The organism is Salinivibrio proteolyticus (assembly GCF_001996165.1).
GTDB classification, from domain to species: domain Bacteria; phylum Pseudomonadota; class Gammaproteobacteria; order Enterobacterales; family Vibrionaceae; genus Salinivibrio; species Salinivibrio proteolyticus.
Genome location: NZ_MUFP01000002.1, coordinates 1 through 57,671, shown reverse-complemented (window position 1 = coordinate 57,671; position 57,671 = coordinate 1). Strand labels below are relative to the sequence as shown.

At 49.6% G+C, this 57,671-nt stretch carries 58 protein-coding genes (1 of these 58 running past the window's edge); 23 read left to right on the top strand and 35 right to left on the bottom strand.

The annotated features are described in order from the left end of the window. From BZJ19_RS01655 to BZJ19_RS01640, 4 genes are all read right to left on the bottom strand, one after another. Positions 1–812, bottom strand: partial view of a sphingomyelin phosphodiesterase gene (locus BZJ19_RS01655; RefSeq protein ID WP_077674396.1) — the 5' portion only. Its footprint begins 196 nt before the window's first position; the window shows 812 of its 1,008 coding nt (coding positions 1–812); the start codon lies at positions 810–812; its stop codon lies off the left edge, out of view. Between the two features lie 165 nt (positions 813–977). Continuing rightward, positions 978–3,251, bottom strand: coding sequence for a response regulator (locus BZJ19_RS01650; RefSeq protein WP_077674395.1), 2,274 nt, complete (start codon positions 3,249–3,251; stop codon positions 978–980). A gap of 142 nt (positions 3,252–3,393) precedes the next feature. After that, on the bottom strand, positions 3,394–4,479 hold the full coding sequence (hppD, locus tag BZJ19_RS01645) for a 4-hydroxyphenylpyruvate dioxygenase (protein ID WP_077674394.1): 1,086 nt from the start codon (positions 4,477–4,479) through the stop codon (positions 3,394–3,396). A 305-nt stretch (positions 4,480–4,784) separates the two neighbouring features. Continuing rightward, a complete protein-coding gene (locus BZJ19_RS01640; protein ID WP_069586709.1) occupies positions 4,785–5,129 on the bottom strand; it encodes a hypothetical protein in 345 nt (114 codons plus the stop codon). Positions 5,130–5,361: 232 nt separating this feature from the next. On the opposite strand from BZJ19_RS01640, the gene fabG reads away from it, so the two are divergent. After that, complete coding sequence (gene fabG / locus BZJ19_RS01635) at positions 5,362–6,093, top strand: 3-oxoacyl-ACP reductase FabG (RefSeq protein WP_077674393.1); 732 nt, start codon at positions 5,362–5,364, stop codon at positions 6,091–6,093. A 31-nt stretch (positions 6,094–6,124) separates the two neighbouring features. Beyond that, positions 6,125–6,832 (top strand): SDR family oxidoreductase, encoded by a 708-nt coding sequence (locus tag BZJ19_RS01630; RefSeq protein ID WP_077674489.1) that lies wholly within the window; start codon positions 6,125–6,127, stop codon positions 6,830–6,832. 38 nt (positions 6,833–6,870) lie between these two features. On the opposite strand, the gene BZJ19_RS01625 is transcribed toward BZJ19_RS01630, so the two are convergent. Then, a complete protein-coding gene (locus tag BZJ19_RS01625; RefSeq protein ID WP_077674392.1) occupies positions 6,871–7,560 on the bottom strand; it encodes a hypothetical protein in 690 nt (229 codons plus the stop codon). 213 nt (positions 7,561–7,773) lie between these two features. Here BZJ19_RS01625 and BZJ19_RS01620 point away from each other — a divergent pair, with 213 nt between their 5' ends. Then, positions 7,774–8,526 carry a substrate-binding periplasmic protein gene (locus BZJ19_RS01620; protein WP_077674391.1) on the top strand — a complete coding sequence of 251 codons (753 nt, stop codon included), beginning with the start codon at positions 7,774–7,776 and terminating at the stop codon, positions 8,524–8,526. Here BZJ19_RS01620 and BZJ19_RS01615 read toward each other — a convergent pair. From BZJ19_RS01615 to BZJ19_RS01600, 4 genes are all read right to left on the bottom strand, one after another. Continuing rightward, entirely contained in the window at positions 8,516–9,724 is a 1,209-nt protein-coding gene (locus BZJ19_RS01615) for an acetate/propionate family kinase (RefSeq protein WP_077674390.1), read from the bottom strand. The genes BZJ19_RS01620 and BZJ19_RS01615 overlap by 11 nt on opposite strands. Before the next feature lie 8 nt (positions 9,725–9,732). Continuing rightward, positions 9,733–11,151 (bottom strand): bifunctional enoyl-CoA hydratase/phosphate acetyltransferase, encoded by a 1,419-nt coding sequence (locus BZJ19_RS01610; RefSeq protein ID WP_077674389.1) that lies wholly within the window; start codon positions 11,149–11,151, stop codon positions 9,733–9,735. Positions 11,152–11,197: 46 nt separating this feature from the next. Further along, positions 11,198–11,971: an enoyl-ACP reductase FabI gene (fabI, locus tag BZJ19_RS01605; protein ID WP_077674388.1), complete on the bottom strand. Its 774-nt coding sequence runs from the start codon at positions 11,969–11,971 to the stop codon at positions 11,198–11,200. Between the two features lie 326 nt (positions 11,972–12,297). Then, positions 12,298–12,885 carry a nucleoside triphosphate pyrophosphohydrolase family protein gene (locus BZJ19_RS01600; protein ID WP_077674387.1) on the bottom strand — a complete coding sequence of 196 codons (588 nt, stop codon included), beginning with the start codon at positions 12,883–12,885 and terminating at the stop codon, positions 12,298–12,300. A 224-nt stretch (positions 12,886–13,109) separates the two neighbouring features. Between BZJ19_RS01600 and BZJ19_RS01595 the strand changes: the two genes are divergently transcribed. Further along, entirely contained in the window at positions 13,110–13,619 is a 510-nt protein-coding gene (locus BZJ19_RS01595) for an outer membrane beta-barrel protein (RefSeq protein WP_077674386.1), read from the top strand. Here the strand turns inward: BZJ19_RS01595 and BZJ19_RS01590 are convergent. The 6 genes from BZJ19_RS01590 to BZJ19_RS01565 all read right to left on the bottom strand — a co-directional run bounded on the left by BZJ19_RS01590 (position 13,587) and on the right by BZJ19_RS01565 (position 19,100). Continuing rightward, positions 13,587–14,363 carry an NRDE family protein gene (locus BZJ19_RS01590; protein ID WP_077674385.1) on the bottom strand — a complete coding sequence of 259 codons (777 nt, stop codon included), beginning with the start codon at positions 14,361–14,363 and terminating at the stop codon, positions 13,587–13,589. The two genes, BZJ19_RS01595 and BZJ19_RS01590, sit on opposite strands and share 33 nt — an antisense overlap. Next, on the bottom strand, positions 14,351–14,899 hold the full coding sequence (locus tag BZJ19_RS01585) for a hypothetical protein (RefSeq protein ID WP_077674384.1): 549 nt from the start codon (positions 14,897–14,899) through the stop codon (positions 14,351–14,353). The genes BZJ19_RS01590 and BZJ19_RS01585 overlap by 13 nt, the downstream gene beginning before the upstream one ends. 98 nt (positions 14,900–14,997) lie before the next feature. Continuing rightward, entirely contained in the window at positions 14,998–16,110 is a 1,113-nt protein-coding gene (locus tag BZJ19_RS01580; RefSeq protein ID WP_077674383.1) for a hypothetical protein, read from the bottom strand. After that, positions 16,097–16,693: a DedA family protein gene (locus BZJ19_RS01575; protein WP_077674382.1), complete on the bottom strand. Its 597-nt coding sequence runs from the start codon at positions 16,691–16,693 to the stop codon at positions 16,097–16,099. The genes BZJ19_RS01580 and BZJ19_RS01575 overlap by 14 nt, the downstream gene beginning before the upstream one ends. Positions 16,694–16,765: 72 nt before the next feature. Then, positions 16,766–17,512 (bottom strand): SDR family oxidoreductase, encoded by a 747-nt coding sequence (locus BZJ19_RS01570; RefSeq protein ID WP_077674381.1) that lies wholly within the window; start codon positions 17,510–17,512, stop codon positions 16,766–16,768. 16 nt (positions 17,513–17,528) lie between these two features. Next, the gene (locus BZJ19_RS01565; RefSeq protein ID WP_157891148.1) at positions 17,529–19,100 is read right to left on the bottom strand and encodes a methyl-accepting chemotaxis protein; all 1,572 of its coding nucleotides are present in this window, start codon (positions 19,098–19,100) and stop codon (positions 17,529–17,531) included. 306 nt (positions 19,101–19,406) lie between these two features. Here BZJ19_RS01565 and BZJ19_RS01560 point away from each other — a divergent pair, with 306 nt between their 5' ends. Together BZJ19_RS01560 and yddG are read left to right on the top strand one after the other, a co-directional pair. Then, the gene (locus BZJ19_RS01560; protein WP_077674379.1) at positions 19,407–23,162 is read left to right on the top strand and encodes an EAL domain-containing protein; all 3,756 of its coding nucleotides are present in this window, start codon (positions 19,407–19,409) and stop codon (positions 23,160–23,162) included. Between the two features lie 60 nt (positions 23,163–23,222). Continuing rightward, positions 23,223–24,134, top strand: coding sequence for an aromatic amino acid DMT transporter YddG (gene yddG / locus BZJ19_RS01555; RefSeq protein WP_077674378.1), 912 nt, complete (start codon positions 23,223–23,225; stop codon positions 24,132–24,134). Positions 24,135–24,175: 41 nt separating this feature from the next. Here yddG and BZJ19_RS01550 read toward each other — a convergent pair whose 3' ends face one another. From BZJ19_RS01550 to BZJ19_RS01535, 4 genes are all read right to left on the bottom strand, one after another. Then, positions 24,176–24,964 carry an iron ABC transporter ATP-binding protein gene (locus tag BZJ19_RS01550; protein WP_077674377.1) on the bottom strand — a complete coding sequence of 263 codons (789 nt, stop codon included), beginning with the start codon at positions 24,962–24,964 and terminating at the stop codon, positions 24,176–24,178. A 5-nt stretch (positions 24,965–24,969) separates the two neighbouring features. Beyond that, positions 24,970–25,917 (bottom strand): iron chelate uptake ABC transporter family permease subunit, encoded by a 948-nt coding sequence (locus BZJ19_RS01545; RefSeq protein ID WP_077674376.1) that lies wholly within the window; start codon positions 25,915–25,917, stop codon positions 24,970–24,972. Continuing rightward, a complete protein-coding gene (locus tag BZJ19_RS01540) occupies positions 25,910–26,857 on the bottom strand; it encodes an ABC transporter permease (RefSeq protein WP_077674375.1) in 948 nt (315 codons plus the stop codon). The genes BZJ19_RS01545 and BZJ19_RS01540 overlap by 8 nt, the downstream gene beginning before the upstream one ends. Positions 26,858–26,936: 79 nt before the next feature. Beyond that, positions 26,937–27,851, bottom strand: a complete 915-nt coding sequence (locus BZJ19_RS01535) for a siderophore ABC transporter substrate-binding protein (protein ID WP_077674374.1) — start codon at positions 27,849–27,851, stop codon at positions 26,937–26,939. Between the two features lie 517 nt (positions 27,852–28,368). Between BZJ19_RS01535 and BZJ19_RS01525 the strand changes: the two genes are divergently transcribed. From BZJ19_RS01525 to BZJ19_RS17085, 5 genes are all read left to right on the top strand, one after another. Continuing rightward, positions 28,369–28,539 carry a XapX domain-containing protein gene (locus BZJ19_RS01525; RefSeq protein ID WP_069586728.1) on the top strand — a complete coding sequence of 57 codons (171 nt, stop codon included), beginning with the start codon at positions 28,369–28,371 and terminating at the stop codon, positions 28,537–28,539. A gap of 22 nt (positions 28,540–28,561) precedes the next feature. After that, entirely contained in the window at positions 28,562–29,272 is a 711-nt protein-coding gene (deoD, locus tag BZJ19_RS01520) for a purine-nucleoside phosphorylase (protein ID WP_069586729.1), read from the top strand. A gap of 18 nt (positions 29,273–29,290) precedes the next feature. Continuing rightward, the gene (locus BZJ19_RS01515) at positions 29,291–30,757 is read left to right on the top strand and encodes a lactate dehydrogenase (RefSeq protein ID WP_077674488.1); all 1,467 of its coding nucleotides are present in this window, start codon (positions 29,291–29,293) and stop codon (positions 30,755–30,757) included. A 105-nt stretch (positions 30,758–30,862) separates the two neighbouring features. Next, positions 30,863–31,717 carry an HTH-type transcriptional regulator HdfR gene (hdfR, locus tag BZJ19_RS01510; protein WP_077674487.1) on the top strand — a complete coding sequence of 285 codons (855 nt, stop codon included), beginning with the start codon at positions 30,863–30,865 and terminating at the stop codon, positions 31,715–31,717. Between the two features lie 144 nt (positions 31,718–31,861). Next, entirely contained in the window at positions 31,862–32,038 is a 177-nt protein-coding gene (locus BZJ19_RS17085; RefSeq protein WP_157891147.1) for a hypothetical protein, read from the top strand. Positions 32,039–32,238: 200 nt separating this feature from the next. Here BZJ19_RS17085 and nagZ read toward each other — a convergent pair whose 3' ends face one another. Continuing rightward, positions 32,239–33,243, bottom strand: a complete 1,005-nt coding sequence (gene nagZ / locus BZJ19_RS01505; protein WP_077674372.1) for a beta-N-acetylhexosaminidase — start codon at positions 33,241–33,243, stop codon at positions 32,239–32,241. A 313-nt stretch (positions 33,244–33,556) separates the two neighbouring features. Between nagZ and BZJ19_RS01500 the strand changes: the two genes are divergently transcribed. Continuing rightward, entirely contained in the window at positions 33,557–34,669 is a 1,113-nt protein-coding gene (locus BZJ19_RS01500; RefSeq protein WP_077674371.1) for an anhydro-N-acetylmuramic acid kinase, read from the top strand. A 46-nt stretch (positions 34,670–34,715) separates the two neighbouring features. On the opposite strand, the gene BZJ19_RS01495 is transcribed toward BZJ19_RS01500, so the two are convergent. Continuing rightward, the gene (locus tag BZJ19_RS01495; protein ID WP_077674370.1) at positions 34,716–37,292 is read right to left on the bottom strand and encodes an EAL domain-containing protein; all 2,577 of its coding nucleotides are present in this window, start codon (positions 37,290–37,292) and stop codon (positions 34,716–34,718) included. Positions 37,293–37,560: 268 nt separating this feature from the next. On the opposite strand from BZJ19_RS01495, the gene BZJ19_RS01490 reads away from it, so the two are divergent. The 6 genes from BZJ19_RS01490 (at position 37,561) to cspE (ending at position 44,385) form a co-directional block, all read left to right on the top strand. Continuing rightward, positions 37,561–38,592 carry a sugar-binding transcriptional regulator gene (locus tag BZJ19_RS01490; protein WP_077674369.1) on the top strand — a complete coding sequence of 344 codons (1,032 nt, stop codon included), beginning with the start codon at positions 37,561–37,563 and terminating at the stop codon, positions 38,590–38,592. 182 nt (positions 38,593–38,774) lie between these two features. Beyond that, complete coding sequence (gene tal / locus BZJ19_RS01485; protein WP_069586735.1) at positions 38,775–39,725, top strand: transaldolase; 951 nt, start codon at positions 38,775–38,777, stop codon at positions 39,723–39,725. Between the two features lie 83 nt (positions 39,726–39,808). Beyond that, positions 39,809–41,803 (top strand): transketolase, encoded by a 1,995-nt coding sequence (gene tkt / locus BZJ19_RS01480; RefSeq protein WP_077674368.1) that lies wholly within the window; start codon positions 39,809–39,811, stop codon positions 41,801–41,803. Between the two features lie 368 nt (positions 41,804–42,171). Beyond that, positions 42,172–42,648, top strand: coding sequence for a redox-sensitive transcriptional activator SoxR (gene soxR / locus BZJ19_RS01475; protein WP_077674367.1), 477 nt, complete (start codon positions 42,172–42,174; stop codon positions 42,646–42,648). A gap of 316 nt (positions 42,649–42,964) precedes the next feature. After that, positions 42,965–43,912: a LysR family transcriptional regulator gene (locus BZJ19_RS01470; RefSeq protein ID WP_077674366.1), complete on the top strand. Its 948-nt coding sequence runs from the start codon at positions 42,965–42,967 to the stop codon at positions 43,910–43,912. A gap of 260 nt (positions 43,913–44,172) precedes the next feature. Further along, positions 44,173–44,385 carry a transcription antiterminator/RNA stability regulator CspE gene (gene cspE / locus BZJ19_RS01465; protein WP_077662687.1) on the top strand — a complete coding sequence of 71 codons (213 nt, stop codon included), beginning with the start codon at positions 44,173–44,175 and terminating at the stop codon, positions 44,383–44,385. A gap of 154 nt (positions 44,386–44,539) precedes the next feature. Here cspE and BZJ19_RS01460 read toward each other — a convergent pair whose 3' ends face one another. From BZJ19_RS01460 to BZJ19_RS01430, 7 genes are all read right to left on the bottom strand, one after another. Next, positions 44,540–45,712 (bottom strand): tetratricopeptide repeat protein, encoded by a 1,173-nt coding sequence (locus BZJ19_RS01460; RefSeq protein ID WP_077674365.1) that lies wholly within the window; start codon positions 45,710–45,712, stop codon positions 44,540–44,542. Then, positions 45,712–46,338: an energy transducer TonB gene (locus BZJ19_RS01455; protein ID WP_077674364.1), complete on the bottom strand. Its 627-nt coding sequence runs from the start codon at positions 46,336–46,338 to the stop codon at positions 45,712–45,714. Before BZJ19_RS01455 ends, BZJ19_RS01460 begins: the two co-directional genes overlap by 1 nt. Then, positions 46,338–46,742, bottom strand: a complete 405-nt coding sequence (locus tag BZJ19_RS01450; protein WP_069586742.1) for an ExbD/TolR family protein — start codon at positions 46,740–46,742, stop codon at positions 46,338–46,340. Before BZJ19_RS01450 ends, BZJ19_RS01455 begins: the two co-directional genes overlap by 1 nt. Further along, positions 46,742–47,287 carry a MotA/TolQ/ExbB proton channel family protein gene (locus BZJ19_RS01445; RefSeq protein WP_077674363.1) on the bottom strand — a complete coding sequence of 182 codons (546 nt, stop codon included), beginning with the start codon at positions 47,285–47,287 and terminating at the stop codon, positions 46,742–46,744. Before BZJ19_RS01445 ends, BZJ19_RS01450 begins: the two co-directional genes overlap by 1 nt. Then, a complete protein-coding gene (locus BZJ19_RS01440) occupies positions 47,287–48,636 on the bottom strand; it encodes a MotA/TolQ/ExbB proton channel family protein (RefSeq protein ID WP_077674362.1) in 1,350 nt (449 codons plus the stop codon). The genes BZJ19_RS01445 and BZJ19_RS01440 overlap by 1 nt, the downstream gene beginning before the upstream one ends. Further along, a complete protein-coding gene (locus tag BZJ19_RS01435) occupies positions 48,633–49,415 on the bottom strand; it encodes a DUF3450 domain-containing protein (RefSeq protein ID WP_077674486.1) in 783 nt (260 codons plus the stop codon). Before BZJ19_RS01435 ends, BZJ19_RS01440 begins: the two co-directional genes overlap by 4 nt. A gap of 287 nt (positions 49,416–49,702) precedes the next feature. Further along, positions 49,703–51,064 (bottom strand): metal-dependent hydrolase family protein, encoded by a 1,362-nt coding sequence (locus BZJ19_RS01430; protein WP_201249160.1) that lies wholly within the window; start codon positions 51,062–51,064, stop codon positions 49,703–49,705. A 222-nt stretch (positions 51,065–51,286) separates the two neighbouring features. Here BZJ19_RS01430 and BZJ19_RS01425 point away from each other — a divergent pair, with 222 nt between their 5' ends. Then, a complete protein-coding gene (locus BZJ19_RS01425; protein WP_077674361.1) occupies positions 51,287–52,069 on the top strand; it encodes an alpha/beta fold hydrolase in 783 nt (260 codons plus the stop codon). 59 nt (positions 52,070–52,128) lie between these two features. On the opposite strand, the gene BZJ19_RS01420 is transcribed toward BZJ19_RS01425, so the two are convergent. From BZJ19_RS01420 to BZJ19_RS01395, 6 genes are all read right to left on the bottom strand, one after another. Then, positions 52,129–52,455, bottom strand: a complete 327-nt coding sequence (locus tag BZJ19_RS01420; protein WP_077674360.1) for a hypothetical protein — start codon at positions 52,453–52,455, stop codon at positions 52,129–52,131. After that, positions 52,448–52,678, bottom strand: coding sequence for a hypothetical protein (locus BZJ19_RS01415; RefSeq protein WP_077674359.1), 231 nt, complete (start codon positions 52,676–52,678; stop codon positions 52,448–52,450). The genes BZJ19_RS01420 and BZJ19_RS01415 overlap by 8 nt, the downstream gene beginning before the upstream one ends. A gap of 8 nt (positions 52,679–52,686) precedes the next feature. After that, on the bottom strand, positions 52,687–52,938 hold the full coding sequence (locus tag BZJ19_RS01410; protein WP_162274204.1) for a hypothetical protein: 252 nt from the start codon (positions 52,936–52,938) through the stop codon (positions 52,687–52,689). 6 nt (positions 52,939–52,944) lie between these two features. Next, positions 52,945–53,142 carry a hypothetical protein gene (locus BZJ19_RS01405; RefSeq protein WP_077674357.1) on the bottom strand — a complete coding sequence of 66 codons (198 nt, stop codon included), beginning with the start codon at positions 53,140–53,142 and terminating at the stop codon, positions 52,945–52,947. Between the two features lie 79 nt (positions 53,143–53,221). After that, positions 53,222–53,479 carry a hypothetical protein gene (locus BZJ19_RS01400; RefSeq protein WP_077640915.1) on the bottom strand — a complete coding sequence of 86 codons (258 nt, stop codon included), beginning with the start codon at positions 53,477–53,479 and terminating at the stop codon, positions 53,222–53,224. 99 nt (positions 53,480–53,578) lie between these two features. Beyond that, positions 53,579–53,884: a hypothetical protein gene (locus tag BZJ19_RS01395; RefSeq protein ID WP_077674356.1), complete on the bottom strand. Its 306-nt coding sequence runs from the start codon at positions 53,882–53,884 to the stop codon at positions 53,579–53,581. A gap of 148 nt (positions 53,885–54,032) precedes the next feature. Here BZJ19_RS01395 and BZJ19_RS01390 point away from each other — a divergent pair, with 148 nt between their 5' ends. Beyond that, positions 54,033–55,475 (top strand): MltF family protein, encoded by a 1,443-nt coding sequence (locus tag BZJ19_RS01390; RefSeq protein WP_077674355.1) that lies wholly within the window; start codon positions 54,033–54,035, stop codon positions 55,473–55,475. A gap of 28 nt (positions 55,476–55,503) precedes the next feature. Then, positions 55,504–55,860, top strand: coding sequence for a DUF805 domain-containing protein (locus BZJ19_RS01385; RefSeq protein WP_077674354.1), 357 nt, complete (start codon positions 55,504–55,506; stop codon positions 55,858–55,860). 19 nt (positions 55,861–55,879) lie between these two features. Here the strand turns inward: BZJ19_RS01385 and BZJ19_RS01380 are convergent, their stop codons facing one another. Continuing rightward, complete coding sequence (locus BZJ19_RS01380; RefSeq protein ID WP_077674353.1) at positions 55,880–56,257, bottom strand: hypothetical protein; 378 nt, start codon at positions 56,255–56,257, stop codon at positions 55,880–55,882. A gap of 137 nt (positions 56,258–56,394) precedes the next feature. On the opposite strand from BZJ19_RS01380, the gene BZJ19_RS01375 reads away from it, so the two are divergent. Then, positions 56,395–56,826 carry a helix-turn-helix domain-containing protein gene (locus BZJ19_RS01375; RefSeq protein ID WP_077674352.1) on the top strand — a complete coding sequence of 144 codons (432 nt, stop codon included), beginning with the start codon at positions 56,395–56,397 and terminating at the stop codon, positions 56,824–56,826. A 579-nt stretch (positions 56,827–57,405) separates the two neighbouring features. Beyond that, a partial coding sequence (locus tag BZJ19_RS01370) for a hypothetical protein (RefSeq protein ID WP_131826379.1) occupies positions 57,406–57,671 on the top strand: 266 nt, incomplete at its 3' end.

Here is a 57,671-nt window from a genome sequence, read left to right as displayed (position 1 = left end):
ATATAATCTAACGTGGTGTTATAATTAAGATCATAGTCAAAGTGATAAGCATTCGCTTTTGTGAACCAATTATGTTTAGCAGAAAAAGACGTTACTTCCGGCTCAGAGAAGCGCAGAACGCCATTTAATACCGCTTTCATGTCTTTAATTTCATCCTGGCGGCTCCACTCCACGTTCATATCACCACCAATAATCACAGGCTCGTCAGCGGAAATCGCTGCCTGGTCGATAAAATGTTTGATTTCTCCCAGCTGACCCAGACGAACTTGATGCTCTTCGTCAGACATCCCATCATGTGTGGCTTGTAAATGGGTGCCAATCAGGTGAAAAATCTCACCATTTTTATCTATCTTGGCATATGCAAAGCCTTTGTTAGCCTGATAGTCCCAGCTGCCCTTTAAACTGTGATTATAAATATGAGCCTTTTGAGTCAAGATGGGATACTTAGATAGGATAGTCACGCCGCCTCGCACCACAAACAACGAATTAGAACAATCCCCAGTGAGGGCGTCCCAACCTTCCCCGCTGCAGTCTTGCCCAACATTGGGAGTTTGATAAGGGTACAAACTTGCAAGCTGATTCATCGCTTGCTCGGCCTCAGCATTGAAGGCTTCACTGATCAGAATCACATCCGGTTGAGTGTCCATATCAGAGATGGCTTTCGGCAAACGGGCCGCTCGCTCTGCCTGATCCCAATCCTGAAGGTTACTCAGCTGCATAATGTTATACGCCATGACATTAAGCTGACCCGCATGCGCACTGAGACTGAGCAGTAACGCCGCTGCCGCCGAGAACATTTTTTTAGTTTTCATGCTTCCTCTTTTTCGTTTCGCTTTCTAATTATTACGGAACAACATCCCGATAAAACATTAGAAGCCTAACGAATAGAGGTTCGACCACTCCAAAAATCCTTGTTATTTTTTGATAGTTTTGTAACTAAGATCACAATTGCGACTCACTTCTCAATTTTCTTGGGGTTATGACTTAGTAAGAAGTTGAGTTTCACTAGTAAAGGTATGTTTTTTAAGCATTGTGGCGAGATCGTCTTTACGAACTGGTTTAGCAATATAGTCATCCATGCCCGCATCAAGGCACGCGTCTTTATCCTCAGCTGTTGCATTGGCTGTCAACGCAACAATGGGAATACGATTGAAGCGTGTTTCCTGTTCTCGAATACGCCTAGAAGCTTGATAACCATCCATAATGGGCATTTGGCAATCCATAAAGATCAAGTCAAAAGGCTGCTTTTGCCAATAGTCCAAAGCCTGTTGGCCATTTTCTGCCACTGTGACGCGCACACCCAGCTTGGTGAGCATTGCCTCGGTCACTCGCTGGTTGACCTTGGTATCTTCGACGACTAAGACATGCAGACCAGCCAGTGATGATCCACGTCCGGTTTGTCGCACGACACCTAATGTTGGTTGACGCTGCTGCAGGATACGTACAAGGTGACTTTTCAAATCATTGAACTGATAAGGACGTCCCAAATAGCCTTCAATACCAGCACGTTCAATGCGTGGTTTGTCGAGGCCATCGGGTGCAGCGGTTAACATCATGATTGCTGGGCTCTCCTTTCCAAACTGCGATTTGATTTTGGTCGCCAGTGAAAAGCCATCCGTTTTGGGCATCAGCTTATCTAGAATCACCACTTTAAATGGATACTGACTACTCATTCGCTCTTCAATCAGCGACATCGCATCGTCTGGGTGCATACAACAGGTGACTTGGCAACCTAAGTTACTGAGTTGTGCAGTGGTTATACGCATATTTAAACGACTATCGTCCACCAGCAACATAGGCGCTCCGGCAAACAGATAGGCTTCTACCGGCGTAGCGAGTGGGACGCTGCTCTTGTTGAATTGAACAGTAAAAAAGAAGCGGCTACCTTTGCCGGGCTCACTCTCCAATCGCAGTGTCCCACCCATCAGGTGCACAATTTGCTGAGATATCGCGAGACCCAGTCCCGTTCCTTGGCTCTGTGCCGTTGGGTCATCGCCTTGCTCAAATTTATTAAAGATGCGACTTTGCTGGTCGAACGGTACGCCTGGTCCGGTATCTTTGACTTCGAAGCGCAAAACACATCCATCATCGCTCTCACTGACACTCGACACCACCACCTCTACCTCACCGCTCTCGGTGAATTTCACCGCGTTACCGACAAGGTTAATCATCACTTGTCGCAACCGAGGCGCATCGCCGATCAGCAAAGGAGATATATCCTTGTCGATATCACAGTGAAACTGCAGACCTTTCTCTTTGACACGTAACGTGAACAAATTTTCTAAGTCTTTTCCCAACTCAAAAATATTGAGCTCTAAAGGTTCTAACTCTAATTTTCCAGCTTCAATTTTAGAGAAATCGAGAATGTCATTGATAATATCAAGCAATGAGATTGAGGAAGTTTCAAGCATCTCAATGAATTCTTGCTGCTCGTCATTGAGATCCGTGCCTTTTAACAGTGATGCCATGCCGATGATGCCATTCATAGGGGTACGAATTTCATGGCTCATGTTAGCCAAGAACTCACTCTTTTTCTGACTCGCCTGCTCCGCATACCGACGATCATCATCCATGCAACTCAATCGCTCTCGACAACGCGCAATCATGGCGTTGTAACGTGATTCTAAATCACTCCACGCGTGTCGATTCTTGGGCGTGGTGAGAAAAATCGGTTTATTGTCAGCGTCCCAAACATTAATTTGGTGGCGCATTTTCGCCAATGGCGTGGTGAGTTCTCGGCTAATGATCCAAAGCGACATGGCAAGACCAGATGCGCATAGGCACAGCCATGCTATCAGTGTCCACATTAGGTGTTCACTCATGCTCGCTTTTGTTGCCGTATAGTTCGAGGCAACGTTCAAACTCCCCAGCATGTACTCGTTGCCCGCGTCGCGGTAAACCAAGGGCCATGAATATTCGAGTGCTTGGTCAGAAGGGGCAACGCCACGCTCTACTAGAGTCCCGTCGCTATCAAAAACGCGCAAATAATCGATGTGAGGTTGCGCAATCAAGCGCTCGACTTGCCGCTCAAAGGCAGTGCTCTCTTCCCACCAAAGATGAGAGGTCATCACACTCAAGTCTTTTTCCGCGGTCATCAACAACGCACGCTCGACATCCGCTTTATGCTCTTGATAATCGACATACAGTAGCAGCGCGGCAACCATCGCGGTTAACAGTGCCCAACACAGGGTTAGTTTAGTGATCAGCGCAACCGATAAAGAGCTACGAGCAACGGCGGTATCAGCCTTCATAGTCACCTAGTCCGTTAATGTATCCACTAAGACTAAGCATAGAGGCATTTTTCGCATCCAGCGAAAAATGCCATGATAAGTAGACAAAAAAGGCGCTCCTAAAGAGCGCCTACAATAAGATAACTTAATTTCATCTGTCTGGTTAATCCAACACGCCACGACGCATTTGATCCAACTCGATAGACTCGAACAAGGCTTTGAAGTTACCTTCACCAAAACCTTGGTTGCCCTTACGCTGGATGATTTCAAAGAACACAGGGCCGATAACCGTGTTGGTGAAAATCTGCAGCAAGATGCCGCTATCCACATCGCCATCAATCAATACTCGCGTGTCACGAAGCTCGTCGATGCTTTCTTCGTGACCTTTAACGCGTTCATTGATCTTTTCATAGTAGGTATCTGGCGTGTCCATAAATGCCATACCACGTTGACGCAACGTACGAACTGTCTCGTAAATATTATCTGTCGTTAGTGCGATATGTTGAATGCCTTCACCGTTGTACTCTTTTAAGTATTCCGCAATTTGCGATTTATCATCGCTTGACTCATTGATGGGAATACGGATTTTTCCACATGGCGCTGTAAGGGCCCGTGATTTCAACCCCGTCTTTTTCCCTTCAATATCAAAGAAGCGGATTTCTTTAAAGTTAGCGATACGGTCATAAAAATCAGCCCAGACATCCATATTGCCGATGTCAACATTGTGCGTTAGGTGGTCAATTACTTTTAAGCCAGCGTCAGCCTCTTTGAGACGTGATTGCCAGTCGTTATAGAAATCAAAATCCACTTCATAAATGCTTTGGTCGCCATAGCGATCAACAAAGTAAAGCAGCGAGTCACCAATGCCATAGACTGCTGGAATGCTTAACTCCATTGGACCAATGCTTGGTTCAACCACTTTGGCGCCTTGCTTCGCAGCATAGGCAATCGCATGCACGGCATCTTTGACGCGAAATGCCATCGCATTGACACTCGCACCGTGCTTTTTGGCAAAGCCTTGTGCTTGTGACTCGGGCTCACCATTGACAATAAAGTTGGTGTCGCCTTGACGATACAGCCAAACCTGCTTGTGCTTGTGTTTGGCGATTTCCGCAAAACCCATCAATGAAAACAGATTTTTAAGTGCATCAATGCCCGCTTGATCGGGCGCCGTGTACTCAACAAACTCAAATCCGTCCGTGCCTAGTGGGTTAATGGTTTTGACGGGCGCTTGCATAGTGGTCGTCATAATTGCTTCCTCCTTGTTCATGCCAATAGAAATAGCACCCTCAAAGAGGAAGCACTAGCATGACACCACCGACAAAAGGTTACTTAAATGTTAACCAAAGTTGTCATCTTTTATGAACAGTCATGCACTGATGCGATAATTGCTGGCCTATCTGGGTGATACACTCTCTTCAAAGTGTAAAGAAACTCACCCACGAGAACATTTTGTTTACATTTATGCAAACTAAAACGCAAACACCTCTGTCTCAAAAAGCAAAAAGGCCGCTCACATAGCGGCCTTTGATAAAAGAAAAAAAGTGAATAACGTCACACTTTCAAACTATAGCTTGTTTGTTGCGCATTCGGCGTAATCGTCTTTTCAACCTGCTCCATTAACGCTTGCTGACGCTGATTGTAAGCGTCCATTTTCGACTTTTGCGCTTCTTGCTCAGCGACACGATCAATCAGGGACTGGTAATCTCGCTTTTCTTCGCGTTGCTCGCCGGATGCAGCGGCTTCTTTCTGTTCTTCACGCTCTTTGCGGATCAGTTCAGCACGCTCTTGTACACTCATTGAATTATTGAGACCGCCATTGACCTGATCGTCCTGACGATCGCGCTGACGCTGCATATATTGCTGCGCCAAAGGTTGCGAATTGATTGACGTCGGCATAGGCCCTCTCTCAAACAAGGTGACATCTTGATTAAATTTTAGCCTATCCGCCCACAAATTGATATGCCAATTTATCATAGACAGAGTAGTGCATGGCCTAGTTGTTGCAAGCTTATCGAATGTAAGCAGGGCCTTAGGCAATACAGACGCCCAAGAAATTACTGATCGATTCCTCACCGCTTTGCGTTGTAGTTATAAAAGAAGTGGGGGTCACCAAAAAAGGAGCACACAGATGCTAGCAGGAAAACATTGTGTCATTACCGGCGCTGCCCAAGGAATTGGGCGCGCGATTGTTGATACCTTCATTACACAAGGGGTAGAGAAAATCTACGCCATCGATCTCACCATGGATGCAATGACCGCTTGGCAAGACCACGCGATTATTCAGCCCATCGCGCTCAATGTGTGTGATCGTGACGCGGTTTCCCGTTGGGTGCAGACATTGCACCAACAAAATGCGCCTGTCGATGTGTTGGTGAACAACGCTGGGATTACCCGCGATAACCTACTCACCAAAATGACAGAAGGTGATTGGGATGCCGTCATTGATGTCAATCTTAAAGGTGTGTTCTCTATGACCCAAGCCATTGCTCCGCTGATGCTTGAGCAAGAAAAAGGCGCGATTGTGACGCTATCATCTGTGGTGGGGACGGACGGCAACATCGGCCAAACCAATTATGCGGCCTCAAAAGGGGGTGTGATAGCCATGACCAAAACATGGTCCAAAGAGCTCGCTCGCCACGGTGCAAAAATACGTGCCAACTGTGTCGCTCCCGGTTTTATCGAGACGCCCATGACAGCAAACCTGCCAGAGAAGGTGATTGATATGATGAAAGCCAAGACACCATTAGGCCGAATGGGAACGGCTCAAGATATTGCTGATGCTATCTGCTTTTTAGCCAGCGATAAGGCGAGCTTTATTACCGGTCAAACACTTAAAGTCGATGGCGGATTGGTCATATAATGGTGGCAACGCCAACCATTTAGAGGTATGCATGACGCCAACACTTTTCATTACGGGCGCAAACCGAGGCATAGGACTCGCGTTAACAGAGTTGTACCTAGAACACGGCTGGCAAGTGATTGCTTGCTGCCGTTTTCCCGGCTCTGCCCCCCATTTGATGACACTTAAAAATCGCTACACCACGCTCTCAACCCATGCACTCGACGTAACAGACCACACCGCCGTACAGCAGCTCGCATCGGAGCTGAGCGACATCCCTATCCATCTGTTGATCAACAATGCGGGACTCTATGGTCCCAAAGGCTACGCATTCGGTGAGGTCGACACGGCCGCATGGCGCGATGTTTTAGAAGTGAACACCATTGCACCATTGGTTATCGCCGAGTACTTTACGCCACACCTAACAAAGGCACGTCACAGCAGCCATACGCCCATTTTTGCTTTTCTTTCCTCCAAAGTAGGTAGCATGAGCGACAATCAATCGGGGGGCGGTTACATCTACCGGAGCTCAAAAGCAGCGCTGAATGCAGTGATCAAAAGTATTTCCATCGATCTTCGCGACCAAGGTATCCGTGCGGTTGCGTTGCACCCAGGCTGGGTACAAACACAGATGGGTGGTCCAAACGCGCTGATTAGCGCTCAAGAGTCCGCTCAGGGGTTAAAGCAGGTACTCGATACCCTTACCGATAGCCAAAACGGCCGTTTCATCGATTATCAAGGCAAAGAGATTGACTGGTAAGGCTTTAGGCGGCGAAAAAGCCGCCTAAAGCAATATAATCAAATCGGGAAAAAAGTCATGGATGCCATGCTATGCACGACTTGATTGATGTTGCGATTGGTACTGTCGGCGACCATGACCGCCATCATATCCTGAATGAGGATCATCTGACTAAACAAGCGCTCATAGCTGTAATTAGGCACACCATTTTTGCCCACACCGTTACTCAGTAAAAGCAGCTCGCCGTTATCACCTTTCTCGTTGTTCAATAGCCAGGCCACTTTTTCGAGATTGCGTGCACAGTTGTACAGCTTTTGCTGATCAATATCGTCGAGTAAGAAAAATTCCAATTGGTGATTATAACTCGCACTGATCATGCCGGTAACACCCGCCATCAACGCAAATACCCGATCGCCTCTAAACTCGCTAGAAAACGCCAGTGGTAACAGCGCAATCCCATCCATGCCTCCCAGTTCACGAAAGCCGTTTTCGGGACGTTTCTCAGCCATGAGCTGAGCAACACGCTTTTCGATCGTCATTCCCGGTACTTTTCTTAGCTCTCGCGGATTACGCTTATAGAGCTTTACAATCAACTGCTCTGTCAGATCGCGAATTTCCGCTATATGGATATCCGTGATCAGATCCATGTCCGACTTGGCGAGATTCTTAATATCGAAGGGCCTACCCAGTTTTTGCGCACACCCTGTGAGGCTGAGCACCACTAAGCCCATCCATACCCAGCGCATCATAAAAAACATCCTTGCGTTCTGTGTCCGGCGATAGAATACCGATTTAATTTTACACGGTGCACATCAACAAAAAATCTTGTATGCAATGTCACACTTTGGTGTGCCTTGCTGACCCAGTTTTGATTAAATCATCTAAAAACAACTAATTATCGCAGGCTTTACATGAGCATCTATTGACTATACTAATAGAAATGTCAAAACATAGTATCCCTGATGAAGTACCTACTTTTTGCCGTCCTCATCGCTATGCAACTGATACATGGGGCGGCAGCTAACACAGAAAAAACATTAACCTATGTGGTCCCACACTGGCCACCTTGGACAGATACCCAAACCTATCCCTACCAAGGCATTGATGTCGAGATCATCACCGCACTCGCGGACAAGGCTGGGTTTAAGCTCAATATGCTTCAGTGCGCGTGGAAACGCTGTCTACGATTGCTCGAACAGGGCAAAGCAGATATCGCAACAAATGTGCTCAAAAAGGCGGACCGTGAAGTCTATCTGCATTATTTAACCCCCGCTTACCGCACCAATCTCAATTATGTGATTTACACCCATAAGGGGGATATGCGTGCGATAACGACGAAACAGCAGCTCTATCCTCTTCAAATTACGATTGAGCGCGGCGCGCATTTCCCAGACGAATTCAGTCAAGATAAAAACATTCAGACACGTCCTGTCAGTCAGACCCTGTTTGCAATTAAACAACTCATCAATCAACGCGCCAATGCAGTCATCGGTGAGGAATACCAACTCGATTATTTGGTTAGTCGCCTCGATACCAATCGCGTGCTCGAAAAGCAGCCACTCCTCTTTTCTGAGCCGATTAACGCCTACATCGTGCTATCAAAAAAATCTCACCATGCGGAGGCAGTCGCTCAGCTCAGTAACACAATTGCACAGATGATGGATTCTGGGCAGATTGAATCGATGAAGCGTGATTATTTACGTCCTAATGAGTGAGCGTCTTTTGATACATGGTGAGGCAGTCTTCTGCGATCACTTGCTCTTCATCGGTCGGGATCACCCAGACCCCGACTCGACTCGTTGTGCTCGAAATACAAGATTGGTTGGCTTGATTCGCTTCGCCATCTAAATCAACCCCCAGCCACTGGCAATGGGCCGCTACCTGCTCTCGTACTGGCGCGGCGTGCTCGCCGATTCCAGCAGTAAAGACAATATGATCCAACCCGCCTAACGCTGCTGATAAACTGCCAATTTCACGCGCAATGCGATAGCAATAATGTGTGATCGCTTGCTGCGCTCTGGGTCGATCACTATTCAGCAAAGCACGCATATCACTGCTAATGCCAGACAAGCCTAGAAGCCCTGACTCCTTATACAGTAACTGCGCCACCTCATCAGTCGTCATCCCCTCTTGCGCAATCAAATGCAGCACCAAGCCCGCATCGATTGATCCGCAACGTGTCCCCATCGGTAAGCCTTCCAGCGCCGTAAATCCCATGGTAGAAGCAAGGCTAGTTCCAGCTTGAATAGCACATAAACTTGCACCATTACCCAAATGCGCCACAACCACACGCGCGTCATGGTTAAAATCAGGGATGATGGTTGGCAAGCGCCGCGTGATATAGTCGTAAGAAAGGCCATGAAATCCGTAACGCTGAAAGCCTCGATCGAACATCGCGTAAGGTAAAGCGAATTGTTTTGCTTCGAGCGGCTGATGAGCATGAAACGCCGTATCAAAACACGCAATCTGCACCAAATCAGGCAATCGCTCGCCGAGTATCTTAATTGGGGCAAGGCTGTAAGGTTGATGCAAAGGTGCAAGCGGGGTTAACGCTTCCAACAAAGCCACTTTTTGCTCATCCAGCTGAGTCGCTTGATGGAAGTGCTGACCGCCATGCACGACTCGATGCCCAACGGCGATAATCTCGTCCAACAGCCCTTGGCGCTCTAACCAGATGAGTAACGACGCGACAGCAGCATGATGATCTGGCGCAGAGCCCGGCGAGACCGCGCTGATCCCCGGCTTATGACGGGCCATTGATACATCATAGCGATCGGTTCCAAGCCCTGAAAACTGCCCCTTCACTAAAACATGAACCGATGAACTGGGCCCCGAATCCACGGGGCCCGCTGTATCAAACAATGCAAACTTTAAGCTCGATGAGCCACTATTAATCACTAGTATTTTACCCATTGCACCGCCTAGACTCGGGTCTGTAATGTCTTTCTTTGATGCTCAGCCAATAATAAAGCTAACGCACTTGATGCAATTCGGGTGAGTGCATCATCCGCACGACTGGTGAGCATAATGGGCACGCGTGCGCCCACGACGACGCCCGCGCCGGTAGCATCAGCAAGATAGCTCAACTGTTTCATCAACATATTGGCCGCTTCGAGGTCGGGGGCTACGAGAATGTCCGCACAGCCTGCCACGGTGGAGTGAATATTCTTGGTCGCACGAGACACTTCAGACACTGCACTGTCAAACGCCAGCGGCCCGTCTAATTCGCCCCCAATAATTTGGCCGCGCTCTGCCATCTTGCACAGCGCCGCCGCGTCCAGGGTGGAGTTAATCTTCGGGTTGATGGTTTCCACCGCCGAGAGGATGGCCACTTTGGGGTTGGCGTTGCCAATCGCATGGGCTAGCTCAATCGCGTTTTGAATAATATCGCGCTTTTGGGCAAGGCCTGGGTAAATATTAATCGCCGCATCGGTAATAAATAGAGGACGCGGGTAGGTCGGCACATCAAATGCCATCACATGGCTCAGGCAGCGTTCCGTTCTCAGTCCACCTTCACGCTTGACCACTTCATGAAGCAACTCGTCGGTATGCAACGCGCCTTTCATTAGCGCTTCAATTTCACCAGAGCGCGCCATCGCAACGGCTTTTTCGGCTGCTGCATGGCTGTGCGGGGCGTCGACAATGTCAAACTCACTGATATCCAGCTCGGCTTTGTCCGCGGCAGCCATAATCTTATCGCGAGGTCCCACCAAGGTAGGAATGATTAATTGCTGTTTTGCTGAAGCCACTGCGCCACGGATAGCACTGTCATCCACCGGGTGAACCACGGCCGTGCGCATGGGATCAGGATGATCCGCAGCGGTTAAGATAGCATGTAGCTGCCCGCGTTCAGTCAGACGGATTTCGGGGAGCACAGCACGCTGACGCCGGACTTTCTTTGTGGGCGCAAGCACGCGTGCCTCGCCATCAATCACTACATCACCACGTTGGTTTTCACATCGGCACGCGAACACAATGTGGTGACGTTTATCGTCCATTTGATCAACACGAACGGCAACGCGCAGCACGTCGCCCAGCATCACGGGTGCTTTAAAGGCTAGCGTTTGGCCAAGATATACGGTCCCCGGCCCCGGCAACTGTGTACCGAGCACCGTTGAGATCAGAGCACCGCCCCACATCCCATGAGCGATGATCTCTTGGAAACGGCTACTTTTGGCAAAATCATCATCCACATGGGCCGGATTGACATCACCTGACATGATGGCAAACAGCTTAATGTCTTCCATAGTCAGGCGCTTTTCTAAAAAGGCTTCATCGCCTACTGAAATCTCATCGTACGTCTTATTCTCGATGACCTCCTCGTTATGTGTCCCTGTCATAGTGGGCTCCTTCAGTGTATCGAATCAGTCGGGTAGTAAACGCTAATTAAAAACGTAAGTGGTGTCCCGCGTCTACGTAATGGGTGAGCCCGGTCAAAGCACGTCCTGCATCTGAGGCAAGATAAACCACCGCACTCCCTACATCTTGCACCGTGGCTAAACGACGTAATGGTGATCGCGTTTCACCGTCGACGGCTAAGGCCTCAAACTCTCTAAGTCCAGATGCTGCACGGGTACGAATCGGCCCCGGTGAAATGGCGTGGACACGTATACCCTGCGGCCCCAACTCAGCCGCCAAATAGCGGGTGGCAGACTCTAAGGCGGCTTTTACTGGTCCCATCATGTTGTAGTTATCCACCGCCTTATCGGCTCCATAGTAGGACATATTAAAGAGCGCGCCGCCTTCTGGCATCAAAGGCTCCGCGCGCTTCGCCATCCGAATAAATGAGTGACAAGAAATATCCATTGCCAGTGAAAAGCCATCGCGTGAGCAATCCACCACACGACCATGTAAGTCCTCGAGCGGCGCAAAGGCGATAGAGTGAACCACAAAATCTATCCGCCCCCATTTTTGTTTGGCACGCTCAAACAAGGCATCGAGTTGGGCATCGTCTTGGACGTCACAAAGCATCAATTCCGGGTCCCCCATCTCGCCGCGTAACGGCTCAACGAAACGCTCCGCTTTCGGTGTACCATAGCTTACCAGCACCTCAGCGCCGGCTTGCTGCAATGCTTTTGCACAGCCAAACGCGATACTGTTCTCATTGGCAAGTCCAGCAACAATGCCGACTTTACCTTCAAGTGAGAATAGATTGGTCACAGTGTTCTCCCTACCTTCGTGTTGCAAGATTGGTTTAGTGCTCACTCAGCATTGAGTAATTGCACTAAACGGACTGAAAGATTTTATGTCAGTCGCAAGTTTTCAATTTAGACCCAAATCAGCGGATGTAGCAAAAGTCACGAGGGGAATAAGACGCATTTTACGCTAGAAAGGCAGACAGTTTTGCTAATTTTTAATGACAACCCCAAACGACCACGCATCAGAGCAGAGTCAATGCTCTAGTCTGGTCAGCGGTAAACCATGGGCTAAATACAAAAACGCCACCGACAAAGCGGTGGCGTAATTAAGGATTTGCTTAACAGAATTTAGGCTAGTTCTGCCATCACACATTTAGCGAGATCGGCAGGACGGTAGTAAACCGACTTCATGACCTTACCTTCACGGATTAATTTACCTTCAACCGTGACGTCTTTGGCACACTTGGCAATAATGCCATCGGCCTTAGGGCTGGCGACCACATCAATGCCTTTATTGGCATAAAACGCGTGGGTATCTGCAAATTCATCTTCGTTACGGCATACTTTACTCATATTGCTGCTGTGCACTTCATCCCAGCAGGTCACAAAGTCAATACCGAGACGATTAGCGATTTGCAGCAAAATATCAACGAGGTAGCTCACCTCTAACTGATCTCGGTATCCCCGTGAGCCCATCTGTACTGCACGGCCCATCAGTACATACACGCTATCAACAATGGCATCCACCTGTTCAACTAATGAGTCCGCTTCCGCGAGCTCTGTCATTTCTTCCACCGCTAACGCCGTGTGCAGATCGTCCGCTTTCTCGTCCAATGACGCAGCATCGTTACAAGGAAGATCAAACGTGTTACGAAACGCTTCGATATCACGATAAAGGTGGTCGTATAGCGCTTGATCAAGAACAGCAAATTTCATTTCTCGGACCCTTTGATAAACAAATACGCATGATAGCCATGCCCGTACACAAGGGGCCATACAATAGCACTGCTTGCGGATGGATAAAATCGCTTGATCGGAAACTTTACGTACGTCCTCACCTAGCGCACAAAATTCATTCAAGGTTTCGATGTGATTGCCGTTAGCTTCTTATAATGGTGACAATCAGGCTTAGGCCCGCAACCTGTTAAAAGGATCTGACGATGAAAAAACTGATGCCGCTTGCCGTGCTATGCACAAGCGCGCTGATCGCAACCAGCGCAACCGCTCAAACCTCTCCGCTTAGCGTCGGTGCGAGTGCCAGTATCACCGACGTAAAATATGCAGGACAGACAGAGACCGGCCACACTTGGGAAGCGAACGGTACGCTTAGATTGACAGATTACAGCAGCTTATATACCGGATACGGTCAAACCACTGCTGATTTTGAAGACAGTAATGGTATTGAGCGCACCTTAACCTCATCGTATATTCCCGTTGCCCTCCAGTTTACTGTGCCGGGCGAAATGGGTAGCCTCTATTTGCGTGGTGGCGCCAACTACTACCGCACAGAGTTTGGCAATGAAAAAGACATTGGCTGGGGAGCTATCGGAACGATTGGGGTTAAACTCAATACCACCACCGGGCCAGGGCTAGCCTTCGAACTGACCTATGCCGACCGCGGTGATGCTGAAACCAGTTCAGTGACCGTCGGTACCAGTATTGGCTTTTAAATCATAGTTTCTCGCAAGCGGTAGATACGCCGCCTGCGGCGTCTCGACCAAACATGGCGCTCCGTCGTAGTAATACATGGTGATACCATCAGCGCCGATGTGTACATGCGTCAAACTCACTGTGCTGGCATCCTCCCGGTGCATGCACACTGACGCACTACCGCGCTCGGGCAAATGGCTGCGGTGATACGCCAATAGTTGCTGTCGGGTCGGTACTGTGCCACTCATTTGCCTTAAATAGTGGGTTCGCGTGATGGTAGTGGTCTCAATATCAATTGCAGAGGAAACTACTGGCGGCTGACAGTCAACACACCGCAACGTCTGACCGTTCCATCGCCAAGCCCGAGGAACAACCTCCGAGCCGTCTGTCTTATCTAATAGGCCATCGACTGCAAAACCGAGCAGCAAAAAGGGAGCAAAATCGCGCAATGAATCGATTGGCAACGCGTTCGCCATGTCATCCAGAGCGGTGCAAACCGCTAACGCTTTGACCAAATGCCCGCGGCTTAATCGTGGCGCAACCGTTTGGGCATGCTGGTAATCATTCAGTAGACAGACAATCACGCCAAACTCGTTGGCTGCAATCCATGTCCCCATACCGTCCGGATCGATAGGCATCAATACCTGAGTCTGATCCAGTTGATAGGTTTTCGGCGGTAGCGCACGACTACGGCCTCGCGCTTCATCACGATTGAAGAACAGGTCTATCCCATCCTGTGAAGCCTGCCAAGTTAGCGTGCACATCGAAGCTGATCTCGCTCGTAGCTTGCGGTCGCAGCCGCGACACCAATATGTTCATCCAAGACTTCGCCGAGTTCATAGGCGGCACTGCGGATCATGGCAAAATGATGCGTGGCATGACTGGCGACCACAATAAGCTCGCGCATCACTGTGGTAGAAAGGCACACCGTATTGGTGGAATATAAGGTCACTTGGGTAGAAATATGCACGGGGCGATGCAGTTGTTGATGAGAGAGAGACTGTAACCACTCGGCAAGCCATTGCCACTCTTGGCATGCCATCTGCCGGTCGTGCTCAACCAAATGCCCGCGTCGACGCCTATCTGCATCGATGTCGCCACACGCTTCTCCTTGTTTGAGTGCCACATACACATCAAGCGCATGGCGCATATGCTGCCCGATGGTGCTGGTAAAACCATCGGCTTTCTTTTGACTGTACGTGGCATCTGAGAGGCTGTCGAGGAGCTTCTGCGCTTGGCCAATCACGTCTAAGTTGCCGCGAATCACAGCCCGATCTTCTTCGTTAAGAGAACAATGCATACTCATCACCTTAGTACAGTTTGACAGTCCGTGGGATCTGTCACCCTGCGCTTTCCTGATTCCATCCATACATCCATACCTAGCAGAAGTCATGCCGTTTAATCAGTTTGTGGATAGCGCGTCATCCATTGTCGTTCTTCACGCCAAGCGTTCAGCAGTACCCGTAACGAGGGCGGTCTGTAACCTTGCCGCCGCCACGCCGCGCCAATCCGGTAAAGGTGGCGATACTGGCTCATCAAGGCGCGTACCGCTTCGCAATAACTGCTGTCACTGTCCCAGATATGCGCAGGCTCGCTACTGGCACCATTGATTTCCACGATGCACAACGTCTCTCCTTTCATTAACGACGGAATGTCGCGAAACTTGATATCAAAACGGCCAAAGTAAAAACCATCAATGTCGTTGGCAATCTCGTCCATCTTTGCCCGCAGTTCAGGTGTTACATAATGCGCGCCCTGTTTAAATAACGCACCTCGACAGTGGCTACCAGAAAATGCCAAGGTCACTCGCTCTCCCTTTGCGATCACCGTATCGAGTCGGTGTTGATGACGAGCATGGTATAAGTGGGCACGTGCACCAATATCTGCATGCTGTTCAATCAGCGTTTTTAGCGTAGACACCCCATCACCTGTCACTGACGGCAAATACTTTAATCCCAAAGAGATAATCTCACCGGTCGCTTCTCCGGGGTAACGCAGGTAAAAAATCCCCGCCTCAGCAGGATAAGGAGCGAGCGCTTGAAAAATAATCTTACGATGGGTCGGGAAGGCCTCAATGTAGCGGTGCAGTTTGTGCTCACTATCGATGTATTGCACACCGGCGCCTCGGCATCCTTTATCCGGTTTAGCAACGAATGGAACACTAATCGCTTGTTGCGCTAGCTTGTGCTGCAGTAACGACAGACTTGTTGAATCCACACCTTCAGGCTTCTGCCAACACACATACGGGGCGATATATTGGTGCGCCACATCCCCTGCAAGTGCAAAAATATCTGATTTCGCCTCCCCCACCATGCCAGATAAAAAAATGCCGGGGTTGGCCAATAATGGGACAGTCAGACTGCGGTAGTAGGCAGCAAGTACGATAGATTGCGCGACGACAGGGGTATAAAACGCCCAAGCGGGTAAGAATTCAAACCACCCCGACGTACGTACAACAGGGTAATCTGGCATACCCGTTTGTCCAATCAGTACCGATTTAGGCTTGGTCATAGTGCCTCTTTGTCAGTTTGGGCAATGCTCGGCGGCGTAAAAATCGGTTCACCAGTATCAATCCAACAACTGCGCTTAAAAATGCCCAGCCAGTCAGCTGCCGCTCTGCCAACCAAGGATTATGCTCAATCTCAAATGCTCCCCAGAAGATTAACCCGGTCCAGCACGCTGTCGCCACACCAACTGCGAGGGCAAATGTCACCAACGAAATGGATAGGAAACCACTGAGGCTATAAGCGACGGTCCGTAAACCTGGGATAAAGCGGATTAGGAATAAGTTGAGGAACAGTTGACGGCGGAGCGCATGGCGCGCTTTTCTTACCCCTTTTTGCGTCAGTAAGCGAGCCCGTAGACCTCGATACCGCCGCGCATAAAGGCCCAATAAGTACAAAGCCATATCACCGCTGGCAATGCCAATAAAGATTGCCAATAACGCAGACGGCCACGGCAGCAAGCTCTGTACCGCAATATACGCCGCCAGCGCAATAGCAGCGTCTTCTAGTAAGTATGACGTGGCTATAATAAGAAAAAATACACCCAGCGGCGACCATGTCGCCAAACTGGGTATCCAACTCTCGATCATCGGCGAACTCCTCTCTATTAAACATAGACAGCAGAAAGCCACGATCGCTGACAAATTATTAGAAAAACGTGATTACATACCACCTGCAACATCAAAGAGGCTGCCGGTCGAGTATGAAGCGCTGTCCGACAACAGCCAAGCGATCATCTCGGCGACTTCCAATGTTGAGCCACCCCGTCCCAAAGGAATATTGTCAGCGACTCGGGCGACGCGATCAGGCTCACCGCCGGCGGCATGCATGTTGGTATCAATCGGGCCCGGGCGCACAGCATTAACACGAATACCTTCGCGTCCAACTTCTTTCGCCAAGCCAATGGTTAACGTATCAAGTGCAGCTTTCGTCGCCGCGTAATCAACATACTCGTTTGGCGAGCCAGTTTTTACCGCAGCAGACGATACATTGACAATCGCACCGCCACGTCCACCGCGCGATTGCGACATACGCAAGACAGCTTCGCGGCAACACAAAAATGCACTGGTTACGTTGGCCTGAAACATCGCGTTGATGCGTGTCGCATCCATCCCACTGACTGCAGACTGAGGCTGCATAATGCCGGCGTTATTGACCAGCGCTGTGACATTACCCAAGCGGTTATCTGCTTCGCTGAACAAACGTGTCACGCCTTCCTCGGTCGAGACATCGGCTTGAACCGCAATCGCGTTTACACCAATGGCTTGGAGTTCATCAACCAACTCAAATGCGGATTCACTGTTGCTTAGATAGTTAATACAGATGGCATAGCCACGCTGCGCTAACAACTTTGCGGTCTCTCGGCCAATGCCACCGCTTGCCCCGGTTACAATCGCAACTGGATTCATTGCTACTCCTTTTCGCTTAATCCGCAGACACAGGCGGATGATACCCCATTCTTACCGCTCCCCAGTGTCGACCACCCACAAAAAGAGGAACAGACAAATCATGCATCACTTCACCTGTGTCACGTTTATAGGTCTGCAACAGCATGGTATCAGTATGTTGCCCACAACGCCTACCTGTTCGGTCGTCAAATAAGCGTTTTGTACGGTTACCGGCGATATCTTGCGCATAATCACCGGTAAGAGGCTGACAAAATCGCTGATTATGTGTGGGCACATAGCCATTGGTATCATTCGCAATCACATAAACAATGTGGTCATCTTGCTCTAAAACCGGCTCTTGAATGGGGGGTAAGAGGCGATCACAGAATGCATCAAAACGGGTGGTATATTTTTGTGGTTCAGTATTAGCAATGGGTTGGTACTGACGGTCAAACAAATCGGATTGGCTAATCGTGCCACTTCGAACCGCTTCCTCAAAGGCCTCTTGAATTCGATCACGACACGCACAGGCGGCAGCAAAGAAACGCTGGTGAGGACTGGCATCCGATAATTCCGCGAAGACCGCATTGGTCATCTCTGCAGTATCCATCAAGCTCTCCGCTTCTTTGGTCAATGCACTCACTTGCTGATCACTGCTCTCCAATCCGCTTCGCACTTGCGTGAGTGATGCAGAGATTTGCTCTAAGCTAGCACTGTTGCTGCTCGATCCCTCAGCAATTTGCTTCACCGCTCCTTCTACAGTATCGGCACTGCTAGAAAGCTGCTGTAATAGCTGACCCACCTTTTCAACATTACTGGTTCCAGTATCCACATCTGTCGAAAGCGCTTGAATGTACTCCATCACCTCGCCAGACTCTGTCATGATCTGACGAATGATACTTGCAACTTCCGTGGTACTTTCAGAAGTTCGTTGCGCAAGCTGACGGACCTCATCGGCGACCACGGCAAAGCCTCGCCCCTGTTCACCGGCACGTGCGGCTTCAATAGCCGCATTGAGAGCCAACAGATTGGYCTGCTCTGCAATTGCATCAATAACGTTGGCAACATCACTGACCTTATTCACATTGACATCTAACGCTTGAATACGTGTGAGTGTGGTCACTGTTTTTTGGTTGATTTGGCGCATTTCATCAATCGACGCGCTCAACTGATGGTACCCCTGCACGCTTTGCTCACGCATCGCGCTGACTTGTTCCACCGCATCGGTTTGCGCTTGGCAATTCTGTGCTAAGGTTTGCTCGATATGCTGAGCCGTGTCAGTGATTTCCACCACAGACGCGTACTGCTCTGCAAGTCGCGTATTGAGAATATCAACCGAATGCGACACTTCCGCCGCCGCCATCGCATTGGTCGTGGCACGATTGGCTAAACGTCTGACGGTCTCCACCGGCAAGGCATGCGTTTCAGGCTCATTCTCCTCATCCGTTGCCTTTTGGCCATGCCGTCTTTCCAACCAAACCACCAGCATGCTGAGCAATGTTTGTAACCCCAGGGCAACGAGCATCATTGCGGTGGAGATTGGCGCCGTGAGCCAGAGTCCAAACGCAATGATCACCGTTATCATCGCCATCGGGACGATCATCTTCATAAGCGGAGCTGTTTCCTTGTCTGTCATTCGTCACCTATCCCTGTTAAGTCACTTGCCATCTGTGGCTATGCTTGTATTGACATGACTAACACATCGCCACTCTGCCTTGCTTTATTTTTGTACACAATTTCATACTAATTACATGCTTTTTTGGCAAAGTCGGTGAATGAGATCAAATTTAGACCAAAGCCGTATAGGCCAAAATAGCTGAGTCCTCACTACAGTTCGAAAAACCTTGTGTTCCCATCTTAATCACGTAAAAGTGGACTAAGCTGACCATAGGTTGTTGTTATTAACGAGAGACTCATGATTTTTAGTCGGCGAGTACGCCATTCCACTCATGCATTTTTGGCGCTTGCAGTCACTGGCTTTACCCTCGTGTGGTTTTCACTTGCCGTCCTTCCCGACAGCGAGCAATTCGCCATCATCTGGTACGCCTCCGCAGCCGGTGCTTTTATGCTCACCTGCTATCCTCGCTATGCGTGGCCGATTGGTCTGCTTGGCTTCGTTGTTGGCATCTATTATGCCGATACCTTAATGGGCATCCCCCCTTCACTGAGTGTTAGTCTGGCCTTGGTCAACGGCTCGACTGCCTTGTTGGGGTGTTTTCTATACCGCACCATGCGGGTGCGTTTTGGCAATGCCTTGGAAGGCATGTGGCCGTTTATTCGCGGTATCGGACCCACTATCGTGCTGTCACCATTACTCGGTGCGGGTTTAGGTGCCAGTGTGCTCTTCTTTCACGATGCGATGCATGTCGACTACGCATTGGGCCGCTGGTACTTGAGTGAATTCATCGGCTTTGTTGCCCTCTTTCCACTCTTATTAGTGATCAATACCGAGCGTCACTCTAAACGACAAAATGCACTGATTGTTCACACATCACCCAGCTATTTATTAGCCAGCTGTGTGGCCTTATTCGCGCTGATCACTGCGGTGCTCTACGCTATCCCTTATCCATTTATCGCATTGACTGGGCTCTTTTTCCTCGCCGCCACCTTACAAAGCCGCTTGATTGGCCTGTGTACCATTGCTTTGGCGGTATTAAGCTTTGACGTACTCAGTGCAATGGGTGTCTTGACCTTTCATTTAGAGAGCACTGAAACAGCCTCAGTGCCTATGTTAGCCACTGCAGCGAGCACACTAGTCATTGGGGTATGTATGACCCAGCTAGCTTATAGCTATCGACAGCATCAACGCCAGCATACCCAGCAACACTCCTTATTGACCCAAGCCATGCACAATTCATTAATTGGGATGGCGATTCTCGACTCTCGCGGCTATATCCAAGATATCAATCAGAGCCTTGCAACCTTTTGGGGCTACCGACAGCCCAAACTGCGCGGCGTCCATGTTTCTCGCTTTACCCGAGAGGAAGATCAAGATGAGTTGAAAGCCTATTTAAACGAACTGATCATTGGAAATATTGACAATAAACGGATGGAGAAGCGCTTTGTCCGCAGCGATGGCTATGTTGTTTGGGGGCGGCTCTCTGTCACTGCAGTGCGTGACAAACACGCCGGACACGTTACCCACCTGATCAGCCAAGTGGAAGACATCAACCAACTGAAAGCGGCACAGCGCGAACAAAAACGTTGGCTCGCGCGCTGGCGGTTTGCACTTGATATCAACAAACTCGCGGTGTTCGAATTAAACACCCAAACTGGCTTACTGATCTTTTCTGATTGGTCTGCCCCATTGCTCGGCATCCAAGCCAAGAAAATTCGCACCTATCCAGCTTGGCTCGCACGCATTCATCCCGAAGACCGCCCTGCACTTGAACAAGCTATGAAGCTGCTTGTTGATGGTCATACCGAGCGTGTTATTGAAGTATTCCGCTTTCAAAATGCATCAGGTGAGTATCGTTACCTTCGCCAATCATCCGCGCGCCAAGACGATGATCCCCAAACCGTACTCAGCACTGCAATTGATATTACCGAACAGTACTTAGCAAATGTGCAAAACGATACGCTACGACGCCGGTTAGAAGCCGCCACACAAGCAGCCAACATCGGGATTTGGGAATATCACGTGCAAGAAGACCGCCTCGAGTGGGATTCACAAATGTATCAGCTCTATGACATTGCGACAGGCGCCGGATGTGAAACACTCGCTACCTGGCAGCAACACATTCATATTGACGACTTGCCACGCGTTCAGGATGAACTCGCGCAGGCCTTAGCCAATATGGCACAGCTTGATACGCAATTTCGTATCATCGATCGGCAAGGGCACATACGGTATCTGCGTGCCTTAGCGACGACACAATTTGATGATAACGGCCAGCCCATCCGCATGATTGGTGCCAATTGGGATAATACCGAGATCAATGAACTGAACGCGACGCTTGCCACCGAGCGTGAACAACTCAATGTGGTGATGAACTCCATCAACGATGGCGTGATCACCTTGGACGAGAAAGGCTATTTGGTCTATCTCAATAATACCGCCCTAAAACTTGCCAATTATCGTGAGCAGGCACCGATTGGCCAATCGGTCGATGATGTATTTTATCTTTTCCATCATGGAGAGCCAGTTCGCTTGTCATACCTCAGTGAACAACAGCTAAACACGCATTTCGAAACCCATATTCAAGATGCCTACCGGCTCGTGCTCAATAACACCAAACAAGTGTATGTTTCTGTCGCCATCTCTCCCTTGTTAGGCGATAACGAGCAACAATCGCATCGTGGTTATGTGGTGGTCTTGAGAGATGTATCGGAGCAGCACGCCTTAATGGCACAGCTCGATTACAATGCCAACCACGATCCTCTGACACAACTGCCCAATCGACGCGCATTTGAAACCTTCATGGAACAGCATCTCGTGCAAGCGCGAGAGCTGGATATACCCTCCGTATTAGCGTTTATCGATCTCGATTTATTTAAGATCATTAACGACTCGGTGGGTCATCACGCTGGGGATGAAGTGTTGTGCCAAGTCTCCCAGGCCTTGGCTGATAATATTCGTAGTGACGATGCGGTCGCGCGGCTAGGCGGGGATGAGTTTGCGGTGCTGCTGACCAATTGCAATATGCATGATGCTAAACGCACCATCAAAACGCTTATCCATCGCTTAGAACAATTATCCTTCCCGTATGGGGAGCGTATTTTCTCTATCAGTGCCAGTGTTGGACTTGTCAATGTCACCGATAATGCACTTTCCCTTTCCGATTTGATGAGTCGCGCGGATGTGGCGATGTATTCAGCCAAATCCACAGGCCGCGGTCAGATCGTGGAATACGATGATATTTCAGGCTCGGCACAAGGGCGCCACAATGATATGCAAATGGTCGGTAAAATCACTCGAGCGTTGGCTGAAGACCGATTTACACTCTATGGTCAGCAAGTTGCTCCGGTTGAAGGGCCGACGGTCGAACACTGGTACGAGTTATTGGTCCGTATGGTGGACACCGATGGCAGCATTGTGAGCCCCGGGGAGTTTATTCCCGCCGCAGAAGCCTTTGGTCATATCCGCGAGATTGATGAGTGGGTGGCGAACTATGTCCTGACTACTCGCGCACAAGAGTTGGCAGATTCTGGGCTAAGATTCAATATTAACCTGTCCGCCCATTCGATCAGTGACCCCAACTTCCAGGCCCGACTCAAGCAATTAGTCGCCGAGTCCGTCTTCCCTACCGATAGGCTATGTTTTGAGATCACGGAATCGGCACTGATCAGCCATCTTAACTCCGCGATTTCTTTCGTTGACGAACTGCGGGCCTATGGCGCCCATGTGGCGCTTGACGATTTCGGCTCAGGACTATGCTCCTTCCACTATCTCAAACTGTTTAATGTCGATGTGGTCAAAGTTGATGGCCAATTTGTGGCAAACTTGGCCGATAAGGAAAATAAAATTGATCGCGTGATTATCGAATCCATCGTCAATATCTGTAATACCATGCAGTATAAAACCGTGGCTGAATGGGTCTCTGATGAAGAAAAACTCGCTTTAGTCAAAGACATTGGCATCGATTATGTTCAGGGATTCTTAATCGATCATCCTACGCCACTCGATACATTACTTGCCCAAAAAGCATTGAAGAAACAAAAAGATGTTTGATGGGGTTGCGTGATGCCGAAAAGATAGGCAATTTAAGCTTTTTTGCTTGGACTGCCTGTTATGAATCAATACACGCTTGCGGGGTGTGGCGCGATCCTATTGTGGAGCAGCAATGTCGCCCTGATTCGCCACGTGACCGAACTGCTTGGCCCTTTGGGTGGCGCTGCTGCCATTTACTCTATCGCAGCGCTCTGCTTAGTACTTTTTGTCGGGACACCTAAACTCAGTGACTTTCCTTGTCGCTACTTGATTGTTGGCGGCGTGTTATTCGTGGTCTACGAATTATGCCTTTCATTGTCGTTAGCGTGGGCCAATACGCGGACACAAGCGATCGAAATGGGCGTGATTAACTATTTGTGGCCATGTCTAACCGTGTTTTTTTCCGTGCTCATCACGCGTCAAAAAGTCAGCCTTTGGCTATACCCTGCCTTGATGGTTGCCTTTTTAGGCGTCGTTTGGACTGTAGGTGGCAAACAGGGAGTTTCTTGGCAACATTTAGTCGCCAATATTCACTCTAATCCATTGAGCTACACACTGGCGTTCAGTGGTGCCATCATTTGGGCGATATACTGTAATCTGACTCGCATGAGTGCGCAGGGAAAAAATGGCATCACGTGGTTCTTTATCGCCACCGCCATCACACTCTGGATCGGTTTCGCGCTCTCTGACGCGCCAGCACTTTCCGCGTCTTGGACAGACGCCGGTTATGTCCTATTGGCCGGTGCGGCAATGGGGGGTGGTTATGGGTTATGGAACCTTGGCATCCTTAAGGGCAACTTGGTGTTTTTGGCAACCTTGTCTTATTTCATCCCGATTTTATCGACATTTTTGTCCGCCATTCTCTTGTCGACCGAACTGACCCTCACCTTCTGGCAAGGCGTGGCGATGGTGACGCTCGGCTCACTGGCAAGTTGGTGGCTGACTCGTGCACCAACCAACCACAACACACCGAGCACCGCAAAATCGCACTAGTCACACGGTAGTCTCCAGTCGCGTTCGTGACTGGAGACGGCTTACTGAGCCAGCGCTAACGCCGGTGTCGGGGCGCCGTAATAAAGGCAAATACGTTGACCATTGATATCTTTCACATCAAATTCAATCTCATAAATGCTTTCCATCACCGGCTTCGTCACCACCTCGTTCACCGAACCACTGGCAACCACTTCGCCGTTTTTCATCGCGACCATATTGTCGGCGTAACAGGCGCTAAAGTTGATGTCATGCATCACTACCACCACGGCTTTATTATGGCGGTGTGCCAAGTCACGAACCGTCTTCATAATGGCGACAGAGTGGCGAATATCAAGGTTATTTAACGGCTCATCCAAAAAGATGTAGTCGGTATTTTGCGCTACAACCATCGCAATGAAGGCCATTTGGCGCTGGCCCCCACTCAGCTCATCGATAAAGCGGTCTTGAAGCGCCTCCAAGCCAAGCTGCGCGATAGCATCATCGATGATCCGATTATCGTCGTCACTTAAACGGCCTTTTGAGTGTGGAAAGCGACCAAACGCGACCAATTCACGAATGCGAAAGCGCATATTGATATTATTGGACTGGCGCAACACCGCAAGACGTTTCGCCAATGCTTCATTGCTCCACTCGGCTAACGGCTTCTCACCAATTAAAACCTGCCCCGCATCACTATCAGTCAGCCGACTTGCCATCGATAACAAGGTACTTTTCCCTGCGCCATTGGGCCCTATGATTGCAGTCACTTTTCCCGGTGGAAACAGCACGCTCGCTTGGTCAACCACCTTGGTTTGCCCATAGGATTTAGAGAGTTCGATCAGTTCAATCATAATGGTTAAAACTTATTTTTGGTCAGCAGGTACAGGAAGTAACTCCCGCCAACAAAGTTGATAATGACACTGACAGTGGTTTCAAAGCCAAACCACTGCTCAACAACAAACTGACCGGTTAGCAACAAGAACACGGCCAAAATACTGGTAGCGATAATCAAGAAGCGGTGCTGATAGCTAGTGAACATTTGTCGCGCGAGGCTAACCACAATCAAGCCAAAAAATAGCACTGGGCCGACAAGCGCCGTTGAGACTGCAATCATCACCGCGATGATCATCATCACTTTAAGGGTAAGGCGACGAATATCGACGCCAAGACTAATCGCGTTGTCTTCTCCCAGCCAGCACACATCCAATTGATTGGCATAGCGATAAAGCGCGAGCWAGCACAATGCGAGCACCGGAACACTCAGGTACACCAAATCACGGTTCGCATTGTTAAAGCTTGCGAACATCGCATCTTGCAGCACCACAAACTCACTCGGGTCGACCAGCAAGGTAAAAAACTGACTGATGCTGCCAAACACACTCCCTAGCACGATACCAATCAAGAGTAAGGTGTAAATGTTCGCGCGTCGACGTCGAAAATACAGCGTAAATAAAACCGTGGCGCTAATCGTCATTAAGATCACGCATACCACAAAATTTAAGTACGGATTAATCAGCAATACGCTGGATGCGCCAAACACCACCAGCAAGGTTGTTTGTAACAACATATACAAGCTATCGAAGCCAAGAATCGACGGTGTGAGAATGCGATTATTGGTAATGGTTTGGAACACTAACGATGACGCCGAAATAGCCACTGCTGCGAGGGCGATCGCCAATACTTTCGGAGTACGACGCGAGAGAAAATAAGCGTAGTTATCCGCAGTAAGGCCATGACCCAGAAAGTAGCCAGCGACGGCCAACGTACCGAGGAAGACAAGAGAGAGTTTAACCACATCACGCATTGGCTTTATCCCTCATGACTAAATAAATAAAGACCGCGCCCCCAAGAATGGAAATGATCATCGCGATCGGCACTTCATAAGGGAAAATCAACACTCGGCCTAAAATGTCACAGCTCAACACCAGCACAACGCCCCAGAATGCAGTCCATGGCAGGTTGCGTTTAATATTATCGCCCATAAATAAGGACACTACGTTGGGAACAATCAGGCCCAAGAAAGGGATCACCCCGACAATCATCACCACAGCCGAAGACAAAAGCGCTACGACCATCACGCCAAACAACACCACTTTTTGGTAGTCCAAGCCAATATTTTTAGCGAAGCTTTCGCCAATACTGGCGGCGCTGAATTGACTGGCATAGGCGTAAGCAATGGCACAAACAGGCACAGCGACAAACAAGATTTCGTAGTTGCCCGACAACACGGAAGAAAAGTTAGCGACCGTCCATGCCTGCAAGGTCTGAATCAGGTCGTATTTGTAAGCAAGAAACTGAGTGAGCGAAGACACCACGTTGCCGTACATGATACCAATCAGTGGCACCAGTACCGTGTTTTTAAATTTGAGGCGCTGCAGAAAACGAACGAATAACCATGTGCCCGCCATGGCGGTCCCGACAATCATGGCCAAGTCCAGCCACTGGCTCGCGCCGGCAAATACCACCAGCGTCAACACATAACCCAGCAACGCACAATCAATGGTGCCGGTGGTATCAGGTGAGGCAAATCGGTTTTGACAAATCTGCTGCATGATTAAGCCGGCAACACTGAGGCCGGCACCCGCCAAACAGATGGCCAATAATCGCGGAATTCGGCTGGTGGTAAAAATGGTCCACGCTTGCGTATCGCCTGCGAGTAAATTTTCAATCGATACGTGAGCCACCCCTATCGAAATCGATAACAGCGCGAGAATCACGAGGACGGGTATAGAAAGGTATTTCACAACACAACTACCGTTGAGACGCTTACAATCACAAAGACTCGGGGAATGCCCGGGTCAATATTAGCCAGTTATTTAGCGGTTAGAGAACGCGATTTACATCGTCGATCATCTTATCCATCGCCGTCATGCCCGCCATGGTGATGTACCACGCCGTTGGGTCTAGATAGCTAATGCGATTATTCTGGTGGGCTGGCGTTTTGTTAACGAGTGGATTATCAAAGCGCGATTTCGCTTTACCCACACCTTCCCCGATGGCTTGCTCACGATCTAGCACGAGCAGTACATCCGGATTGGCATCGGCAATATACTCGAAAGAAATCAAGTTACCGTGAGAACCGGCGACCTCGACATCGTCGCTTTTCGCAGGTTTAAGACCGAGCTCATCAAACACCATACCAAAGCGGCTTTTCTCGCCAAACATCGCCACTTTGCTACCGTTGCTCATCACCATCAACGCATTAAAATTATCCGCAGCAGCTTTGTTACGTGTGCTGGCAATTTTGGCATCCATCTTTGCGATGATCGCTTCCACTTTGTCTTGTTTGTCGAAGACTTGCCCCAGCATACGCCAGTTTTTCTGCACGCTCTGCCAGTATTGGTTGTAGTCTGCTTGGAACATAATCGTCGGGGCGATTTCTTCCAACTCTTTCATCAGGGAGGCCATACGTGCTTCAGCAATAATCAGGTCCGGCTTGGCCATGAAAATAGCCTCATAGTCCGGCTCTTTTACCGTACCCACCGCGACGTACTTTTCATCTTGGTACTTGTTCGCAAGATAATCGGGCATCAGTGACTTAACCACACCCACAGGCTCAACACCAATACGATCCAACACATCTAAGCTACCTTGGCCCAGCACGACCACACGTTGTGGCACACCATCTATCTCGACCGTACCCATCGCATGCTCAATGGTTTTTGCCGTAACTTGGCTACCAAAGAGTAAAGATGCCGTTAAGATAACAAGTTGAAAAATTGAACGAAAAGCTCGCATCGCTAGTTCCTCATCAAGATTGATGGCAGCATGCTAGCGCAATTAAAAAACGAAGTCACGAATAGAAGTGAGAATCGTTCATATTTATAATTATATTGATATTGCGCAAGATAAGAGACATCAATCTGCATTTGTTATCTTCGCATCGATCAACAGCAAAAGTGACTCAGTGAAGGCTGATGCCTACCTTGATCTGGCGCAAAAGAACTGTTTTTGTTTGCGCCACTATCCCCTAACACACCATCAAAAAGGCCTACGTGATCACACGCCATGCTCTGAATGGCCAAAAAGCAAGCGATTGCATCGACACTATCAACATATTTGGTAACCATTAGGGGGTATTCGCGGTAATATGCAGATAGTTGTGATCGGGATCGCGAGTTACTAGGGCGTTGTTACATACACTGAGTCCATCTCATCCGGCGCCAGAGCAAAGACAATAAAGACAGTTAGAACTGTCGCAAAATCGGCCCCGACATGAGTTTGACTGCATCTAATAAGTTGTTTGAGGGTTACAATGAACGAGATTTTACTTGCGGTCGTCGCTGGTGCCATCGTTGGCTTTTTCTTCAGCGCGATCAAGCTACCACTGCCTGCTCCCCCAGTACTATCGGGGATCATGGGCATTGTTGGTATCTACCTTGGCGGCATGGCCTATCAGGCCGTGATCGAACGCTTTTTCTCTTAACTTAAGATAATTGGAGCACATTATGGCTACCCCACATATCAATGCCGCAGATGGCGCCTTTGCTGAAACCGTCCTGATGCCAGGTGATCCACTTCGTGCGCAATACATTGCCGAGAACTTCTTGGAAAACGCAGAGCGTGTCACTGACGTACGTAACATGTTTGGCTACACCGGCACCTATAAAGGGAAAAAAGTGTCAGTGATGGGCCACGGTATGGGTATTCCATCTTGCTCAATCTATGTGCATGAGCTGATCAAAGACTACGGCGTGAAGAACATTATTCGCGTTGGTAGCTGTGGCGCAGTGAAAGACGATGTAAAACTGATGGATGTGATTGTTGCGCAAGGCGCATCAACCGACTCTAAAGTGAACCGCACACGTTTCGCGAACCACGATTTTGCTGCGATCTCTGACTTCCACCTACTGGAAACTGCCGTGGGTGAAGCGCGCAAACAAAACGTTTCTGTTCGTGTGGGTAACGTCTTCTCTGCGGACTTGTTCTACAGCCCAGAAGCGGATCTGTTCAACACCATGGACAAGCTTGGCATCCTCGCGGTTGATATGGAAGCGGCAGGTATCTACGGTGTGGCTGCTGAGCTGGGCGCGCGCGCACTGACCATTTTGACTGTGTCTGACCACATCATCCGTGGTGAAGCCTTGAGCTCAGACGAGCGTCAGAAATCATTCAACGAAATGATGACTGTATCGCTTGAAACAGCGATCAACCTGTAAGTGTTGATCGGAGGAAACGTGTCTAGCGGCAAACTGCCCCCAGCTGCCGGTGATTTGCAGCTGAACTTTTGTAAAACGCTCACTTGCCCAAACTTTGGGTCCACTGATGAGCAGCATTACTTGGTTCAGCACACCAATCCGGCACGCCCCACCTTGGTATGCCGCGAGTGTGGTGCGTTTCCTCCATTGCTCAACAACCATCAAGTGCATGCAGAGCTGATCACTCAGCGCCAACTGCATGCCGATGGTTTATGCGCCTGCACCAACCCAGATTGCGAACACCTGGGCAAACCCGTACTCACCCACCGAGCCTGCTACCATGCGTTTGGCTACAGCGGTGATAAACAGCGCTATCGCTGTAAAGGGTGTCAAAGCACCTTTGTTGATCGCTGGTCGGGAGTGAATAAAAAAAGTGAATTACAACAAAAGTTGTTGGCTTACCTTTTCACAGGCCACACGGTGCGAGAGATTTGCCGCCGTCTAACGCTAAACCCCAAAACCTTTTACGATCATCTCAACCATATCGCCGCTCGCTGTCGGCAAAAACTTGCAGCTTATGATACGCGCTTTTTAGGCGAAACCACCCAAGGCCACCTTGCCAGCGTACACGCGCCCTTGCAGCCACACAGTCAAAATGGCGTACAATGGCTCGCCACAGGGGAAGCACATAGCGGTTATGTGTTACTGCAAGACGTGAATTATCATTCGTACGATCATCCAGTGGTCAATGCTCAGCACGACCCCTACCAAGACCACTGTCGATTTATCGCCAGTGCGCCTGATGCCGACCGAAGCGAAACACTCCCGACGCCCGAGGGATTACTCGGTCGCGTGGATGCAAAATATCGCGCGGTTTTCGCCCGCTCGAATGTGGAAGACCCGTATACCCAGCCACTACATTTTATCTATCCCAACCGTGGCACATTGATACGTCCACAGTACACAACCTATGCCCACTACCTAAACCTCAAGCCATTATTGGCGCATTGGCAAAACATTGTAGTGTTTTCACCGCAAGAGCCTTTGCTCCGCTCCGCCTGCTTATCAGTCTTTGAAGCTGACATTCGGGATAAACGTGTCAGTCATGTATACGTTGAACAGGACGCATACTGGCAACCCGGTGCAGAGCCTGAGAAAATCGATATCGTATTACTCAGTTGGTGGCGCGATCGGTGGGCGTTTACGCGCAGTGGTGAAGGCACAAAAGCCATTTGCGATCATGGCCAAGCAAAAGGTAAAGAAGCCTACTGGTTAACCCATGCTAGCTGCGATGCATTGAAGAAATATCAGCAACATTTTCATCAGCAATTTGCGCTGTTAGTCAATGAGCCTCGTCGACGTTTACGTCCCGGCGGCCTGCTTCCCCTGCTTGATATTTATCGCGCATGGCACAACTTATGTTGGCAAGACAAGCAGCATCAAACACCGGCTCAGCACCTTGGTTTGACCGACCGACCGCTGACGTTGGCCGATTTGCTCCTTTAACCGCGGTTTCCTTTCCATTCCCTTGATAAATCGAACTGCGTGACTTGACGCGTATCGCTTTTTGTTGCCTAAATAAGGCTGTGATTTGTTTGCAGGGTGTTTTATTTGGATATTCAACTTCTTCGTACCTTTATCGAGGTCAGTAAAACACGTCATTTTGGCCACGCGGCCGATAACCTCTATTTGACGCAATCGGCAGTCAGTTTTCGTATTCGTCAGCTCGAAACCCAACTCGGTGCCCCTTTATTCATTCGTCAACGCGGGAATGTTCGGCTCACAAGTGCCGGAGAACGTATGCTGCCTTATGCGGAAACCTTGTTACAGACGTGGCAACGGGCTCAGCAAGATGTCACCTTGACGCAAGCCGCCAACGAGCAGCTCACTATTGGCGCGTCCCCAACACTTTGGGAATTAGAAGGGGTCAGTGACTGGATTAATCGCATATGTGCCAATCAGCCTGATTGGGTGATCCGCGCCGAAGCCACACCTCGACAAATGCTGGCGCGTCAATTGATTGAAAAGCGCGTTGATGCCGGTCTGACGTCTGAATTACCCAAACTCGAAGGGTTGCACTCCCATCACCTCGGCGATTATCAATTGCAATTGGTCAGCCACCTACCCGATGTGACCATGGCAGATATCCAAGACTTAGCGATCGTCTATTTGGATTGGGGAACCCGCTTTGCTGTCGAGCAAAGTCGTATTGAGGCATTGCAACGCCCACCCGTCCTCCATACCCAATCGTGTCACCTTGCGCTTAATTATTTACTCACCCACGGCGGCGTAGCATTTCTACCGTCTCTGGCTATTCAACCATACATCGACCGTGGACAGCTGCACCTGGTAGGCACCAGCCCAGCATTGGTTCATCAACTTTATCTTGTCTGGTTAGATGGCAGCGATAAATCACATTTAATCAATGATTTACAAAACTCTACTGGCCAGCTTATCCCAGAGTAAAAAAAACACGTTTGCAATGATAATTTCACTAGTCGGCGGTGAATTTTTGGGCTATCTTAACCTTTAAGGGTGACGCGCGCGTTGCCTGAATATCCGGCTGCACACACAGCCACGTAAATACATTAGCGTTAGGAAAGCACCACCATGGCACAGTGGGATCAATGGTTAAAACATGGCTCTCAACACAAAGAGAAGTTCAAGTCCCGACACCACGACTATTTTGATGACGAGGCACCACGCGGTAAAAAAGGTAAGAAACGTCAGCAGAACAAGTCGCGCCGTCAGCAACCTGATGATGGCTTTTTCGGAGATGACCGTTGACAAACAGTCGCTAGCCCCCAAACAGATTGCATGACACGGTGGTCACACCGCCCTGCAGCAACAAAACGGGTTGAGGCACATAGCGAGATAGCACACGCACAGCTAAATAGAATATAAGTAAAAGGGCAACGTCTTTCGGCGTTGCCCTTTTGTGTACTGCAAGTCACAACGGCCATCAATGGCGTACTGAAGGATATGTATTACGCCGTTGCCGCCTCCCAATTGGCCTGATGAGCAGTGACCTGAGCTCGGGCTGATTTCCAACGCGTATCAAGCTGCAAATCTACCCAGTTGATCGTTTTTGCTACACGCAATTGGCTGACCGCGGGGACATCGGTGATAGGCAAGGTATCGAGAACGGCAACCGCGCTATCCCGGTCGTTACAGACCAACACCATATCACAGCCTGCTTCCAAGGCTGCGCGGGCGCGAGCCGGTGCATCGCCTAATACATGTGCCCCACCCATACTGAGATCATCAGAGAAAATCAGTCCTTTAAAGCCCAGCTGCTGGCGCAAGATCTGGGTCAACCAGAACGCGGACGCACTGGCGGGCCGTGCATCATGATGTGGATACACCACATGAGCCGGCATCATGGCATCCAGTAAGCCTTCCTCGATGAACGCTTTGAAGATGGCGAAATCCGACGAGTGCAACATCTCACGCGGATCATGCGGCGTCACCAGATGGGAGTCTTCCTGTACCCCTCCGTGACCCGGAAAATGCTTGCCCGTACTGGCCATACCCACCGCGCGCATTCCTTGGGTGAAGGCGCGTGCATAACGAATAGCCTCCGCGGAATTGTCACCAAAGGCGCGATCTTTAATCGCTGCGCAGGCAAATCCTAAGTCCAACACCGGTGCAAAGCTTAAATCAATCCCATGCGCGATAAGCTCGGCGGCCATCAACCATCCGGCTTGCTCGGCAACGCTGACATCCGCCTTGAGGGCCCCATAAGACTGCGCCGCAGGAATACGTGTGAACGGCGCTTTAAAACGCTGTACACGCCCCCCTTCTTGATCGACACCAATCAGAATGTCGCGCCCCGCTGCTGCACGGATCTCCGCAGTGAGCGCCTGCAATTGCTCACTGTCATGATAATTGCGTGCAAACAGGATGACACCGCCCACACTAGGGTGGGCTAAGATCTCTTTTTCTTCACTGTCGATACGCTCTGCGTGAACATCCAACCATACTGGCCCCATCATATCTCCTTCATCCTGTTGTCAACCGACTGCCACGCCGGCACGTTATAGTGGCGCAAAGGCATTATCGGAACGTGAATGACTTGGCAACTGAAAACTTTATGACGTATTAATGCTGTGCGTATGCCACGCTGGCAGCCATTATCACAACAGAATAATCAAGCACTTTGCCTAGATTCGCAATCTGTTTATACTCGTGCCATGAAAAGGGAGTTCGATAAAGCAGCTCCTATCGGGGATCCCCTAATCTGTCCGCGCAGGGTGTCAATAACGCCCAGTGGTTGCGCAATTTGTGCATTGATAAGGAACACGCATGCCTCAACCCGCAGCAGATATATACATCGGTGTGATGTCTGGCACCAGTTTAGATAACATTGATGTCGTGGCAGTACGCTTTACACAGGCTGGGCACGTTGAGCCCATTGCACGCCACAGTGAAGCCATGCCGCAAGACATTAAAGCAACCGTGATCAGTTTAAGTCGCGGCCATCCAGTTGCAATCACTGCGATTGGGCAGTTAGATCGCCGTCTTGGCGAGTGCTACGCCAATGCCATCAACACCTTGCTAGAGATCGCAAGCTTGCGCCCCAAACATGTCGCTGCAATCGGTTGTCACGGACAAACCGTGTACCACCAACCCAGTGGTGATTATCCATTTACCATACAACTGGGTGATGCCAATGTGATCGCAGCACGAACAGGCATTACCACGGTTGCCGATTTTCGTCGCAAAGATATGGCGTTTGGCGGCCAAGGCGCGCCGCTCGTGCCCGCATTCCATAACGACTTGTTTTCCGATGCGGAGCAACCGACCGCGGTAGTCAATATTGGCGGTATCGCCAATGTCTCCCTGATATGTCCCGAACAACCCTTATATGGTTATGATACGGGGCCGGGTAATATGCTTATGGACGCGTGGATACAACGTCATAAAGGTCAAGCTTATGATAAAGACGGCGCCTGGGCTGCCAGCTGCTCCGCCTATCAGCCATTGCTTCAACGTTTACTGTCCGACCCTTATTTTTCACGTCCAGCCCCGAAAAGTACCGGACGAGAATACTTCAATCTTGACTGGCTGGATCGCCACTTGCTGGCGTTTTCACTCTCCCCGTCACAGGTGCAAGCTACGCTACTTGAACTGACGGCACAAAGCATTGCCATGGCGATACAGCCTCATGAGCAAGGACGTGTGTTTATCTGTGGTGGTGGTGCACATAATCAAACGCTGATGGCCGCGCTACAGGCGGCTTTGCCTCAATGGCATATTGCGCGCTCAGATGATGTGGGGATCAGTTGCGACGACATGGAAGCCATCGCGTTTGCATGGTTAGCCCGCCAAACCCTCTATAACCAGCCGGGCAACGTGCCTGCTGTCACCGGTGCTAGTCAAGCCTGCTGTTTGGGTGCCATTTATTTGCCCTTCTAGAAAGGACATGAAGGAAATAGAGTGAGGCTTATCCGGCTGTATGTGGTTAGCCGGATGAGCTTAAGCGACCTTGCCGTAAAATAGTGACAGGTTGGACATTGTCCATACGCTGAACATAAGCCTGATACTGATTGAACGGTAAGGGGCGCGAGTAATAAAAGCCTTGGCCAACGTCCACGCCATAGCGTCGCAATAGCGCTTCCGCTTCTTCACACTCCACCCCTTCTGCGACCACCATGACCCCAAGTGAGCGCGCCATATCTGTCGTCGCACGTACAATGCTTTGATGGCGACCACTTTGGGGTAAATTGCGTACAAAGCTGCGGTCAATTTTCAACTCAGTAAATGGCAGCTGTGAGAGAAAATACAGCGATGAATAGCCGGTGCCGTAGTCATCAATCGATACCTCAATACCACTAGCCGACAGCTCACTGATCAAACGCTTCAGCCAATCGTAGTCTTCAACCATCACTGATTCAGTCAGTTCAAGAGAAACCAGATTCGTCGGTACATCGTATTGGCTCGCCAGATCAACCACTCGCGCCGCTAAGTTCGGGATATAAATGTCGGACGCACTGATATTAATGGACAGGCGCCGACAGTGACCGCTAGCAATTAACTGTTGCTGCTGTTGGAAAGCACGCCGAATCACCCATAGGGTCAAGTTGTTGATAATCCCCACATCTTCCGCCATGCGCACAAAGACATCGGGGGAAATTTGTCCATAGCGTGGATGCATCCAGCGTGCGAGCACTTCAGAACCATGAATGGAGCCCGTTCGTAAATCAATTTGAGGCTGGTGATAGAGTTCCAGCCCATCGTTTTCAATTGCCTCACGCAGATCAGCCACTAACGAAACATGAAGTTCATGATACTTATGTTCATGATTGTTAAAGTGCGTATATCCTCCGAGTACGGAACGGTGTTGTTGCAGTGCTTGCATTGCGCGATTTATCAACAGGCTAGGGTGCGATCCATCAGACGGATAGTGACAAACGCCGATTCGCGCATTGATATGGGTAATAAAAGACCCGATGGCAAGTTCACCATTAAGTCCCTCAATGACGGACTCTAAAATATGGTTACATGTCTCTAAATCTGCATCCTCAATTAAGAACGCAAATACCCCTTCTTTAAGGCACCCTAGTCGTTGATAAGGTCTATCTGATTCCGTATCAATCTGATAAATCTGCTCAACATCCAAGGCCTCTAAAACACGTTCAACAATGGTATTAATGTAAGTTTCGCGTGTATCTTCATCAAGATAGGGCAATAGATTGTTATAGTTATCAACGGTCACACAGCACAGGTTGAAGCTGACATTACGAGAGATTAGATCATTAATCGCGATGTGAACCACGTTAGTATTAGGCAAGCCACTCAACGTATCATGAGTCAGTGCTTCCATAGCGTTCATTCGCTGGAACCGGAAACGCTCAGCTAAGGCAACCGAAAACAACATCATGGTTAGGCCCATGGAGAGCATCAACGCATAACGGCTCATTAAGGTGTATTCGCTGTAGCCGAGCAGCAGCGCATAAAACTCTAAACCACCCGCCATTGCAGGTAGCCACGACAACCCAAATAACAGCAACCAAAATTTACCCGGTTGCCACTGTTTGATTAAAAAATAGATGACTAACCCATAAATCGGCACTTGAGAAAGCAGCACTAACGACGCGGAAATATATGGCGGAGTGATAAATGTAAGCAGAGCCAAGCCAGCTAAAGCACCCGTCGCCATCAAGAACATGGAACGTGCACGCTGATAGTTACGGCTACGCTGGAAGTTGAGGAAAAAATAGGTAAACCAAAGTGCAACAGTGAGCAAACACACGGCAAACGCTAAAATGTGATTGCTAACGAAAACCTGTGCCCAATCTGGCAGAAAGTAGCGACTGAAACCATGATTGGCACTTATTACTAGTGCAGCCATGAGCGTATTCAAAACATAAATCAAATACACACGCTGTCGGCTATACACATACACTCCGACACTGTAAAGCGCCACAAGGAGCATAAAGGTGATAAAACCACCCCACAATAGATGCATTGCTTTGGCTAGTTGGTCGTAAGCTTGGTGCGACATCACCCATAGAGGCATGGTTGGCATGTCACTGGACGTGACTTTAATCAGTAAGGTATTTGCTCGATCAGGCCTGAGATCAATAGGAATAGAAGCAGGTAACGACATGTTAGCCGCTCTTAGTTTGGTTTTGTCTCCGCTCTCAGTCTTAGCTACCACTTGATCGCCATCGACAAGATGATAACCATCAAGATAGTCAATCGTCGTGTTGTCAGTGAGGATATGAAGGTGGCGCTCAGTTAGCCCCTTGTAATCAAATTCTAATTTTATCCAAAAAGTGTGATAGTCCAGCTTCCATGGTATGTCCCCGGGCCTTTGTACTGTGGCGAAAGGCGCGTGATCAATCACGTAATTGAGTGGCAATTCGTTAGTTTCGTCAATAAAGTATCGATACTCCACATCAAGCAAGGGGTCATTGAGCTGCGAAACACGGGTCAGATTGGCTATGCCATAAAAAACGGATGCCACAAAGGCAACGGCGAGCGCAATAGTGGTCCAAATGAGTGCCTGTCGCGACTGCAGAGCCTGCATTTGCATCTTCACTCCAAGTTTTATCGTGATTGACCTAGCAGACCAGCCTGACTCTGCCTAACTATCATGGTTTTTCTGACACCGTGAATAACTTTCAAGGCGATCATTTGTAAACCTAGATAGATATGGCTAATTTTTCAAACACAGATCTCATCTTTATTACCTCGTCAGCCCACAACGAGTGAACACTTAACTTATCCTTGAACATTTGTTCATCATAATGTTCGGCGCTATACTGTAATCAATTCCATTCAGGGTAGTCCCCAAGTAGTCAATGAGTACGCCGATAATGACGATGCCAACCACACCAGACGCTTTGCAAGAAGACACCGATTTATTGACTGAAATCGCCATTCTTTACTACCAACAAAGCGCCACGCAAGAAGAGATCGCGCGTAAGTACAAGATCAGTCGCCCCAAGGTCAGTCGGTTGCTGAGACGGGCGAGAGAGGAAGGAATCGTCGAAATCACGGTGAAGTTTCATCCCGTCCATAGTGCGCAGCTTGAGCAGCGTTTAATGGACAGGTTTAATTTAAAGCGCGCACTTATCTCTCTCGATCAACCCAGTGCCCAAGAGCAACGTATGCAGGTAGCGACACTCGTCTCAGCTTACTTGGATGCCAACCTGAACGACGGTATGGTAGTCGCTGTTGGTCAAGGACAAAATGTCGCGGCAGTCGCAGACCACCCAGGAGTGGTGTCTCATCGTCAAGCACGCTTTGTCTGCGCCATTGGTGGTACGCACCGTAGTGGTGATGCATTTAACGCTGACCATATTTGTCGACGTCTCGCCAAGAAGTTTGGTGGAAGCAGCGAAACCCTCTACGCTCCTGCCTATGTCGACAACGAAACCATTCAACAAGTCTTTGTTTCTCACCCCAACATCAGCGAAACCTTGAACCAAGCCAGAAAAGCAGAGTTTGCGCTGGTGGGAATTGGCGATATGGATGAAAATAGCCACATGGTAAAACTTGGCTGTTTTAGCGCCCGAGAATTTGTAGAAGCACGGGTTAACGATGGTATTGTCGGTGACATCGGCGGCTTTGATTTTTTCCGCATGGACGGTCAACCGACCGATAATCTGATGCGAGGCCGTGTAGTGGGTCTAGCTATGCCAGATTTGGCGCGCATTCCTAACGTGATTGCCATGGCAAGCGAGAGCCGCAAAGCGTTGTCCATCTTAGGTGCACTGCGTACAGGTGTCATTGACGTGTTAGCAACCAGTGCCAGTTGCGCCATGGCGCTATTGAATATGTCAGAGCCGGCACCAAACGAGAAACAGATCACATTTCAACAGCCAGAGTAAACCACACACAAAGAAGTGAGATGTATCGCGGGTTTATTTCGCAATACAATTGACAATCGACGTGAAAAACACAAAGATCGTSACATCATTTGCTCAGGCGCGTTGCATCTGTTCATATTCAGAGCAGGCGCTAACCCGCAAACGTGGCGTCTGAGCCTATCACGCAGAAAAGGTGAGTGAAGATGAGCAACAAACTGGACCAACTCCGCGCCCTGACCACCGTTGTCGCTGACACTGGTGATATCGAAGCGATCAAAAAGTACCAACCACAAGATGCAACGACAAACCCGTCGCTGATCCTGAAAGCCGCGCAGATCAAAGAATATGCGCCGCTCATCGAAGAAGCGATTGCTTACGCCAAATCACACAGCAACGACGCCGATCAACAAGTGGCAGATACTTGCGACCGTCTTGCCGTGAATATCGGTAAAGAAATCCTCAATGCTATCCCTGGCCGTATTTCAACCGAAGTGGATGCACGCTTATCTTACGACACTGACGCCAGTGTGGCGAAAGCTCGTAAATTGATCAGCATGTACAACGAGGCTGGGATCAGCAACGACCGTATCTTGATCAAACTCGCCTCAACCTGGGAAGGTATTCGCGCTGCAGAGATCTTAGAAAAAGAAGGGATCAACTGTAACCTGACGCTACTGTTCTCTTTCGCGCAAGCGCGCGCCTGTGCCGAGGCTGGTGTTTACTTGATCTCACCATTCGTTGGCCGCATCATGGACTGGTACAAAGCGAAGGAAGGCCGTGATTTCACACCAGCAGAAGACCCGGGCGTGAAATCCGTCACCACCATCTACAACTATTACAAGTCACATGGCTACAATACTGTGGTCATGGGCGCAAGCTTCCGTAACACCGGCGAAATCTTGGAACTGGCAGGCTGTGACCGTCTAACCATTAGCCCACAACTGCTGCAAGAGCTCAGTGACGCAGAGGGTGACGTGCCAGTGAAATTGCAAGATACTGGCGCCACAGAGCAGCGCCCAGCGCGTATGACCCATGCTGAGTTTATGTGGGAACATAACCAAGACGCGATGGCAGTTGAAAAACTTGCTGAAGGCATCCGCAATTTCGCGGTTGACCAAGGCAAGCTCGAAGCCATGATTCGCGAGCAACTGTGATTTAACACAATAAAAGCGGCTTAGGCCGCTTTTATGATTAACGTCGATACCGTATTCAACCTGTTCAATCTTTAGGTATACACATGGAACGCAAAATGCTAGCCAACGCCATTCGCGCTCTTGCGATGGACGGAGTTCAACAAGCTAACTCGGGACACCCAGGTGCCCCAATGGGTATGGCTGATATCGCCGAGGTTTTGTGGCGCGACCACATGAACCACAACCCACAAAATCCAGACTGGGCAAACCGCGATCGCTTTGTGCTATCAAACGGCCACGGCTCAATGCTGATTTACTCACTGCTGCACCTTACGGGTTATGACCTTGCCATTGACGATCTGAAACAATTCCGTCAATTGCACTCAAAAACACCGGGTCACCCAGAGTATGGTTATGCCCCTGGCATCGAGACCACAACCGGTCCGCTTGGCCAAGGTGTTACTAACGCCGTCGGTATGGCCGTGGCAGAGAAAGCACTGGCTGCTCAATTCAACCGAGACGGCCATGATATTGTGGATCATCACACTTATGCGTTCCTTGGTGATGGCTGCCTGATGGAAGGTATTTCTCACGAAGCCTGCTCTCTAGCCGGTACTTTGGGCTTAGGTAAATTGATTGCGTTTTGGGATGACAACGGCATCTCAATCGACGGTCACGTTGAAGGTTGGTTCTCTGACGATACACCAAAACGTTTTGAATCTTACGGCTGGCAGGTTATCCCTGCAGTCGACGGCCACGATCCTGCCGCGATTCAAGCAGCTATCGAGGCGGCAAAAGCTGAAACCAGCAAACCAACGCTTATTTGTACCAAAACCACTATTGGTTACGGTTCACCGAACAAAGCCGGTAGCCATGACTGCCACGGCGCACCGCTAGGCGAAGACGAAATCAAAGCGGCACGCGAATTCCTTGGTTGGGAGCACGGTCCGTTTGAGATCCCACAAGACATTTATGCACAATGGGATGCAAAAGAAGCCGGTGCCGCCAAAGAAGCGGCATGGAACGAAAGATTCGCTGCCTATCAGGCGCAGTATCCAGAACTCGCGGCGGAATTTACCCGTCGAATGAACGGTGACCTGCCTTCAAACTGGGACAGCGAAACCCAAAAGCTCATCAAAGACCTACAGGCTAACCCAGCGAAAATTGCCTCACGTAAAGCGTCGCAAAACGTACTAGAAGCCTTCGGCAAACTGCTACCTGAACTGCTTGGCGGTTCAGCGGATCTGGCGCCATCAAACCTGACCATGTGGTCTGGGTCAAAAGCCATTACCGCTGACGATGCAAGCGGTAACTACCTACACTACGGTGTTCGTGAGTTTGGTATGACGGCCATCGTTAACGGTATTGCGTTGCACGGCGGTTTTGTACCTTACGGCGCAACCTTCTTGATGTTTATGGAATACGCGCGTAACGCGATGCGTATGGCGGCCCTGATGAAGGTGCAAAACATTCAGGTTTATACTCACGATTCAATCGGCTTGGGCGAAGACGGCCCAACTCACCAACCGGTCGAGCAAATGGCTAACCTACGCCAAACACCAAACATGAGCACTTGGCGTCCATGTGATCAGGTAGAATCAGCCGTTGCTTGGAAGGCAGCTGTTGAGCGTAAAGACGGCCCAAGCGCGTTAATCTTCTCGCGCCAAGGCCTTGCCCAGCAAGAGCGTGATGATGCGCAGCTTGCTAACATTGCCAAAGGCGGCTACATCCTGAAAGATTGTGCGGGCAAGCCAGAGCTTATCTTAATTGCAACTGGCTCTGAAGTTGAGCTGGCCGTTGATGCGGCGGCACAACTGAGTGAGTCAGGCAAGCACGTGCGTGTGGTTTCTATGCCAAGCACGGATCTGTTTGACAAGCAAGATGCAGCCTATCGCGAATCTGTATTGCCATCAGACGTAACCGCGCGTATCGCGATCGAAGCCGGCATTGCCGACTATTGGTACAAGTACGTGGGTCTAGACGGTCGTATCATTGGCATGACGTCTTTTGGTGAATCAGCACCAGCTGGTGAGCTATTTAAGATGTTTGGTTTCACCGTTGAAAACGTTGTAGAAACCGCTAATGAACTACTCGCCTAGTTCCTTATAGTCAGCGATTAGCACGCTAACGCGCACAAAGGCCAGTCTTAGACTGGCCTTTTTCATGTCCTTTCACCTCGATTCAGTAAAGAAAGCGACTGGCAGATGGACGACGATGATACGCAGGTCTCACACCGAGATCGTGGCGAAGATGTTCAGAGATCTCATCTATTGAACAAACGTTCAACATTTTATTAGATCGCGTAATGCCAACCGTTATAGTGACAACCTTCATCACAGTGACGGTAAAACCTTGTTCCGTGATTGCCATCAGTGATTCCCCTCTCATTGTTTTTTCAACATACTCGCCATCATAAAACCTCAAGTTATATTGAGGTAAATAGACGTCAGAGGAACGGGAGCAAAAAATGACCATGAGTGTCGGGCAAGTGGCTAAGCGTGCAGGGGTAAAGGTCTCCACCCTGCATTTTTACGAACAAAAGGGGCTAATTGTGAGTCAACGCAACGCGGGCAACCAACGTCGTTACGACCGTGCGGTGCTGCGTCGCCTCGCCGTGATCAAAGCGGCGCAAAATGTTGGCCTGTCACTGGATGCGATTGGCAAAGCACTCAGCGAGCTTCCTTCACACCAAGCCCCCACTCAAGCGCAATGGCGTAAAATGGCAGAGCACTGGGATCAGACCCTGAATGAGCAAATTGCGCGGCTTCAACAGCTACAGTCAAACCTCAGTGGCTGTATCGGCTGCGGCTGCCTCTCCATGAAGTCATGTGCACTCTATAATCCCAATGACGTGGTGGGCGAAGCCACGAAAGATGACAACGTGCTCAACCACCCAAAAACAAATGTGTCTGAACTTTTAAAACACTGGGGCAAGAGCAGGTAATATGCCTGCTCAATGCTGTTAGTTGTAGTCACGGATTGAGGATCGTGACTTGGTTGGCGCACCGAGATCCAGATCATCTCGCAAATGTTCAGGCAACTCTGAAACATGCGCGCTCCGCTTATTTTGGGTACGCCTTAACTGCCATCTACGTAATCTATTCTTAACTGAATTTACAATCTGTTTGACTGTTGGGAATACCGGATCATACATCGTCATCATGATTTACCGCCTCTCTGAACAAAAAGTAGGATTTATTTTTGTCCAGCAACTCGCTATGCTCAAACGATGAACACTGGTAATCAGTTAAGTAAATCTTATGTCAAAGACGCAACCTACACGTATGCCGCCTCTTCAAGGCTTGTATTACTTTTATCAAGCTGCGCATTTGGGGAGTTTTAAAGCAGCTGCAGATGCCTTGTTTGTAACCGCCGCCGCAATTAGCCAGCAGATCCGATTGTTAGAGGAATGGCTGGAGACTCCTCTGTTTTATCGCCAGCACCGTAAAGTGACGCTGACTCCGGAAGGCGAAGTTTTGTTTAAGCACGCTCAACAAGGGTTTAAAAGCATTCTCAACGGCGTGTGGCTCCTCAATAATGACCCTTCCCCACATCAGCTATCACTGTCAACTCTCCCCTCGTTCTCTCAAAACTGGTTGGTTCCTCGGCTTGCGCAATTCAGGGCCGCCTATCCAGACCTATCCATCTTGGTGGAGTCCACCACAACGTTAAATACGTTTGAGCAATCTTCCATTGATTTATGTATCCGTTATGGTGGAGGACGTTACGACGGGTTGCAGTGCGAATGGCTAATGGGCGATATCCTCTATCCTGTCTGCCATCCCCTCTATCAACAGCAACATGGCATTTATGCGGTTGAAGATTTATATAAGGGGCATTTAATTAGTGATATGTGGAGAGATATGGACTGGACTCGTTGGTTCAATACCGTCGGTACGGCAGGGGGATGCTCGACCATTACTTACAACGGCTCTAACTATGCCATTGAAGGCGCATTATCATTACAAGGAATTGTGCTTGCTCGCCATAGCTTGGTACAGCGATATATCGCCGACAACAGCTTAGTCCGTATCGGTCAAGTGGCAGTAAAGCCCACCAATGGTTACTTTTTGTGCGCACCTGCCGGGTACTTTAAGCGAGATAAGGTCGATCAGTTTTGTCAGTGGATCAAGCAGCAGGCAACGGCTTTTCAGCAAACTTGGCCTGATAATATCACGCTATTTGAGGATGTTAGCGCAGGCATTTGATTGCTCTCGTATCTGAATGCATGGGTAAACGCTTACATTTTTCTAAAAAAGGGTTTAAATGCTTTACATGAACTGGGATTGCTGTATGGTGGTCACAGCTCTGGAACATGGAGCATCAATGATTCATCAAGTAAAAGTCGACATAAGCTACGCTATTATCAATATTATAGAGTTTCTAACGTTACCCACTTTCGCTTTTAGACATTTCATCGACTCCGTTCAAAGCTACCCTATTTATTTTAATTTAAGAGAGAATGATTATGTCTAATCAATCAACTGGTATCGTAAAGTGGTTTAACGAAGAGAAAGGTTTTGGTTTCATCACTCAAGACAACGGCGAAAAAGACGTGTTTGTACACTTCCGCGCGATTGTTGGTGAAGGCTTTAAAACCCTTACTGAAGGTCAACGTGTAAACTTTACCGTTGAGCAAGGCCAAAAAGGCCCACAGGCATCTAACGTTTCTGTTGCATAAGAAACCTTGTCTGACTGATTGTAGGGCGCCGTTGGCGCCCTTTTTTGTGCCTGTCGTTCAGATACCCGCGATAATAAAAAAGGCCCCACAAGCACTTGCTGTGGGGCCTTTTGTAACCTTGACCATCAACTAACATTGATTAGCTTTGCATTGATTAGCTTTGTTGCATCTTCTGACGTTTTTTCAAAAAGGAGAGCCAGCTTTCGACGGCGTCATCCGGCGAAATACGTTTCGCGACTTTGGCTTGCTCAAGGGCATGATCAAACTGATTCAATTTGTAATAGGCTTGCACTTTCGCTAACGCAATATCTTTCTTCGACGCCCCTGTTTCCGCCCTATCTAGCGAAGTGAGTGCTTGCTGATACTCACCCTGCTGAATTTGCATCAAGGCCAGCTGCCAGTGATATTGGCTCTCTTTCTTAGCGGCCAGTTGCCAAGCTGAAATGGCCTGAGGCCATTCACGCGCTTGTTGCCAAAGGCTGGCTTGCTGAGCAAGGGTTTGTGCATCTTGCTCGCTCTCAGGCAGTCCCTTCAGCCATTTGGCTGCGCGCTCAGGAACACCGACATTGGCGTAAAGCTGTGCCACTGTCCGTTGCTCACTCGGCTCTAGAGCTATCCCTTTGCGCTTGGCAAGTAAATAGGTGCTAATCGCGTTTTTCGGCTGTTCTAAGCGCACATAGTTAGCCGCCAATTGGCGCCACCACTGTTTATTATCCGGCTCAAGGGCAATCAAGGCTTTTAAAGTGGGGGTCGCCCCGCGCCATTGCTCCAATTGCAATTGCGCCCCAAGCTTGAGTGACAATGCCGACACAGTGACTGTGTTATTCATGGCGCGCTCATAATCGGGATACGCAGCCAACACTTTCTGCCATTGCTCGCGTTGATAATGCGCTTGCATGATACGCAACCACACATCTTCGGCCTGCTCTGCTTTCTCTTTGGGTACCGAGCGGGCAAGCGGATAATAATATTGCAATGCCGCCGCATATTGGCCATCAATCAGCAGTAAATCGGCTAGCATACGCTTGGTTTGCCATGCTTGCGCATCTTGCAATTGCTCGCTATCTACCGCGCGCTTGATATGGACAATCGCTTTATCATTGTTGCCATATTGCCAGTAGAAAACCCCCAGCGCACGGTCAACAAAGGCTTTGTCAAAATCACGTTTCACATTCAGCTTGTTGAGTAGCGCAATGGCTTCGCCCAACTTAGACGCTTGCTCTAACGCTTGTGCCTTTTCAATCGACAAGGCAACCGAGGGTGACAACTGCGCTGCGGCGGGCAGTGCAAACATCAATGCCAAGGTAAAGATAAGTCGTTTCAACATTAGCGTAAGTTAAACTCCAATTTGATCTGCTGACCCGGCTGCGCCACGGCTTCTCCATTCACCACTTTGGGCTCGTACTTCCATTTACGCAACGCTCGCAGTGCTTCACGTTCAAACATACGGGGCGGATTTGCTTCAACCACACTCAAATCTTGCGGTCGACCGGAAGGGCTAATGGTAAAACGCACCACTACATACCCTTCTAAACCACGACGCATGGCGCGTGGTGGATAATTGGGTTGCACTCGAAACAGCGGCATGGCCTGCTGATTATTCGGCCCCTGCATGACGCTTAAATCACCCAGAGAGGGAGCTTGTACCATGACGCCTTGAATGTTGGTCTGCAAATTCAGCGTTGGCATATCCGGCTGAGCGGAAGCCGTCGATTGTGTTTGCGTTACCGGCGTCGGCGTATCTGGCATTTCCGGTGGTTTCGGCCGCTCTGGCACCGTGCGCTGACGACGCTGCACATCGGTATCCGGCTCCTGCATAAAAATATCGATGCTCATCGAGGTCGACTTTTCTTGCGGGCGCTGGGTACTGTGACCCACCATCAGAGCCATCAGCATAAATAGGCCTAACGTGAATACCAGCGCGACCGGCATTGAAATCAGCCATCGCTTCATTATGGCGACTCCGTAGCCAAGGCAATACTCGCGATCCCTGCTCCCTTGGCAGCATCCATCACTTTCACGACGGTACCATTGTACGCCAGTTCATCGGCTTGAATCACAAGGGACGCATCCGGCTTATCCAACAGCACATGCTCTAACGTCGCTTCGACACGTTCTACATCCACCAAACGCTTGTCAATATAGATTTCGTTCGATGCGGTCACCGCGACAAAGATACCGGCATCTTTTTGGCTGGTTGCATGGCTCGCCTCGGGACGGTTCACTTCCACCCCGGATTCGCGCACAAACGAGCTGGTGACGATAAAAAAGATCAACATGATGAACACAATGTCCAACATGGAGGTTAAATCGATTTGCGCTTCCTCGCGCTGCTTATGAGGTCGAATCAATCGCATTACTGACTCCGGAGCGCCTGTTCAAGCGCCACTTCTCGGCGCTGACAGGCTTTAACTAAACGGGCGTGGGCAAACATGCCGGCAAGGGCTGCCACCATGCCAGCCATGGTCGGCAGCGTGGCCATTGAAATCCCCGATGCCATCAAGCGTGGTTCGCTGGTCCCTTGACTGGCCATCACATCAAAGACAGAGATCATTCCAGTGACTGTGCCCAACAGGCCCAACATCGGGCAAATAGCCACCAGCGCTTTAATTAAACTGAGGTAGCGCCCCAGTTCATGCTGCGCTTCAAATAGCCACCCTTGGCGAATAGCGCGTGCGTACCACGAATGATGATCAGTGCGTGCTTGCCAGGCCGATACCCACACTTGCCGTTGTGCCGGAAACCGTGAGTATAAATACAACAAACGTTCGATCACCAAAACCCAGCAAAACAGCACTACCACACCCAGCCACCATAGCACTGGCCCACCTTGCGCCATAAAATGGCGCAAGATAAACCAAATATCTTGGTGATTGAATTGGGAAAGTAGCTCTACATCCATCATGCTGCTTGTCCAGTGGCCGCCGTATTCGCTGGTTGCTCGGCTTGTTCTGCAACAAGGCTAATACTTTGTTTTTCTAACATACCGCGAATATGATCGGCCTGCCCGCTCAAAATATTATGCGCAAGAAGCAGTGGGATCGCCGCGATCAAGCCAAGTACCGTGGTCACAAGAGCCATCGAAATACCGCCTGCCATCACTTTCGGGTCGCCATTACCAAACTGGGTAATCACTTGGAAGGTTTCGATCATCCCAGTCACTGTTCCCAACAGACCCAGCATTGGCGCCAGTGCTGCAAGCAGTTTCAACATGGAGAGGCCTTTTTCACAGCCTTGTTGCTCATCGACAACCGCTTCCAGCAAGCGTAACTCCAGCGATTCAACATCGCGCTGTGGCGCATCGTGATACACCTTAAGGACACGACCCAGTGGGTTATCCTCTGGTGACTCTGGATGTTTCAGCTGAYGATGCATTTTGGCATGAATAGACAGCAGTACCGCGCCGCGATAGAGCGCAATTAACAGACCAACCGCCAATAACGCCGCAATCACTTTGGCCACAAAACCGCCTTGGCTAAAACGATCCGCCAAGCTTGGCGCTTTCTCTAATTGACTGAGGAGAAAGCCGCGCGACGGATCAACCAGTACAGGCTCACCCACCGAGGTGATCGCTTGCTCAAGCGTGGATGTGGTGAGGGTATTATCAGGTTGCGCACGATACGGGATCGCCACCTTTCTATCCGACTGCCAGTTTAAATAGCCCTGCGGGCTCACCAGCCCAAGGTTACCGACGCGTACTACCGACTGCTCAGACGACACGCCTTGCGCATCCACAACCGGCAGCGTTAACGCTTGCAGCTCGCCGCTGGTTTGCATTTGGGTGAGCATCCCTTGCCACAGCGTATTTAGCTGTTTGAGTGACGGTAATATATCGGCGGCAACGATCTCTGAAACGGTTTGATTAAAGGTCGGTTGCGTGATGCCAACATAGCTCGAAGCACTGTCGGTTTGAATGGTTTTGCTCGCTTGACGCACCACGCCAAATAGCTCTCCCAAACTGCCCGATTCCAAGCGAAGTTTATCTTCCAACGACGCCAGTTGTTGCTCGTTGTCACTAAAGGTGTCACTGAGTTTTTCGGTTTCCGCCTCAAGCGCATTACGGGTGGCTTTCAACTGATTCAGTTTGGCGCGCAGCTCACGCTCCGTCATCGCAAACTCCGCTTCACGCGCTTGGTTGTGTTCACGGGCTTGCTGCTGCGCTTGTTGGGTTTGGCCCACAAGATCGTCAGCATGGGTCAAAGGCGCGACAGCAATAAAACAGGCTGCGGCAATCAGGGTTTTCCAGCTCATGATTTCACCCCTTGGTTGGCACTTAAAGGCAGAGATAACAACGACGGCGCTACTTGTTTTTGTGCAACCGCGAAGGCTTTATCCACGGCTTCGCCCGCACTCGCATCCAAGGATACCCACTGCGAATCTCGTGTGCTCCATACCCAATGCTGCTTGCCATCAAGGCTACGCGCCACCAGCGACACGCGACCAAGATGCAGCACATCCACTTGATGCGCCCGACCATCCAGCGCAATGGTATCTTGGTAAGCATCTAGCTTGGTGCCATAGTCACGCTCAATTTGATAAGCCTCGAGAATACGACGAAACTTCTCCGAATCCGCCACATCGGCGCGACCCATCATCGCTTGAAGCTTTTCTAGACGTGCTTGGCGCTGCTCCGCTTTCAGTGGCATATCTTTAGCAATCCACTGTTCCAATCCGTCAAGCATGCGGTACATCAAAGGTACAATACCTTGGCGCGTCTCTTTGATCTCGATGATTTGATCGCGAAGGCTTTGTGCTTCTACCTGTTGGTTGCTCACCAAGTTTTGTAGGTGATCGCGGTAGATTTCTAAATTACTGATCTGAGTTTGGATTTGCTCAATTTCTTGACGCATAGCCAAACTAGCATCGGCGCGGCGATTAATGCGTGATTGCGACTGCGCCGCTTCTTGGGTGGTTTTACCCTCGATGGCTTGCGCCTTTTCGAGCTGATCCGCACTCACCGCTGGCGTGAACGCCAAACAGGACGCAACGCCCAGCACGAGCCGAAATGAAGACGATTTTATCATGGTGATATCTACAAACATGCTTGGTGATATGGCTTCCGCCACAAACAAAAGTGAGAATAGTTTCTATTTGCGTGTAATGTACCGAGTTTGGCGGCAAAGATCTAGCCTAGCAGTAAAGGAGGTTGGAGAATATTGCGGCTTATCAGTAAAGAAGAGATAACAGTAAAAACTAAAAACACATCAAGTAGATAGCGACCAACTGGGTGTTGGCCTAACTTTGCACTTGGCCTATTAAGCCCAAAGGCGATGGCGCACGCCATTACTCTCTTTTAATCGCGTGCGCTTATTTGCTATCAATACCCTATTGTTTCCGAGGTGTTTTTATAGATTTTGCCGTTTTTCATGATTACAACGAAGTGCGCATCAGGCTCGGCAATCAGGTCGAGATTCTCCAGCGGGTTACCCTCAACAAGCAGGATGTCAGCGATAGCGTCCTCTTCTATCATCCCTAATTTTCCTAGATATGGACTCCGCTTGCCAGACAACGCAAGCAAGGCTGCATTCCCAGACGTTGCCATCGATAACACTTCAGCCGGTGTGTACCACTTTGTCATCGTGGTTAAGATCGCGCCTTGATTTTTGGTCATGGCAGGATTGAATAAAATATCTGTGCCCCAAGCCACCTTAAGGCCATATTGCTTAGCAAGCTTAAAGGCGTTGTCGGTGCCTTGGGCGACCTGTTGCTGTTTTACTTTCGCCTCCCCTTGCGTCGGATTCGAGTACTCGTTAGCAAGGAAGGCTTGGCCGCTCAGCCATACGCCTTTTTCCGCCATTAATTGTGCAGTTGCTTCATCCATGAGCTGTCCATGCTCAATCACTTTCACACCCGCGTTGATCGCAGTTTGAATCGCTTTAGGCGTGTAGGCATGTACCGTCACATAGGTGCCCCAGTTATCTGCCGCATCTACCGCAGCGCGGAATTCTTCTTCCGAGTATTGGGCCACATCAATCGGATCATACGCAGAGGAGACGCCGCCTCCCGCCGCGAGTTTGATTTGCGAGGCACCCAACATCAGTTGCTCGCGAACGCGCTTTCTTACTTCCGCCACCCCATCCGCTATCACACCACCATTGAGCGATTCACCGCGGCTCAGTCCAGCATTGCTCGCGGCAGGCACTTCATAACGCATCCTAAAATCACCATGCCCGCCCGTTTGCGAAATCATTGCACCGGAGGGCCACATGCGCGGCCCGGCGACTATACCCTCGTCAATCGCTTTTTTCAGACCAAATACCGGCCCACTAAGATCACGTACACTGGTAAAGCCTCGCATTAGCGTGCGTTCAGCTTCTTGTGCGGCCCGAAGATTGATATAGCCGACGTCTGCGGTAAGCAGTTGTGGGACGGAAACAGTCGCCAACATCGCATGCCAATGTGCATCAATCAGCCCCGGCATCAGCGTACGTCCCTCTCCTTGGATCACTACAGAGTCCAGTGACGGCACCACGTCAATCGGCTGACTCGAAATCCGTGTGATCTTGTTTCCTTCAACTAAAACATGTTTTGGGACAGAAAGCTGCGCAGATTGACCATCGAAAATACGCACATTTTCAAACAACACACTCTGCGGATGCGGCGCCAACTGCGCCTTAACCGAGACCACCAACAACAAGCCGCCCACAACTATCGCCAGCCTTCGCATCAACCTCGCCATCTCACACTCCTTGTATTCATTAACAAAAAGCGACTCAAACCCTGCCCACAGCGCCTGCTCCTCGCTCATTGAAGAAACCAAAGGACAATGAGGTTCTGACCGCACTGTCTATTAAATTAGCCAACCACACCAAAAAGCCCAAATTTTTAGAGAGTTATCGCAATTTTGTTGATCTTGCTGTGGCACGCTCTACGGCCCATTGAATATGCAATTGGAACAGCCATGAATAAAGTCGTCGTATCAACCGACCATTCCCATTGTAGCTATCATATTTATCAGCCCAATCAATCCGACTGCCCTCTTATACTGTTGCATGGTACCAATAGTGATGGCTTAGCAAGTTATAGCTCCCTTCTCGGTGCATTTGATCATCGCGAAATCATCGTTCCAGATTATGCCGGGTGTGGGGACTCCAGCTTACCCAACCATGAGCTGACAGTATCCGCTCTCGCCGATCAAGTGGTGGCCATTATTAACGAAAGAGGCAGCAAGAAGATTGATCTCGTTGGTCACTCACTCGGGGCTACGGTCGCGGCTTACGTTGCCGCGCAGTATCCTGATTTTATTAACCGGTTAGTGTTAAGTGCGCCTTGGTGCCATGGTGATGACCCACGCCATCAACTGGTGTTTAATACTTGGCAACTACTCGAAGAAACCGCACCACAACAAGCAACTGCGTTCGGGCTAAGCCATGTACTGAGTCCAACATTTCTGGCTAATATGGATCCAGAGCTGGTAGCGCGTATATGCACCACAAAGGGGTTACCTGATACGCATCGAAGAATCGCACTCGGTAAAGACCTAGACATCCGCCAGTATTTATCGAAAATTCAAGCCCCGACGCTCGTCCTAGCCATGGCGTTTGACACCCTTGTACCGCCTTACCGAGCCCAAGAAGTACAAGCCGCAATATCTAACAGTGAGTACGATGAAATACCGAGCGGTCATGCAGTGCAACTCGAAAGTCCTTATCCGTGGGTCAACCGCATTCGTGGATTTTTATAATATTGAAGGGTGAGATAGATAACTGACATAAGGTACGTCACTTACGTCAGTTATGCTTTTTATGACGAACCAGACTCATCCCCGCTCTTCTCTGTGCTGTCAGCCTCAGTATCTGACAGGCAGTCTTTTTGCCGGACCAGATCGAGCGCGTAGGTATAAGCCTGTTTCACTTCCTCTTTAAAACTTTTCGCGCCAATTTGCGCCAGAAGTTGCGGGTAGTCTTTATTGTCTGGCTCTTGCAGCCATTTCATCATCACTTGGTTTTTCAGCATGATGTTGCTAAGTCTATCGTCTCGCAGTGAGTCGGAGGCACCTTGCAGCATTTGCAGGCCTTGCAGCTCAACGGCGTTGCGCACAATTTCATCAGAAGTGTTAGTTTTACTCATCGCCATCGTCCTCGCTGTTCGCCTCGTCGTCTGGTTCAAAGCCGGTTTTAGATAAATCTGAGAACGACTCGGCTAGGTTATCATTCACTTCTCGACAGCTTTTTATAATCGCATCGCGAAGCTCTTCGCCCATGGCCGCATCGGTACCATTAGACGCAATCAGTTTGTCGAGGTATTGGTCAAAGTCATCCGGTAGACCAAAATCGAGTGTCGGTGTTGGCATGATTCCTCCTAGCGCATGAGTTTAGAGAGCAGCACCATTAGCAGCCCTTGAATAATAGCGATAAAAAGCTGTACATGGGCGACCACAATGATCAGCAAGAACATGAGATTAAACGGGTTGCCCAACCATTTTTGAAACGCCTTGCCCACTACAGTCGTGGTTTGTAGTGCCGTATCCCGTAAGTGGTCAACGGTGTTTTGAACCAATATGGAAGACGACAGACGTTTACCATCGCTCGCCACGTCTTCCTCCTCGTTCATAGTGACTTACGAATCAGCGATTTTATTGAGCTGCTTAGTCATCAGCAGCATGCGTTGGTTGCGGGCATTCACTTGGTCTTGCAAGGTGGTTTCAACCGAGTTGTTGATTGAGCGCTGCAAATACGCACTCGACATCACATCGACCAAGTGACCTTTACGTTCGGTTTGCTCACGCAGGCTGATCACATCGGGTTTGTCGGCCACGGCGATCTCCTTTTCAGTGGTGGATAAGGCATCGAGGCAGCACATTGGCTGCCTCGACACGTACACAGATCAGCGTGGCTTAATTGCCGCCGTCCATGATGTAGTTCACTGCTTTCGCGCCTGCCGCAGCCATTTGTGTCATGGCGTTGGAGGTCGCTTGCATTTGCGTGGCACCGGTGTGGGTAAACTCACGCACTTGCAATTTTGAAAGCGCTGACAAGTCACGCAAGCCATCTAGGTTCAGGCTTTGCGCCGAGGTACTTGTGGTTTGATCCGCAACTTTCGGATCAACGCGGTCACGATAAGGTGATGGGGTAATACCATTTTCTTCAGGCATAGTACTTTCCTTTTTCAGTTAATATCTGCCACATGGCAGAGGGTTACTTTATGAAGCGACACACCCAAACAACATAAGGCAGTGCTTCCTTTGAGCGGGTTATTTCTTTCCCGCCATCACGTAGTTCACCGCTTTCGCGCCAGCCGCAGCCATTTGTGTCATGGCATTGGCAGTCGCCTGCATTTGCGTGGCCCCAGTGTGGGTAAACTCACGCACTTGCAATTTTGAAAGCGCCGACAAGTCGCGCAGACCATCCAAATTCACACTTTGTGCAGACGAACTGGTGGTCTGATCGCCGACCTTAGGATCAACACGGTCACGATAAGGCACTGGCTCAATACCGGTTGCCGATCCTTGCGTGTTTTGTGCACCGCTTTCTGGCGCTTGATCTCCTGATTCAGGCATAGATAGTCTCCTTTTCTTAGTTACCCTTGATTGGGTCTGCTTACTCTAACTGCGCCCATATCACGCTGTAATAGTGAAAACTTTCACGCTTCGGACAAAAAAGCGCTCCCCGCTACGCTCACGGCTTATTCATTACGCCGGAGAGACCATGCACTATCTAACCTTTACTCGAACTTCACTGCTGATAGCACTGACCTGTTTTGTGCTGCTGGCCTGTAAACCAAACGACCCACCCAGCGATCTCGCGCTGATTCAAACCCGTGGTGAATTAGTGGTCGCCACGCGCTTGGATGGCGTGGGCTGCTATTACGTGCAAGATAACGTGATGGGACGAGAATGTGCGCTGCTAAGCGGCTTTGCCGAACATCTGGGCGTCACACTGACGATAAATAAACAGCCAACGGTCGCGGCAATTATCGACCGTGTGAATCAGGGTCACGCCGATATTGGTGCCGCGGATCTCACCCAAACTACGCAGCGCGAGCGTCAAGTACACTTCTCGGTCCCCTTGTTTGAAACCCGTGAAGTATTAGTGCAGCGCAGCGACAAGCCCATCGGACGTATTGCTGACTTGGCGGGCCATACGGTGTCGCTGCGTAAAAGCAGTGCGTATGTTGGCGAGCTAATGCGTGCCGCCAAACGGGCAGGAGTGAACATTGGCCCAACCGCCGATGCCAACACCATTGGCCTGCACTATGTCGATGAGGACACCGCGACCTTGGCACTGGTTGCCGATGTGGCTGAAAAAGAGATCGACTTTACCGTGGCCGATGAACACATTGCCCGCAACGCCAACGTACGTGACAGCAATGTCGATGTCAGTTTAGTCTTTGGGGCACCACGGAACGTTGGCTTTGTGGTGAGTAAATACGGCGACGGCTCATTGCTCGATGCCTTAAATCGCTGGCTACAAAGTGATGCGGCACAGCGCATTCACGACACCTATAACCAACAGCAAACTGCGCCCGATACCACCCAAACCCGCACATTTTTATCCTCATCCAGCACCCTTAGCCCCTGGGACCCGATGTTTCAGCGCTATGATAATGCCCCGTTTGATTGGCAGTGGTTAGCAGCACAAAGCTATGTGGAATCGCGGTTTCGCGCCGATGCCGTCTCACCAGCAGGCGCCATGGGGCTGATGCAACTGATGCCGCCGACCGCTAAAGAAATGGGCGTTACCCAACCGTTTGATCCAGCAATGAACATTCGTGGCGGCGCCCGCTACAACCACCGTATGTATAAACGCTGGCACCACCTTCCCGAGCAAGACGCACTCGCGTTCTCGCTGGCCTCTTACAACGCAGGACTAGGTCATGTCTTAGACGCACGCGCCTTGGCCCGTGCTGACGGCGCCGATCCGGATAACTGGTTTAGCTCACCGACTCAACGCGGCGTGGAAGATTACATCACTGAGCTCGAGCATCAAGCCGTCTACCAACGTCCAGACATTCGCTACGGCTACTGCCGAGGTAGCGAGCCTAAGCACTATGTGCAGCGCATCTTTCGCCAGCGCAAGCATTACGCCGACTTAACCGGCGACGGGGAGTTATTTCCCGATGCCTCTACGCCCGTCCACTCGGCACCCTAAACACTCTTTTTTGTAGAAGGACATTTCAATGAAACAATCACTTAGCTTTTACTTTAGTCTTAGCGGCACCGTCAGCCAGCGCCAGTTTTGGCTCTGCTTTGTGCTGCCATGGTTTGTTATTCAGTCTCTGATGGGGATTGCCGTCCAACATGACAGCATTCAATTGATGGATGGCATTTGGACACCGCCAGAAGTGGTGTTTTCAGTGCTGGGCTTTTTTATCCAACTGTTTGTCACCTGGGCCACCGTTGCACTGAGCATCAAGCGGCTGCGTGAACTCGGTTATCCAGCGCGCACCCTGCTCGCCATGATCCCGGGCTTAGGCACCCTTTGGGTGTGGTTCGAACTGCTCTTCTCTGCCCCTGATAACGGACATCCACTCTAAGTATGCTGCGCCTGCTGCACTATGCAGTAGGCGCAGTAATCCACCATACGTTATCGGCCAATTCCGTATTTAACGCCACCGACACCCCCTGCTCGCTATACCCAACTCGGCTGAACAACACCGCAAAGTCAAAATGGGGGGAGTTATCGACATAGTGATGCACCTGCACATGACTGAGCCGCGCACACAATTCAGCAATGCCCGCCCGCACCTTTGCCGTCGGCTGATTAAGCCAAGCGGCTAACTCATCAATTTGAAAATGATATTTGTGCTGCACCGGCGGACATTCCATCGCCTGCGCACCAAACACGATCTGATGCTGAAAACGGATCCGCGCCATGATGTGCTGCGCCAAGGTATGAACCTCTTCATCCTGAAGGGGGGAGATGATCGCCACAGTAAACGCTCCTTTGATTAAGAGCCTTCATCCTGCTGGATTTGGTGCGCAAAGCCACAGAGCAAAAGTTCTCTATGCCGTTTTAAAACCCGACCTGCGTAAGCTCACTGCATACCTTACTTGACATGGAAATCAGTATGCCGTATGTCTCAAAAACAACACTAAATCATGACAATATCAATATTTCGCTTCTGTCTGAAAAAACCCGAGAACTGATCGACTTGATAGGTTTTCCAGACACTTACTTGTTGGTCTCGACATTGGGCGGACAGGACGTCTACATTCCCAAATATCCCGACCGCAGCAAGCTAATAAAAATACTGCCCCGAGAAAGCGTTGAAATACTCAGCCAGATATACGGCGGCACCTATCTCGCCCTTCCCACCTCACGCCAAATCGATATCCAAGAACGCAACAAAGCCATCGTCAAAGCCCTGTTAAACGGCGACTCACGCGCCAAAGTCGCCCGCCAGTTTGGGTTAAGCGTTCGGCAAGTGGCGAATGTGAGAAAGGAATTTCCCACCGATGAAGCACCGCCCTATTACAATGAGAAAAGCATTCCTAGGTGATAGGCAAGTGACAAGACGATCTGAGTTCAAATAATTCGTGCAACACTCATGGTTAAATTGGCGATAGTGGTGCGCCTCTCATCGCCAACACCAAAAGGTGAATAGTATGGGTTTCCCGCAACTGGCCAAAGGGAGACGACATCAACAATATCGAGAGAGCGACTTCGACCGTACGCCGCGCATACAGCAGATAATGGCTCAGGTATTGTCGGCCACAAGCCAATAGCCGAGGCATGACAAACATTTATTTTGTTCGTCCTTAGTCATTATGGGATTGAAGTTTAAATGAAAACAATCACGCGCTGCTTAAACAGCATCTCCCCAAAGGCATTGCGTGAAATCACTGAAGAATATGTGATGCAAGTAGTTTTACCCGCCTGAATACTCAACCAAAAAATAAATTATATCTAGGTAGCCTAACGTTATCTTTAACAAGTTGCGTCAGGCCGCATACGAGAATGCTTCACTTCGCGGATAACCCTCGCCATAAAAAAGTAAATTAATAATGCACTATTTCCCTATGGACAATAAAACCACAAAAAAATAAGTTAAACCAAACATTCAAAGAGGAGAAAAGCAATGTATGTTATTGAAAATGATCAAGATTTTAAAGAAGCAAATGAAAAAAAAGCTGACATTCTTGTATCTAGTGCAATCCTTGGATTCGCACTAACAAGGCATTATCAAAATCAGCCATGCCAGATTGACTATGAATACCCCAACGAAAATGACTCTCACACATGGGATGAGTTATTAAAACAAAAAGATAAAGTTTCAAGCATAGAAGGCACTTTAAGTTTACTAAAGACAATATCATTAGCATTTTATAGGCACGAAAAAAAAAC

Excerpts from the sequence above, each read along its gene's own strand:
- BZJ19_RS01650 (WP_077674395.1), bottom strand. The coding sequence starts at position 3,251 with ATGAAGGCTGATACCGCCGTTGCTCGTAGCTCTTTATCGGTTGCGCTG.
- hppD (WP_077674394.1), bottom strand. The coding sequence starts at position 4,479 with ATGACGACCACTATGCAAGCGCCCGTCAAAACCATTAACCCACTAGGC.
- BZJ19_RS01640 (WP_069586709.1), bottom strand. The coding sequence starts at position 5,129 with ATGCCGACGTCAATCAATTCGCAACCTTTGGCGCAGCAATATATGCAG.
- fabG (WP_077674393.1), top strand. The coding sequence starts at position 5,362 with ATGCTAGCAGGAAAACATTGTGTCATTACCGGCGCTGCCCAAGGAATT.
- BZJ19_RS01630 (WP_077674489.1), top strand. The coding sequence starts at position 6,125 with ATGACGCCAACACTTTTCATTACGGGCGCAAACCGAGGCATAGGACTC.
- BZJ19_RS01625 (WP_077674392.1), bottom strand. The coding sequence starts at position 7,560 with ATGATGCGCTGGGTATGGATGGGCTTAGTGGTGCTCAGCCTCACAGGG.
- BZJ19_RS01620 (WP_077674391.1), top strand. The coding sequence starts at position 7,774 with ATGAAGTACCTACTTTTTGCCGTCCTCATCGCTATGCAACTGATACAT.
- BZJ19_RS01615 (WP_077674390.1), bottom strand. The coding sequence starts at position 9,724 with ATGGGTAAAATACTAGTGATTAATAGTGGCTCATCGAGCTTAAAGTTT.
- BZJ19_RS01610 (WP_077674389.1), bottom strand. The coding sequence starts at position 11,151 with ATGACAGGGACACATAACGAGGAGGTCATCGAGAATAAGACGTACGAT.
- BZJ19_RS01600 (WP_077674387.1), bottom strand. The coding sequence starts at position 12,885 with ATGAAATTTGCTGTTCTTGATCAAGCGCTATACGACCACCTTTATCGT.
- BZJ19_RS01595 (WP_077674386.1), top strand. The coding sequence starts at position 13,110 with ATGAAAAAACTGATGCCGCTTGCCGTGCTATGCACAAGCGCGCTGATC.
- BZJ19_RS01590 (WP_077674385.1), bottom strand. The coding sequence starts at position 14,363 with ATGTGCACGCTAACTTGGCAGGCTTCACAGGATGGGATAGACCTGTTC.
- BZJ19_RS01585 (WP_077674384.1), bottom strand. The coding sequence starts at position 14,899 with ATGCATTGTTCTCTTAACGAAGAAGATCGGGCTGTGATTCGCGGCAAC.
- BZJ19_RS01580 (WP_077674383.1), bottom strand. The coding sequence starts at position 16,110 with ATGACCAAGCCTAAATCGGTACTGATTGGACAAACGGGTATGCCAGAT.
- BZJ19_RS01575 (WP_077674382.1), bottom strand. The coding sequence starts at position 16,693 with ATGATCGAGAGTTGGATACCCAGTTTGGCGACATGGTCGCCGCTGGGT.
- BZJ19_RS01570 (WP_077674381.1), bottom strand. The coding sequence starts at position 17,512 with ATGAATCCAGTTGCGATTGTAACCGGGGCAAGCGGTGGCATTGGCCGA.
- BZJ19_RS01560 (WP_077674379.1), top strand. The coding sequence starts at position 19,407 with ATGATTTTTAGTCGGCGAGTACGCCATTCCACTCATGCATTTTTGGCG.
- yddG (WP_077674378.1), top strand. The coding sequence starts at position 23,223 with ATGAATCAATACACGCTTGCGGGGTGTGGCGCGATCCTATTGTGGAGC.
- BZJ19_RS01550 (WP_077674377.1), bottom strand. The coding sequence starts at position 24,964 with ATGATTGAACTGATCGAACTCTCTAAATCCTATGGGCAAACCAAGGTG.
- BZJ19_RS01535 (WP_077674374.1), bottom strand. The coding sequence starts at position 27,851 with ATGCGAGCTTTTCGTTCAATTTTTCAACTTGTTATCTTAACGGCATCT.
- BZJ19_RS01525 (WP_069586728.1), top strand. The coding sequence starts at position 28,369 with ATGAACGAGATTTTACTTGCGGTCGTCGCTGGTGCCATCGTTGGCTTT.
- deoD (WP_069586729.1), top strand. The coding sequence starts at position 28,562 with ATGGCTACCCCACATATCAATGCCGCAGATGGCGCCTTTGCTGAAACC.
- BZJ19_RS17085 (WP_157891147.1), top strand. The coding sequence starts at position 31,862 with ATGGCACAGTGGGATCAATGGTTAAAACATGGCTCTCAACACAAAGAG.
- nagZ (WP_077674372.1), bottom strand. The coding sequence starts at position 33,243 with ATGGGGCCAGTATGGTTGGATGTTCACGCAGAGCGTATCGACAGTGAA.
- BZJ19_RS01500 (WP_077674371.1), top strand. The coding sequence starts at position 33,557 with ATGCCTCAACCCGCAGCAGATATATACATCGGTGTGATGTCTGGCACC.
- BZJ19_RS01495 (WP_077674370.1), bottom strand. The coding sequence starts at position 37,292 with ATGCAAATGCAGGCTCTGCAGTCGCGACAGGCACTCATTTGGACCACT.
- BZJ19_RS01490 (WP_077674369.1), top strand. The coding sequence starts at position 37,561 with ATGAGTACGCCGATAATGACGATGCCAACCACACCAGACGCTTTGCAA.
- tal (WP_069586735.1), top strand. The coding sequence starts at position 38,775 with ATGAGCAACAAACTGGACCAACTCCGCGCCCTGACCACCGTTGTCGCT.
- tkt (WP_077674368.1), top strand. The coding sequence starts at position 39,809 with ATGGAACGCAAAATGCTAGCCAACGCCATTCGCGCTCTTGCGATGGAC.
- soxR (WP_077674367.1), top strand. The coding sequence starts at position 42,172 with ATGACCATGAGTGTCGGGCAAGTGGCTAAGCGTGCAGGGGTAAAGGTC.
- BZJ19_RS01470 (WP_077674366.1), top strand. The coding sequence starts at position 42,965 with ATGTCAAAGACGCAACCTACACGTATGCCGCCTCTTCAAGGCTTGTAT.
- cspE (WP_077662687.1), top strand. The coding sequence starts at position 44,173 with ATGTCTAATCAATCAACTGGTATCGTAAAGTGGTTTAACGAAGAGAAA.
- BZJ19_RS01460 (WP_077674365.1), bottom strand. The coding sequence starts at position 45,712 with ATGTTGAAACGACTTATCTTTACCTTGGCATTGATGTTTGCACTGCCC.
- BZJ19_RS01455 (WP_077674364.1), bottom strand. The coding sequence starts at position 46,338 with ATGAAGCGATGGCTGATTTCAATGCCGGTCGCGCTGGTATTCACGTTA.
- BZJ19_RS01450 (WP_069586742.1), bottom strand. The coding sequence starts at position 46,742 with ATGCGATTGATTCGACCTCATAAGCAGCGCGAGGAAGCGCAAATCGAT.
- BZJ19_RS01445 (WP_077674363.1), bottom strand. The coding sequence starts at position 47,287 with ATGGATGTAGAGCTACTTTCCCAATTCAATCACCAAGATATTTGGTTT.
- BZJ19_RS01430 (WP_201249160.1), bottom strand. The coding sequence starts at position 51,064 with ATGGCGAGGTTGATGCGAAGGCTGGCGATAGTTGTGGGCGGCTTGTTG.
- BZJ19_RS01425 (WP_077674361.1), top strand. The coding sequence starts at position 51,287 with ATGAATAAAGTCGTCGTATCAACCGACCATTCCCATTGTAGCTATCAT.
- BZJ19_RS01420 (WP_077674360.1), bottom strand. The coding sequence starts at position 52,455 with ATGAGTAAAACTAACACTTCTGATGAAATTGTGCGCAACGCCGTTGAG.
- BZJ19_RS01415 (WP_077674359.1), bottom strand. The coding sequence starts at position 52,678 with ATGCCAACACCGACACTCGATTTTGGTCTACCGGATGACTTTGACCAA.
- BZJ19_RS01410 (WP_162274204.1), bottom strand. The coding sequence starts at position 52,938 with ATGAACGAGGAGGAAGACGTGGCGAGCGATGGTAAACGTCTGTCGTCT.
- BZJ19_RS01400 (WP_077640915.1), bottom strand. The coding sequence starts at position 53,479 with ATGCCTGAAGAAAATGGTATTACCCCATCACCTTATCGTGACCGCGTT.
- BZJ19_RS01395 (WP_077674356.1), bottom strand. The coding sequence starts at position 53,884 with ATGCCTGAATCAGGAGATCAAGCGCCAGAAAGCGGTGCACAAAACACG.
- BZJ19_RS01390 (WP_077674355.1), top strand. The coding sequence starts at position 54,033 with ATGCACTATCTAACCTTTACTCGAACTTCACTGCTGATAGCACTGACC.
- BZJ19_RS01385 (WP_077674354.1), top strand. The coding sequence starts at position 55,504 with ATGAAACAATCACTTAGCTTTTACTTTAGTCTTAGCGGCACCGTCAGC.
- BZJ19_RS01375 (WP_077674352.1), top strand. The coding sequence starts at position 56,395 with ATGCCGTATGTCTCAAAAACAACACTAAATCATGACAATATCAATATT.